Origin of the sequence: Nonomuraea sp. NPDC050153 (genome assembly GCF_044460125.1) — a bacterium.
Lineage (GTDB): Bacteria > Actinomycetota > Actinomycetes > Streptosporangiales > Streptosporangiaceae > Nonomuraea.
Genome location: NZ_JBITJQ010000007.1, coordinates 54,987 through 110,226, shown reverse-complemented (window position 1 = coordinate 110,226; position 55,240 = coordinate 54,987). Strand labels below are relative to the sequence as shown.

Below are 55,240 nucleotides of genomic sequence, written 5' to 3'. Positions count from 1 at the left end.
CCAAGTAGTAGTAGTTCACGGAGCCTCGATCCCGCCGTCGGGCCTGCGCACCCGCGCGGCCCACCGCTCGTGCAGGTGGGTTTCCGGCTGGTATCGCCTGGCGGCGTTCTCATCGAGGTCGATGCCCCAGCCGGGCCGGTCGGAGGGGGTGATGTAGCCGTTCACCGTCCGCAACGTTCCCGGGAACACCTCGTGCACGGTCTCCGGGTAGACATGCGCCTCCTGGATCCCGAACGCGGGGCTGGTGACGTCGAGCGTGACGTTGGCCGCCGCGCCCACCGGCGACACGTCCGGCGGCCCGTGCCAGGCCGTCCGCACCCCGGTCAGCTCGCACAGCGCGGCCAGCTTGCGCACGGGCGTCAGCCCGCCGACGGCCGATACGTGCAGGCGCAGGTAGTCGACGCCACCCGAGGTGATGAGACGCGCCGCGTCGGTCACCGAGGAGACCAACTCGCCGGAGGCGATCGGCATCGGCGCCGCCGCCCGCACCTCGGGCAGCCTGTCGAAGTGCTCGGGTGCGAGCGGGTCCTCCAGGAAGAACAGCCCGTACGGCTCCAGCGACCGCGCGAGCGCCACGGCCTCCTTCGGCGTGAGCCGGTTGTGCGCGTCGTGCAGCAGGCCGAGTTCCGCACCGAGGACCTCGCGGGCGCGCTCGAACAGCTTCGGCGTGCTCCGCAGGTAGTGGCCGACGTCCCAGCCGTCGGGATGGGGGCTGTCCGGATACCCGCCGGGCGTGCCGACGCCACCGTACGTGCCGAGCCCCGGCCCGCCCGCCTGCAGTCGCACGTAGCGGTAGCCCTGCTCGGCGAGCGCGGCGGCCCGCTCGATCGACTCCTCGACCTCGCCACCGCGGGCCCCGGTGTAGACGGCGGCAGCCGCCCTGACCCGCCCGCCCAGCAGCTCGTACACCGGGACGCCGAAACGTTTGCCCGCGATGTCCCACAACGCCTGGTCGATGCCGGACAGCGCGTTGTTGTGCACCGGCCCGCCTCTCCAGTACGAGGAGTAGTGCAGCATCCGGCCGATGTCCTCGATGTCGGCGGGATGCCGGCCGATGACCATGGGAGCGATGTGCCGCTCGATCGCGGCGACCACGGCGTGGAAGCGCTGGGTGAAGGTGGCGCAGCCCAGGCCGTACAGCCCGGGTTCGGAGGTGTCGATCCGCACGACGACGAGCGGGACCCCGCCCGGGGCGGTGACGATCGTGCGCACACCTGTGATGCGCAGCCCGTCCCTGGCCTGCCACGGCGCCTGCGTCTCCGGCATGATCATGATTGTCGCTCCTCCGGGAACGGATACCGAGCAGTGAATCCGAGCAGTCGCCTGGCCGGTTCGAGATCGATGGTCACGGTCCTGCCGGGCGACGCCGTACGGCGTGGCACGCCGGGGTGGTGCGCCGCGAGCAACTCCTCGGTGGGGGTCGCCACGAGCGTCTCGGGCGCGGCGACGAAGATGACCGGCGCGCCGTGCAGCGGAGCCGTCAGCCCGAGCAGGCAGGCATGCGCGGCGTCGCGCAGGTCGAGGTAGCTCCACACCTCGGTGGCCCCGGCCGCGGGATCCCCGGCCAGCCGCTCCGCGCGCGCGGCGAGCCTGACCTGGTCACCGAGGAAGGGGAAGCGCAGCGCGGCGACGGTCATGCCGTGCCGCCGGTGCATCATCGCCGCCGTGGCCTCGTCCACCTGCTTGGACAGCGCGTACGGGTCCTCGATCCGCAACGGCACGTGCTCGTCCAGCGGCAGGTACGGCGGGCTTGGGCGCGACCTGGCGAAGGGCAGGCCGGTGATCGACAGGCTACTGGCGATCACGGCCCGCCGTACCCCCTGCTCCCCCGCCTCGTTCAGCACCACGAACGTCGCCTGCGTGTTGGCCGAGAACACCACCTCGGGCGCCGCCACCTCGGGCGAGGCCAGCGCCGCCGTGTGAACGACGGCGTCGGCCCCTTCGAGGGCCGCGCGGACGGCGGCCGGGTCGCGGGCGTCGCCCACGACGACCCGCTCCGCCGTCAGCGGGCCGGGGTCCCGCTCGACGAGCGCGGTCACGGCGATGTCCCGCGACGCGAGTTCTGTCAGTACGGCGGAGCCGAGACGGCCTGCCGCACCGGTGACCAGGACCCTCATCCCTTCAGCCCCGTGAAGGCGATGCCCCGGATGATCTGCCGCTGGAACAGCAGGAACACCACGACGGGCGGGATGATCGCGATCAGCATCCCGGCGATGAGCAGGGCCTGGTCCGAGGTGTCCGCCAGCCGGGGCAGGGCCACCGCCAGCGGCTGACTCTCGGTGTCGGTGATGGCGATCATGGGCCAGAGGAAGTCCTTCCACGCGTTCATGACAGCCAGCAGTGATACCACGGCCAGGATCGGACGCGACATGGGCAGCACCACCCGGGTGAAGATCCGCCACGGCCCGGCGCCGTCGAGGCGCGCCGCCTCGAACAGCTCCTTGGGGATGCCGTCGAAGAACTGCTTGACCAGCAGGACGTTGAAGGCGTGCGCTCCGGCGGGTAACCACACCGACAGCGGGGTGTCGGCGATGGACAGGTCCAGGACGGTCAGGTACAGCGAGACCATCGAGACCGTGCCGGGCAGGAACAGCGTCGCCAGGACCGCGCCGTAGACGTACCTGCCGTAGGAGGGCCGCAGGACCGACAGCGCGTAGGCGCCTGTCGTCGCGACGAACAGCTGCGTGAACCAGGAGCCGCCGACGAGTACGACGGTGTTCGTGAGGTAGTGGCCGACCTCCAGGGTCGTCCACGCCTCCGCCAGGTTCGACCATCGCACGTCCGCCGGCCACAGGGCCAGCGGATGGCGCAGCGACTCCTGGGTGGAGGAGATCGCGCCCTTGAAGATCCAGTAGATCGGCCCGGCGCCCTCCAGGACCAGGGCCACGATGAGCAGCACCTGGGTGGTGCCCAGTCCGAGGCGCATCCCGCGCCCACGCCGTTCGGTGTCGGAGATCACTCCTCTCACTTCGTCCCCCAGGTTCTGGTGAGCCGCAGGTACACGGCGGACAGCGCCGCCAGCACCACGGCCAGGCTCACGCTCAACGCCGCCGCCGTGCCGTAGTCGCCGTTGACGAACGCGTACCTGTAGATCAGCAGCAGCACCGTGACCGTCGAGTCCTCCGGCCCGCCGTCGGTCAGCACGAACGGCTCGGTGAACACCTGGAAGGTGTTGATCACCTGGAGCAGCAGCATGATCAGCAGGATGGGCCGCAGTTGCGGCAGCGTCACGTGCCACAGCCTGCGCCACACCGACGCCCCGTCCAGCTCGGCCGCCTCGTACAGCTCGGTGGGCACGCTGGACAGCGCGGCCAGGTAGATGAGCACGACGCCGCCCGCGCCCGCCCAGGTCGCCTCCAGGATCAGGCTCGGCATCGCCATGCCCGTGGACTGCAACCAGGGGTACGGTCCCAGCCCGACCAGCCCGAGCAGCTGGTTGAACAGGCCGGAGTCCGGGTCGTAGAACCACTTCCACATCAGCACGGCCACCACCGGCGGAACCACCACCGGCAGGTAGACCAGCACCCGCATCAGCCCGGAGCCGCGCCGCAGCTCCGACATCAGCACCGCCAGGAAGATCGGCAGCGGGAAGCCGATCAGCAGGGCCAGGCCGGTGAACAGCAGCGTGTTGCGCACCGCCGTGCCCAGCAGGGGGTCGGCGAGCAGGGTGCGGAAGTTGTCCAGGCCCGCGAAGGTCGCCGCCTCGACCAGGTTGGTCTGCTGGAATCCGAGCACCACGCTGCGGATGATCGGCCACCACGAGAACAGGCCGAAGACCAGCACCGTCGGGACGAGGAACAGCGCGGCCGCGGCGCCCCTGCCCCGGGTCACTGTGCTTTCTCAAGCAGCGGCGCGACGCGCGCCGCCGCCTTGGTCAGCTCGTCGCGCGGGTCGGCGTCCTTGCGGGTCAGAACGGCCTGCACGGCGGTGTCGAGCGCGCCGTACAGGTCCTGGGCGGCGACAGGGGGCTCGACGACGTACTCCAGCTTCTCGGTGTCCTTCACGTAGGGCGCGAAGTTCGACACCGGGATGTTGGTGTGCTTGGCTATCGCGGCGTTCACCGGGCCTGAGACCGACGTGCCGTAGAACGGCAGCGTGGGCAGGCCGACGGCCAGCTTGTCCGCGGCGTTGGCCACGGCCAGCTGCTCCGCGGCCGCCGGGTCGTAGTTGGGCTTGAGGTAGTAGAAGTCGATCCACTTCACCGCGGCGGCTCGCTGCGCGGCCGTGGCCTTGGCGTTGACGGCCGCCACCAGCCCGCCCAGCAGCGTCGCCTTGCCGCCGCCCTGCTGCGGCAGCGCCGCGATGCCGAAGTCGTCCGGCTTGCCGGAGTAGAGGGTGGTGTAGCGGTTGTAGCTGTTGACGGTGCCGATCATCATGCCGATCTTGCCGGCGGCGAAGTCGCGCTCCGCGTCCTGCTGGGTGCGCAGCTGGTTGGCGCCCATGGAGTCGTCCTGCCACCGCATCGCGGACAGGTGCCGCAGCGCCTGCTCCGCCGGGCCGTCCAGGAGGGAGGGGACGTACCTGTCGCCCTCCTGCTTCTCCATCCGGCCGCCGAAGGAGTAGGTCATCGCGGTCAGGATCCAGCCGCCGGTGTTCTTGACCGTCATCTGCGTGTACCCGGCCGCTCCCGTCCCGGCGATCTTCTTGGCCGCCGCCCTGACCTCGTCCCACGTGGCGGGTGGCCGGTCCGGGTCGAGGCCCGCCTTCGTGAACAGGGCGCGGTTGTAGACCAGGCCCAGCGCGTACTCGGTGACGGGCAGGCCGTAGACCTTGCCGTCCGCGCCGGTCGCGGGGGCCAGCGCGCGGGGGTCGAAGTCTCCCGCGTGCGGCAGGCTCTTGATCTCGGTGCTGAGGTCGGCGACCTGGCGCCGGGCGATGAGCCCCGGCGGCTCGGTGAGCGGCACGGTCAGCACCGTCTCCGCGTTTCCACCGGCCAGGCGGGTCGCGAACGTCCTGGCGTCCCACTGCGTGTCGGTCGGCTTGATCTTGATGGTGGGGTTGGCCTTCTCGAACGCGGCGACGGCGTCGAGGAACTGCGTGCGGGTCTTCGCGGCGGTCGTGGGAGGCATGCCCGCCACGGTGATCACGGTCTTACCCGAGTCCCCACCCGACGAGCCGGACGAGCAGCCCGCCGTCGCGGCGGCGAGCACGAGCGCCCCCGCCATCCACCTTCTGGAGGCTGGCACATCCATGGCTACTCCTCTGGGTCAATGCGGATTAGGAGGCATCTAATCCGCATTAGGAAAGAGTGTCAAGGTGTTACCGATGGATTACCCGATGCGCACAGACCACCCTTGACACTCTCGTTCCGCCCGGAGTACACATCTTCCTAATCCGCATTAGGTCGACAGGGAAGAGATCTTCATGTCTGACATCCCCCGACGCCGCTTCCTCGGCGGAGCCGTAGCGGCCGGGCTCGCAGGGGCCTTGGTTCCCGCGGCACAGGCCCGGGCCGACACCCCTTCGATCTCCGCCGACGGCATCACGCTGACCGCCGGCGCCGACGGCGGCATCACCGTCCGCGACGGCGGCGGCGTCGAACGGGTCAGGCTCACCGGGTTCATGGCCAAGGACTCCGTCACCGGCATCCAGCGCACCACCGGCGGGACGCCGTCGCTCGTCACGCTCCAGGACGGCACGCAGGCCATCCAGGTCGACTACACGCTCCCCGGCACGGCCGGGGGAATCACCGTACGGGGCGTCTTCCGCGTCGCGCCGCACCGCGCGAAGCTGCGCTGGGAGGTCGGCGGCTCGACCACGCTGATCCCGGCCGGCTTCATGCTCGGCCGCACCGTCGTCTCGCCCTCGGCGCCCGAGTCCTTCGCCGCGCTGACGACGTGGAACCGCGACGCCGGCGGAGGAGTGCCGTACGAAAGCAATGCCGGTGTCGTCTACCAGGAGACCTGGGCCGACACCCGCGCCTACTTCCGGCTGGCCACCACCACCCCCGCCTGGACCAACGCCACCTGGATCCACGCCCCGGGCACGGGAACCGCGAGCGCGGCCGCGACGGAGGCCGACCTGGTGCTCGGCTCGATGCGACCGGCCGCGGGCGGCACCATGGGCGCGGGCCTGCCCCTCGGCGTGGAGGTCTGGACCGACCAGCCCTTCTCCCTCTGGGACGCCGGCGGCCGGCCCATGGCCCTGCACGCGGAGGTCGCCAACGGGGGAAGCGCCGCCCGCAGCGTGAAGCTGTCATGGTGGGCCCGCGACTTCGACGGCAGGATTCTGGCCGGCGGCAGCGTGACCGGCACGGTCGCGGCGGGAGCCGCGTGGAGACAGACCTTCACCGTCACCTCGCCACCCCGCGGGATCGTGTTCACCGAGGTGCGCGCCACCGCGGGCACCGACAGCGCGTTCGCCCGCACCAACCTCGCCGTCCTGCCGCCGCACACCTACCAGGCGGGCGCCGACAGCATGTTCGGCATCGCCAACTACCCGTGGCTGCTCCAGCCCGACGCCGCCGCTGTCGTGGGACTGATGAAACGCCTGGGCATCCAGCGCGTCCGCATCTCCTACGACGGCGGGCCGGGCCTCCCGCCCGCCGCCCTCGACGCGGCGGGGATCGGTCACAACATCGAGCTCGCCGGGATCCCCCTGGGCGGAACGGCCACCGAGGTCGCCGCCTGGGCCGACACGAACACGCAGAAGGCGATCAGCTCGGGTGCCGGCTACTTCGAGGTCGCCAACGAGGTGAACAAGCCATGGATGAGCGGTGAGACCGCCGCCGCCTACGTGCGGGACGGATTACGCCCGGTACGCGACCGGCTGACCGCCGCGGGAGCGCCCACCAAGGTGCTCAACGCCGGCCTGGCCGGCATGGATCACGTCTGGACCAAGAACTTCCACGACGCCGGCGGCTGGGACCTCATCGACGGGTTCGCCTTCCATCCGGGCAGGGGCAACTTCACGCCGGACTACGCGCCGCCTCCCGAGGAGTGGACGCAGGGCGCCAACGGCTCCTACTGGAACTTCCTCGGCGGCCTGCGCAAGGCCCGCGAGACGATCGCGGAGTACGGGCACAAGGAGCTGTGGCTGACCGAGGCCTACGCCTGCACGAAGCCGAACAGCTGGTGGCACGATACCTACCGGCAGGCCGCGGAGAACGTCCTGCTCACCCTGGCACTGGCCAAGGCCGAGGGGGTGCGCTGCGTGAACTGGTACCAACTGCACGACAGCGTCCTCGGCAAGCCGCAGATGGCCGACCCTGCCAACCCCGAGTACCACTACGGGCTCATGAACCGCGACACCAGCGCCAAGCCGTCCATGCTCGCCTACGCCACGGCCGCGCAGGTGCTGGACCGGGCGACGTTCGTGCGCTGGTTGAAGCCGGCCGACCCCGACCTGAAAGGACTGCTGTTCAGCACGCCGGAGGGACCCGTCTCGATCCTGTGGAGCAGGAAGGACGGGTACCTGCTCAACACCGACCACGCGCCGGGCTCCACGTGGTTCGCCGCGCCGGAACCGTGGGTGGACGGCTGGCCCACCAAGACGGAGCTGAAGGTGGCCGCCGCCGGCAGCTCGGTGAGGGAGCTCGACTGCCTCGGCAGGGAACGGCGGCTCACCGCCCGCGACGGCAAGGTCAAGATCCGGCTGGACGGCGCCCCGCGCATCTACTACGGCCTGACGGCGACCCCAGACCAGCTGCCCTGAGGCCGTTCGGCCACGAGGGCCGCGGCCCAGGCCCGTGACGGCCGGGGCGAGCGCGCCGCGATCGGCATCACCCGGGCAGCGGGCCGGAGCGTCCGGGATCGGCCCGGTCGCGGCACACCGCGGGTGCTCCTTGGTCAGGAACTGGACAGCGAATGGTCTGGGAACTGGTCAGGCGGAGAGCCGACACTCGGCAGGCCGGTGCCGCGACGGCGAACACCGTGCCACCGAGGAAGGCTGATTCGATCGTGACTGAACGCGTACGCGTGGCTGTGCTGGCGGGTGGGCCGTCCGCCGAGCACGAGGTGTCGCTGCAGTCGGCGCAGGCCGTGCTCGACGCGCTGCCGAGGGATCTGTACGAGCCCGTCGCCGTCCTCATCGACCGGCAGGGCAGGTGGCCGGTGGAGCTGCGACCCGATCTGGCGGACGTGGTCTTCCCCGTGCTGCACGGGCCGTTCGGCGAGGACGGCGTCGTCCAGGGACACCTGGAGACGCTGGGCATCCCGTACGTGGGCTGCGGCGTCCTGGCCTCCGCGGTGGCCATGGACAAGGTCGCCATGCGGCGCACGTTCCTGGCGGAGGACATTCCGGTCACCCCACATGTGTGGTTCACCGAGCACGAATGGCGCACCACCACCGACCACTGGGGTCTGGTGAAGTCGCTCGACTGGCCGATGTACGTCAAACCGGCCGGCATGGGCTCCTCCATCGGCATCTCACGGGTCACCTCGATGGAGGAGCTGCGCGCGGGCGTGGATCTGGCGCTGGCCTACGACCGGGTGGTCATCGTCGAACAGGGTGTGACCGCGCGCGAGCTCATCTGCGGCGTGCTCGGCGACCATGACACTCCGGCTGCCTCGGTGCCCGGCGAGCTCATCGTGCCCGGCGACTGGCTCGACTACGAGGCCAAGTACCTCAGCCAGGCCGAGATCGCCGCCATCCCCTGCGTGCTGCCGGAACGGGTGGCCGAGGACGTGCGCGAGCTGTCCCTGCGCGCCTTCCGGGCGATCGGTGGCTACGGCCTGTCCCGGGTCGACTTCCTCTACGAGGAGCACACGGGACGCCTGTACGTGCTGGAGATCAACACCATGCCCGGCTTCACCGCCCGTTCCGTCTACGCCAGGGCCTGGGCGGCGAGCGGCGTCCCGTACCCGGACCTGCTGCGCCGCCTCATCGACCTCGCGTTCGCCAGGAGCGGCTCGTGATCCCCATGACGCTGAACGAGATCGCGCAGGTCGTCGGCGCGAGCCTGCATGACGTGCGCGACCCGCAGGCGCTGGTGACGGCGCCCTCGGCGGTCGACTCCCGCGAGGTGGTGCCCGGCGGCCTGTTCGCCGCGACGGTCGGCGCCCGCGTCGACGGCCACGACCACGCGGCCGGTGCCGTCGCGGGCGGCGCCGTCGCCGTGCTGGCCTCAAGGCCCGTCGGCGTGCCCGCCCTCGTGGTCGAGGACGTCCAGCTCGCGATCGGCCTGCTGGCCAGGCACCTGCTCGAACGCATCAGCCCGACCGTGATCGGCCTGACCGGCTCTGTGGGCAAGACCACGACCAAGGACCTGCTGGCCCAGGTGCTCGAACGGCACGCCGCGACGGTCGCCACCGACAGGTCGTTCAACAACGAGCTCGGGCTGCCGCTCACCGTGCTGCGTGCCGACGCCGCCACCCGATACCTGGTGCTGGAAATGGGCGCGGGCCGCAAGGGCGACCTGACGTACCTGACCGGGCTCGCACCGCCCCAGGTCGGGCTGGTGCTCAATGTCGGCAGCGCGCATGTGGAGCGCATGGGAAGCGGGCCGGCCGACGTGGCCGAGGCCAAGGGCGAGCTGGTCGAGGCACTTGCGGCGGACGGGTTCGCGCTGCTCAACGCCGACGACCCGTACGTCATGGGCATGGCCGGCCGCACCAGGGCCCGGATCCTGTTGTACGGCAGGTCGGCGCAGGCGCAGGTGCGCGCCGAAGGCGTGCGGATGGCCGGCCGCGCGCGAACCGCGTTCGAGCTGGTGACACCCTCCGGCCGCGCCCCGGTCGAGCTCGACCTCATAGGCGAGCACCAGGTGAGCAACGCCCTGGCCGCCGCCGCCGTGGCCACCGCACTCGGCTTGGGCGTCGCCGAGATCGCCGATGGGCTGAACGCCGCACGGCGGCGCTCCGCGGGCCGGCTGGAGATCGTCGAACGACCCGACGGCATCACCGTCGTCAACGACGCCTACAACGCCAGCCCCGAATCCATGCGGGCCGGGCTGCGGGCGGTGCAGGCCCTGGCCGGCGCCCGTCGTACCGTCGCCGTGCTCGGCGCGATGGGGCAGCAGGCGCACGCCTCCCGCGCCCGGCACGCGGAGATCGGCCGGCTCGTCGCCGGCCTCCGCTTCGACGTGCTGATCGCGGTCGGAGCAGGGGATCCGCTCGCGATGGCGGAGGCAGCGGAGTCCTCGAACCAGGGCGTGGCCGTCCATAGGGTCGAGGACGTGGCCGGGGCCCTCAGGCTGGCCACCGCGCTTGTCGAACCGGGAGACGTGGTGTTCGTCAAGGCCTCCAGCGAGATCGGGCTCGGTGCCTGCGCGCGTGCGCTGGCCGGCGCCTGACCGCTGCCGCATCGCCGCGGGACCCCATGATGACGGTCGTGCGGGTCTACCGAACGGTTGAACAGCTTTTGGTCTGCCAAATGAGCAGGCACTCCGCCTAGCCTGCCGGCACAAGCTGGCGAAACGGAGTTCCATGCGCACTATCGGTCTCATCGGCGGGTTGAGCTGGGAATCGACGGTGATCTACTACCAGATCATCAACCAGCGGATCCGCGAGCGGCTCGGCGGCAGCCATTCCGCCAACAGCCTCATCTGGTCGGTCGACTACACGACCGTCGAGAACCTCATCTTCGCCGACCGCTGGGACGAGGTGAGCACGTTGCTGACCGGTGCGGGCAGGAAACTGGAGGATCTCGGCGCCGAGCTCCTGCTCATCTGCAGCAACACCTTCAGCCGGGTGAGCGACGACGTGGAGCGGGCCGTGAGCGGGCCCGTGCTGCACATCGCCGACGTCGTGGGCGCCGAGGTCCGCGCCAGGGGCATGCGCAAGGTCGGTCTGCTGGGCACTCGCTTCACCATGGAGCAGCCCTTCTACCGGGATCGGCTGGCCGCCCACGGCTTCGACGTGGTCGTCCCCGGGCGTGAGCAGCGGGAGCTGGTCCATCGCGTGATCTTCGACGAACTGGTGCGCGGGGTGCTCCGGGAGTCGTCCAGGGACGCGTACGCCCAGATCATCGATGATTTCGCAGACGACGGCGCCGAAGGCGTCATCCTCGGCTGCACGGAGATCGAGCTGCTGGTCAGCGAGAAGGACAGCGCCATCCCGATGCTGCCGAGCGCTCGGCTGCACGCGGAGGCGGCGGCCGGCCTCGCGCTCGCCGACTGACACGCCCGCGGTCACGTTCGGTCGCGTTCGTTCGCGGCGGCGGGGCCGACGGCCAGGTGCCCGCCCGGTCGCGGCGGGTGTTCGCCCAGGTCCACGTACCGTGCGGGCACCCTGCCGCGCCGCTCAGGTGGATCGGTACGCCGGTGCGTCGGTGCCGTACAGCTCCCGGCGCCACAGGTCGGCGCAGACACGTTCGATGCCGGCCGTCAGATGGCGGCGGTAGGTGGTGAAAGGGAGGCCGAGTCGTTCCGCGGCCAGTTCCTGGGTGGGCGCGCCGCGGAGGAACGTGACGGACAGCACCCGGTGGAGCTTGACCGAGCGCGGATCCTCACGCAGGTCGTCGATCGCCTGGCGTAGCAGGTCACCCAGTGCCGTGGCCGGGTTCTGCCCGGCCCGCTCGGCGATCAGCCTGGTGCGCGTCAGCGGGGAGGCGGCCAGCGCGTCCAGCCGCGGCAACTGGCGCAACGCCTTGCGCACCGCCTCGGTGAACTCCGCCTGCGACAGCACCGCCAGTTTCGCCGCCACGGCACCCGGGCCGCCGGCGGGCCCCGCGACGAGCAGCCGGTTCATCCGCTCCAGCCACGCCTGCGCCGGCACCGCGCGCCAGTCATGCACGAACAGGGTGTACGCGTCATCCCCCGGCCGTGGCTGCTCGGAGATGTCACGCATCCCGCAATTCCGCCGAAAATGCTCCACCCATGCGTGGTTCGGGTGCCGAATCTCGATATATGACCATGCCATCCGCTCGGCCCGCAAACAATTGCCGATCACCCGCCACTGGATCAGATCCATCACCGGCGAGTTCCCGCGATCCGGCGGCAGCGCCCACACCCGGCTGACCGCCAAGTGTTCACCGGCGCGCAACGGCGTGGTGGCACGCGCATGCGCCCACGCCGTGGCCACGACGGGATCGGCCGCCAGCTCCTCCTCATCGAGTTCCGCCAACCGCAACCATGCGGAGAAGGCCACGGGCTCGCCGGTTTCGGTCCGTCGATACAGCCGGAACGCCTGCGGCCGACGTTCCGCCCAGAAGGCGGCGCAGCCCGCGGACGCCGCACCCTCCGCTGCCGTCGCCACCCGGAGCAACGTGCCGGCGTCCTCCTCCCGCAACGCCTCTTCCCGGAACTCGCCCTCGTCGTGGCGGCCGTGGAAATCGGCCGGCGCCGCGTTGTCGCGATGGAGGTGGAGCAGTGCCGCCACCGCGCCGGGCACGTCCGCGTCGCCCGCCGTGCGCACCCTCTCCGCCAGATGCGCATGGATGCGGTCGTGCATCACCGCGTACCCCTCGGGATCCCGCCATCGCAGGTCCGCCTCCAGCAGCTCCCGCACCACGCCATGCGGAAACAGCCCGAGACTGCTCGACTCCACGAACGGCAACCGCCGCAACCACCGGAACAACGTCCCGGCGTCCTCCGGCAAGGCCGCCCGCAGCAGGTCCTCCGTCGTCGTGTACGCATGCGCGCAGATCTCCAGAGCATGGCGATGCGCCGCCGAAGGCAACTCGCCCACCAGCTGGTCCAGCAACGTGGCCACCACGTCCTGACTCGGCATCCACCGCCGGCCGGCCCCGCCGTCCTTCACCGCCACGGCCGCTCCCAGGAGCAGCGCCAGCGGATGACCACCGGCGAAGGCCAGCAGCGGCTCGCGCAACTCGGCCGGCACCCCGGAGGAGTCCATCAGGGCCTGCGCGTCTCCGGCCCGCAGGTCGCGCAGCGGCAGCACCTCCAGCGCCCCCGCCCATCCCGGATCCGCCTGCCATCGCAGGTCCGGCGGGTTTCGCCCCGCGATCACCACCAGCGCCCCCATGGGCACCCGCGGCAGGAACCGCTCGCGCAGCCATCCCTCCAAACCCTGGACGCGTTCGACGTTGTCGACCAGCAGCACCGCGTCCGCATCCATGAGCACCGGCTCGGCCTCGGATGCCGTCGGCTCCAACGTGCGCCCGTCCACCATGGACACCGGCCGCCCCGCCACCGCGGCCTCGTGCGCGAACCGCCGCAACAAGGCCGACTTCCCGATGCCGCCGGGACCGTGCACGTACAGAACGCTGCAGCCGCCGCCGTACAACGCCGCCTCGAAAACCGCGAGCTCTTCATCCCGCCCCACGAACGCCATCTCGCGCGCTGCTTGCAGGCGCCGTCCGAGCGATCCGGACTGGTTGTCACTCCCCGATGACATGCCCCTTACCCCCTCCGAACACCCGGGCCGAACCCTTGGGCGCGCTGGTCGGATCACCGGTTCGGTTCTCGGGCGCAAACCCGTCACCACCTCCGGATCGCACACCTGCCTGGGCTACCAGCCCACGCCGGGGTGGGGTCGCCGTCGTGGTGGCGTGCCGCCTCTGTCCGGGCGGTGCTCGAAGTGCCACCACTCGTTGTCGTACATGCGGTAGAGGTCGTAGCGGGCGCCGTGTTCTTCAAGCCAGCGGGCGCCTTCGTGGGGGCGCACGTCCAGGGCGATGCCTTTGACGTGGCTGGATTCCGCTGGTGGCAGCACGAGCATGCGGGCCGAGGCCGGGGAGCCGGAGCGGCGAACCTCCTCGTCGAACATCCGTTGCTGGACGACGGGATCGCGATATCCCGAGGTGAGGCCGATGAGCTGGCCGTGACGCCAGAGCGCCTCGGTGCGCGCGGCGGTGAAGGCCGCCATGGCGCCGTCGGTGAGCCCGGTGAGGTCCTCGGCGGGGAATCGCATCCGTAACGCCCAGCCGCAGGCCAGTTCGCGGGCGCGGCCGGGATGGCGAACGAGCGCCACGGGCAGCAGGACCACGGCCAGCACCAGCGTGACCACGGCATACAGCCGGTCACGGGGCCGAGGTGGGATCGTGCGTGGTTCGTCCATGACGACTACGATTGGCGCCGAATGTGCGCGCGTCGTCCGCCGCATGTCACCGTTCGTCGACGGCGGTCACCGTCGGCGCGACCGTGACGCGACCATGACATGGCACTGACGAGGCGGGGACACGGCCGGCCGGCACTTGAGGGGCTCCCGGCCCGGACGGGGCGGCCCTTGACGCCGAGGGTGGCGAGCCGGTCCAGCTTGCCGCTCGCGGTTCTGGGCAGCGACCGGACCACTTCGATCCGCGACGGCACCATGTGCCGCGGCAGCTTGTCGCGCAGCATCGCCAGCGCCTCGCCCCGGTCGAAGGGTGCGGACGCGGCCACCACGAACGCGCTCGCCCACCCGTCTGAGATCTCCCGACTCCCAGCGGCCAGGCGCCGCGCGCGGCGAGCATGGAACACATCGCCGCCACGCTCGAATGCCCAGGCCCTTCCATGCAGGTCGACGCCGCGAAGCTGCGCCAGGCCGTCTGCGAGACGCCCTAGCGGGCGCTACGTCCTGGTGACCTTCACCGCGGACATGGGCAGGCGCGCCTGGCTCGACGAGGCGCGGATGTACGGCGGCGTCTATCTGGTGGGCGACCGACGGGTGGCCGTCGCCTCGACCTGATGGGCCTCGATCAGCCGCGCTACGTGGTCGTCAACGGCCGGCCCGAGGGCAGCCACCTGAACGAGGCGATGGCCACACGTGGGGGCGGCCGAGGGTGATCAGCTCCCACATCCGCCCATCGTTGCCGCCCGCCTTGACAGGCAGCCATCCGGCTGCCTAAGTTAAAGGCAGCCAGATGGCTGCATATCGACAGGCGACAACCCGGGTACGAGGGCGGACATGGACGAGGTGTTCAAGGCGCTGGCCGATCCGAGCCGGCGCGCGCTGCTCGACTCGCTCAACGCCCGCAACGGGCAGACGCTGCGCGAGCTGTGCGCCGGACTCGACATGGCCAGGCAGTCCGTCAGCAAGCACCTCGCGGTGTTGGAGGAGGCCGGGCTCGTCGCCACCGTGCGGCGGGGCCGGGAGAAGCTGCACTACCTCAACGCCGCACCCGTGCACGAGATCGCCCACCGATGGATCAGCCGCTACGACCAGGCCAGGGTCCAAGCCCTGGCAGACCTGAAACTCGCCCTGGAGGAGACCCCCATGGACGCGCCCACCTTCGTCTACACCACCTACATCCGCACCACCCCGCAGAAGCTCTGGCAGGCGCTGACCGAGCCCGCCTTCACCCGCCGCTACTGGGCCACGGAGTTCACCACGGACTGGTCCGTCGGCTCGCCGATGACCTGGGACAACCACGGCGTGCTGATCAGCGACCCGGAGCAGGTCGTGCTGGAGGCCGAACCCTACAGTCGGCTCTCCTACACCTGGCACGCCATCACCCCGGAGCTCGCCAAGCGCTTCGGCTGGGACGAGGAGTTGCTCGCCCGGCTGTCCGGCGAGGCCCGCTCGAAGGTCACCTTCACGATTGAGGAGGCGGCCACGCAGGTCGTGAGGCTCACCGTCATGCACGACGGCTTCGAGCCCGGATCGAGCCTGGCCGAGATGGTCAGCCACGGCTGGCCGAACGTGGTGGCGAGCCTGAAGTCGCTGCTCGAGACCGGCGAACCGCTGCCGGACGACGCGTGACCCGACCAGGGCTCGGCGACGTCACGAGGTGCCGCCGGGCCGGTACGCCTCCTCGAGGCCGCGCGCCCCTGGGCCATACGTATAAGAAGCTCTAAGGCTCCTGGTGAGTTGGCGCCCCATGTGGTGAACCCGGACGGCATAGGCCGCGCCCGGCGGTTCCGCAGGAAAGGATCACGTCAATGACCTTGTCGGTTGCGGTTTCTGGAATGAGTTGCGGGCACTGCGCCGCGGCGATCAAGGAGCAGGTGCTGCCGTTGCAGGGCGTCGAGGAGGTGGAGGTGGACGTGCCGGCGGGCCGCGTCACCGTGAGCGGAGGCCCGGCGCTGCAGGAGGCGCAGGTGCGTGCGGCGATCGTCGAGGCAGGGTACGAGGTGGTGGCCGCCTGAGTGGCCGCGCTGGTCGAAGGCGCCTTTGACGTGCGTCGGCGAACGCCGCGCCGGAGGCAGGGCACGACGGCGGATTCCAGAGCGAGGGGGCGGAAGGTGATCTTGCGCTGATGGCGGGCATGCAGGTGGTGCTGCATGTCCTCTTCTCTCTCAGCCACACCCCGGCCGCACACGCGGCCCTCGGCCACGCCCACCCGGGGCCGGCACCCAGCGCCGGCATGCTCATCGCGCATGCCGGGGCGACAGGTCTGACGGATCCACTGAACCCTTTTCATCCCCGTGTGACCCTCGTAGTCCTGCTCGGGCACATGTGAAGATGACTACATGATCGAGACGAGCCGCGTGGAATGGTCTGCGTTACGCAGTGCCGTGTTCTGGGGTGGGGCGCTCCTGGCTGCCATCCTTGTCGTGGCCCTGATCTGGGGTGAGGACCTGCGTTTCATACACTCGTCAGGGAACATGGAGGCGGTCGCCCGCACACTGAGGGAGGGCGTCGTACTCAGTGATCAAAGCATCGGAAGCCTCTCGTTCGAGTTCGTCCGTCGGGAGAACGACCAGGTCATCTTCTACCGAGGCAAGGGCTGGGGAGGGGACGGCTACGGCTATGTCTGGAGCCCCGTGAGCCAGCCGGGTGATGTTCGGCATGTGATGGGGCCTTGGTATGCGTTTCGGGACGACGCGCACCAGTGAGCCGTTCCGTCCTCAGGCGAACGCCCGACGCGCCGATGCCCCCAACCCGGGCTCTCCCGTGACGACGCGGGACGGCGACCTCATGGCGCAACACCATAATCTCCACCTCCTCGAAGGCGCCGCCCCGCGTGAGAAGCGTCAACCAGCCGAACAACCGGACCATCAGCAAGCGCAGGAGGTGCAGGAACACGAGCGCCGAGGACAGAAGGTCAGGTCAGATGGCGTGATGAGTCAGGGCACCGCACCCGTCATCGGATGTTATAGCCCTGGGAGTTCCAGAACGAGGTCGGGTTCGGGTTTTCCAGCCTCGGGTCGTTGACGCTCTTGGCCGCGAGCGTCCGCTGGCCGAGGCGCATCTCGACGTGCGTGTGCGCGTTCGAACTGGACGACACCCCGCGCCACGATTCGGTGGCGATGACCTGGCCGCGGCTGATCTGCTGGCCCTGGCTCAAGGAGGACGACGGAGCGGTGTGCAGGTAGATCACCGTCTTGTCCAGCGCGGCGTTGTAGATGGCGATCGTGGAAAGCCCCCGGCCGCCGGTCGTCCCGCGCACGACATTGATGACCTTGCCGCTCACCAGGGCGTGGACCTGTGCGTTCAGACCGCGGGCGAAGTCGATCCCCTCGTGCCGGCCGGAGATGCGTTTGTAGCCGTCGAAGCCGACAACGAGCCGGCCCCTGGCCTGATACAGCGCGTACGACATGTCCGTGCTCGCTGGTGTCGACGGGCTGAACCGGTGTGAAGCGTTCTGGTTCTTGAGGGTGGAGTTGAGGTTGCCTTTGGCGCCTGGCGCGAAGTCCTGGTAGTCGCCGCCGTGGTTGCTGTTGTAGTAGACCCGGACGGTGGTGTTGGTGCGGTTCCAGACGGAGGCGGCGGCGTTCTTGATGCATTGGCCTTGGCCGTCGCCAGGTCCCTTGAAGTCGTAACAGGACGGCTGCTTGGTGCCGTAGTCGGCGACGGATCCGGTGAAGTCCGAGATGGACCCTTGGTTGCCGCTGTTGAAGTAGTAACAGAATTCGCCGCTGTCACACACGCCGTCACGGCCGGCGGCCGCGACGGGCGGCGCGCTGGCCAGGACCGTGCCGCCGAGCGCCATCGTGACGGTCGCGGTGGTGAGGGTCCTGCTGAGCGTTCTCATGGTTTCTCTTTCTGCCGGCGGATCGTGGGTTGTGAAGGGGAGTCAGCGGCGCTGGTACTCCTCCCAGGTGCGGATGGTGACCTTCGGGCCGTCGTCGGGGCCGCGGTTGGCCAGCCCGTTCAGGCCGAGGTAGTAGTCACCGATCTGGTGCTGCGCCTGGCTGGAAAGGTCGGTGTCGCTGATGGCGGCGGCGTGGATGTGCCACGGCCAGTCGCCCTGGTCGGGGCTGCGCAGCCATGCCGCGAAGCCGACCTGACGCAGCGCGCGGACGATCGCGGTGCGGGTGGCGGCGCTCATCTGCTTCACCGAGATGTCGACGACGCCGCCGCCGTCGTGGGTGCCCGCGGACGTGGGGTCGCCGCCAGGGTTGTACGACCCCTGCTCCAGCACGAGTTCGCGGCCGAGCAGCCGCGTCGCCTCGCCCAGCATGCTCCGCGTGCGGGTGTTGAGGACGAAACCGCCGCTGGACACCCGGCTGCCCGGGTCGATGACGTGGGTGAGCGTGAAGCGGCCGGCTGCGAGCCTGGGGAGCGACGCCTTGCCCGGCAGGCCGTTGGCGGCGAGACCGGTGTAGCCGAGCGAGTTCTGGAACTTCGCGTAGGCGGCGACTGTCGCGGTGCCGAAGTAACCGTCCACCCATTTCGCGTCGAGCAGGTGGCGGTCGCGCAGCGCCCGCTCGACGAGGAGCACTCCGGCCTTGGCGCCCGGCGTCAGCGTGTCGTCAGGTCGCCGAGGGTCGATCTGGGCTGCCTTGACGGTGGCTTCCATGTTCACGCTGGGAAGCGCCGCAGCCTGGTGCACGAAGGCGTCGTTGTCGTGGGAGGGCCGGCGGCCGCCGGCCGGCGAGCAGCTCGGGCCCGTCCGCGGCGCCTCGATCGCCTCCTGCGCAAGCACTTCGTAGCGGGCGCTGCAACCGCCGGCCTCGCCGTCGGCCGTCTGCTTGACCGGGGTCCGCCTGTGGCCTTCCGGGCTTTCGGCGGCGACCGGCGGTTCGGCGACGGCGTTCCGGAACAGTGGCGGCCCGGCGTGTTCGGCCTGCGCCCCGGCAGCGGCCGGGGCCGAACCGGAAGCGATGGCCGCCACCACAGCCAAGATCGCACCGCCGGTTGCCGCCAAAGTGGGGCGTCCAGCCACGAGCATGATCCTCCGATATCGATGTGTCACTCTTCGTAAGCGATCACTCGCGCTAAGTAATCACACAGAGTGACGACCGCATCACTGGCGGAATGGTGACAACCACCTGACCTGTCGGCCTTCGGAGGCCCAGCTCAGAAGCCGGCGCAAGCGAACCGCAACTTCTTCACCTGTTGACGGTTCGCGAGCCGGGTTGGCGCAGGACGTGCGGGCCGAAAGGTTCAGTGGGGTCGCCTTCGACGCCACAGGCTTCGCCGAGGCCGGTGACGATACTGCGGACGGCGCGGTCGGCCAAGTGATCGCCGCGCCGGCCGAGAAACACCGTGGCGCCGTCCGCGTCTTTCCGTCCGGCCCAGGCCTGGAGCCGGGCGGGCCTTTCAGGCGCGGCGCGAGATGGCAGCACGTGTCCGAGCTACAGGCCACATTTTGATTTCAAATGATACTATATCAAATGAAATGATCACGGCTAGTATGGTCTCATGACTGGCGACGTCCCCCGCAGATCCACAGCCTCGCGTGCGACCGACCGACCCGGGGATGCCTCGCCTTTCGCTCTCGGCCTGTTGCTGCGCCAGGCACACTGGCGCGCGGCCACGGTGCTGACAGAGACCCTTCGGCCGTTCGGCATTGAGTTGCGGCATTTTGCCGTGCTGATCGTGCTGGTCAATCGCGGGCCCACGGTGCAGCGGGACCTGGCGGCGGAGACGGGGTCGGACAAGGCGGGAATCATGCGCGTCGTGGACGACCTGGAGCGCAAGGGACTGGCCGTACGCAAGACCGTTCCGGGCGACCGGCGCGTGCGGGCGGTGGAGATCACGCCTCAAGGCGTCGAGCTTTTCGACGCGGCCCACGTGGCGGCGGAGCCACTGGCCGAGCGACTGGTTGCCGAACTTGGGCCGGGCGAGCCCGAGCACCTGAGGGATCTGCTGAGCCGGTTTGCCTATCCCACAGGCGGAGAGGCGTAAGCAGCGTCGGCCGCCTGCCGCCTGGACGCGCTTCGTCTCGTGCGGCTTTCACGGCGAACCCGGGCCTTGAGGGCTGCGACCTGGAGCCTGGGCGCGGCCGCCCCGGAGGTTGTTCCCGGAGCGGCGGGTAGTAGACAACGGCGACGTTCGCGGGCGATCCCTGCGCGAGTCACCCCCCTCCTGCTGCACGGAGGTCATATGCACATTCAATGGTATTGAATGATACTGTCATGAATGATACTCTTACGAACGTAACGAAATTCGCAGAGTTGGGCGGATGGGAGGCCGGTGATCTTGGATATCTATGAAGCGGTGACGAGCCGACGAGCAGTGCGTGGATTCACCGACCGGCCTGTCCCGAGGGAGGTGCTGGAGCGCGTGCTGTCCGCCGCGGCCTGGTCGCCGTCCGGATCGAACCTCCAGCCCTGGCACGCCTACGTGCTGACCGGCGAACCGCTGGCCGAGCTCAAGAAGCGCGCCGGCGAGCGCGTGGCCGCCGGCGAACCCTGGGACGAGCGAGAGTACGAGATGTACCCGCCCGCGCTGAAGTCTCCGTACCACGAGCGCCGATCCGCCTTCGGCAAGGAGCGCTACAGCGCGCTCGGCATCACGCGCGAGGACTGGGAGGCACGCCAGCGGGCCGCCTCCGGCAACTGGCAGTGCTTCGGCGCGCCCGCCGCCCTGTTCTGCTACATCGACCGCGACATGGGCCGGCCCCAATGGGCCGACGTCGGCATGTACCTGCAGACCGTCATGCTGCTGCTGCGCGCCGAAGGGTTGCACAGTTGCCCGCAGATGGCGTGGTCGGTGTATCGCAGGACCGTCGCGGAGATCCTCTCTCCCCCGGACGGGCTCATCCTCTACTGCGGCATGTCGATCGGGTTCGAGGACGTCGCGGTGGATTACATCCGTACGGGCCGGGCTCCGCTCGACGAGACCGTCACGTTCGTCGAGCGTTAGCCCGCCGGAGAGGGATCATGAACACCGAACAGGTCGTCGCCGGAGCCGCCGAAGGCATCGGAGCCCTCCCGGCCGGGCGGGTCCCGTGCACCGCCGCAGGCCGCTTACCGGCGCAATCGTGCGAGGAGATCACTCCTGACGCCTGACCACGCGTGCCCATGAAGGATCCGTGTCATCGGCTCCGGCTCTGCCTTCGACGGCATCCGAGGGCGGGGGCACACGTCGTGGCCAAGGCCGGCTTTGTCAGGTTCACCCGTTCGTTCGCCCGTGGACCGGGCGGCTACGACATCACGCCAGTTTCATCACCAGCCAGACCGTCGAGGTCGACGGCGCGGCACGTTCATGCCCTGAGAGGAAACGCAATGACCTACACCGTCGGTTACATCGTCGGGAGCCTGTCCCAGAAGTCGATCAACCGGGCGCTCGCTCTGGCGTTGAGCCGGCTCGCGCCGCCGGAGCTCCGACTCACGGAGATCCCCATCGGCGAGCTGCCCCTTTACAGTCACGACCACGACCCGAACTACCCCGCCGTGGCCCAGGAGTTCAAGGACGCGATCAAGGCCTCCGACGCCCTCCTGTTCGTCACCCCCGAGTACAACCGGTCCATCCCCGGCGCGCTGAAGAACGCCATCGACTGGGCGACCCGGCCGTACGGATCCAACGTGCTCGCCGGCAAGCCGGCCGCGATCATCGGAGCCTCACCCGGCCCGATCTCCACCGCTGTGGCGCAGCAGCACCTCAAGACCATCCTGTCCTTCACCAACTCCCCGGTCATGGGCCAGCCCGAGGCCTACATCCAGTTCACCAAGGGGCTGATCGACGACAACGGCGACATCCAGGTGCCGTCCACCGCCGAATTCCTGACCGGCTACCTGCGGGCCTTCACGGCGCACATCCGACGCCACCACCACGACATCCCGGAGCTGTAGATCCCCCTGAGAGTGAGCCTTCATCGGCGCTGATCGGGCCGGCCCACGCGCATCCTCCGGCCACCGCGCCGGAACAGGTGCCGCTGAGCATGCGCAAGCCGTGGCCGGCGAAGGTCATGGTCAACCCGCCGGTGGTCAACGGCGACGAGCCGGGCCACCACGGCCGGCGGCCGGTGCCGGCTCCAGGCAGCCGCCGATGTCATCGGCCCAGCCCGTTACCCATCACCGACGGGAGGAGAACCATGTCCTCGATCGTCAGCGAGATCCTGTTCTGCACGGCCATCGCCGCGGCGTCGGCCGTGATGTCCCCGTACCGGCGGACGCCGCCCCTGCGCCAGGCCTGCTCGCCGCAGGGGTGGCAGTCGCTCGTCCTGCTCATCCGCGATGAGATCGACGAGAAGGAACATCGTCGCCGACAGGCCATGACCGGCCGAGCTCCTGGCAGGTCCGCGCACACGTGCGGCAAGCCGACGCCATGAGTCCGGGCTCGTCGCTGCGGCGGCTGCGTCTGCGCTCGACCCGGGCCCGGCTCACCGTCCTGGCCATGACCACGGCGATAGCCGTGCTGGTGCCGATGGGCATGGTCGGGGCATCGGCCACCGCGCAAGCGTCAGCCGACCACGGCTGGTCAGGCGCCCGCGTGCAGGCCGGGATCACCGCCGCCGCAGCCGAGCGCCGGAATCTGTCAGGCACGATCGAGACGCAGACACCCGGCATCGATCTGATCCAGGTGGTGGGAGCCGATCACCGCGTCATCGCTGCTTCGCCCGCAGCACGCGGCCGGGACCCGCTGAGTCAGGTACGACCCTCACCGGACCACCTCCAGGCCGACGTCGAAGTGTGCCCCAAGAACGGCGACGGACGGTGCCTGCGTCTGACCGCCGTTCGCCTCTCACCCGCCCCCGCCTCCCCGGTGGTCTACGCCGGCCGGATGGTCTCGCCCATGGCGCCGTCCCGGACGCTCCAAGCGCTCTGGATCGCCCTTGTCGCGTTGCTGATCCTCCTGGCCACGGCTGCGACGTGGAAGCTGACCAGCCGCATGCTGGGCCCGATCCAGATCATGCGCGTGCAACTGGCCGCGATCAACGTCAACGACCTGAGCACCCGCATCCCGCAACCGCCCGGCCATGGCGAGATCTCCCAACTGGCGCACACCATCAACCACACGCTGGGGCGTCTGGAGCAGGCCAAGTCCTCGACCGAAGAAGCCCTGCAGCGGCAACGCCAGTTCGCCTCCGACGCCTCCCACGAGCTGCGCACCCCGCTGGCCGGCCTGCGCGTGCGCTTGGAGGAGGCCCAGATGCATCCCCTCGACACCGATCTGCCTGACCTGATCGGGCACGCGCTGGAGGATCTGGATCGGGTTCAGGCCATCATGACCGACCTGCTCCTGCTTGCCCGGCTGGGCGCCACCGCTCCCCGGGCCACTCAGCACGTCGATCTGACCTCCCTGATCCGCACCGAGGCCGGGCGACGTACCGATCGCCACCCGACAGCCCTGGACCTGGCCGACCGGGTCGTCGTCGACGCCGTGCCGGGGCAGATCGCAAGGGTGCTGACCAACCTGCTGGACAACGCGCAGCGGCACGCCACCGGCCAGGTACGGGTACGGCTTCGCCACTCGGCGACGCACGCCGAGCTGGCGGTGAGCGACGACGGCGACGGCGTTCCCCCGGCGGACCGGGAACGGATCTTTCAGCGGTTCGTCCGCCTCGACGCCGCCCGCAGCCGCGACCGCGGCGGCACCGGCCTGGGCCTGGCCATCGCCCGGGACATCGCCACCGCCCACCACGGCACCCTGCACGTCGAGCAGGCCGCGATCGGCGGGGCCGGCTTCATCCTGCGCCTGCCGCTGAGCACCCCCGCCGAGCAGGCCGGCCCATAGACCGGCCCGGCCGTGTCACCGCAGCGAACGGCGGAGCCCGGTCATCCGTTCCAGGAGCAGCATGATCCCGATGGAGAACAGGATGAGCAGCACCGACAGGGCTGCGACCTCGGGGCCCGCCTGGGTTTCGACGTGCTCCAGCAGGGCGACCGGCAGCGGCTTGACGTAGTAGCCGCTGAGGAACAGCGAGATGACCGCCTCGTCGAAGGAGACCAGGAACGACATGATCGCCCCTGCCACGACGCCCGGCCGGATGAGCGGGAAGGTCACCCTCCTGAAGGTGGTCCAGCCGTTCGCGCCGAGCACCCGGGCGGCGTCCTCGCAGGCGGTGTGATCGCCAGCAGGGTCGAGCCCGCGGCGACGACCAGGGAGATCCACAGCCCGCGGCTGAACTCCGCGGTCTGGAACACCTCGATGTAGGAGGCGAAACTAAACTCTTCCGGCGGGAACCGCAGAAATGTGGAGGTGTCGAAGGACACGACGAAGACGACCAGGATCGGCGTCCACAGGAAGAGCAGGACGAGTCCGACGACGGTGCGGTTCGCCGCGCGGGAGGCCCGGCCGGTCATTGTCCGCTCGCCTTTCTCTCGGCCCGGCGCTGGAGCGCCTGGGATCCGGCCATGGCCACGCCGAAGATGACGATGAGCACGACTGACAGCGAGGCTGCCAAGGGCCAGTTGAGCCGGTTGGTGGCCTGGTCGTAGATCTCCGTCGCGAGTACGACGACCCGCCCGCCGCCCATCAGGCGCGGAGTGACGTACGCGCTGATGGCGAGCACGAAGACCAGCAGCGCCCCGGTCAGGACGCCGGGAAGGGTCAGCGGCAGGGTCACCCGGGTGAAGACCTGCCGCCGGGAGGCCCCCAGCGAGGCGGCGGCCTGTTCGACGTTCCGGTCCAGGCGCCCGAACCCGCTGGTCATGGCGAGCACGGCGTACGGCAGGAAGATCTGCACCAGCGCGATGACGACTCCGGTGAAGTTGTTCGACAGCTGCAGGGGGCGCTCGGAGATGCCCAGCGCGCGCAGGAAGGAGTTCACCAGCCCCTGGTTGCCGAGCACGATGACCCAGCCGTAGGTGCGCGCCACCGACGACACCAGCATCGGGGCGATTGCCAGCATGGTCAGCAGGCCCTTGAACCGGGACTCCGTACGCACCAGGAACATCGCGAGCGGGTAGGCCACGACGACGGTGAGGGCCGCCACGACGACGCCGAGCCACACGGTCGTCCCGGCCACCTGCAGGTAGTAGGAGTCGGTGACGATCTCGGCGAACGACTCGCCGGTGAACGTCTGCTCGATGCCGCCTCCGTCGACGTACCGGTTGACCGACATGCGGGCCACCCACGCCATCGGCAGCACGTAGGCGAAGATCAACGCCGCGATTCCGGGCAGCAGCAGCCCCAGTGCCGCCGGAGGGCGGCGCCGCAGCCCGGCGGGGGCGGCCTGAGGGCTCGTCATCGCTCAGCCCTCCAGGATGCGGACATCCGCGGCGTCCCAGGAGACCTCGACCGGCGTGCCGGGGGCGAGGATCGTGGCGCCGGCGCTGGAGCGTTCGGCGTCGATCGTCTGCCCGCGGACGTCGATGCGGTAGGAGATCTGATCTCCGGTGTAGCTGGTGGAGACGACCGTGCCGGGGAACCCAATGATCGCCGTCGCCGCGATGTTCGCCTGGGCCAACCGGCTCATGATGACCCTCCATCCACGCCGATATGACCGACGCCGAGGCCGCCCGTCTTGTTCATCCCCGGCTCGTTCCCCTCGGCCTTGCCGGGCAGGACATCGTCAGCGCGTACCGGGAGCTCCTGCCCCGGCACACGGGCAAGGGCCTGTTGACCGCCATCACCGGCGATCTCGTCTTCCAGCTGCCGACCTCGCGGTTCGCCGCGGCCCAGTCCGGTCATGCCCGCGTGTTCAAGTACCTCTACGGCGAGCACGAGCCGAACGGCGGGGGCGCGCGCCACGGCGCGGAAGTCGGCTACGTCTGGCGGAACCCGGACGGCCCGGCCCCCGACGTGCCCGAGCGATTCGTTCCCACGGACCCGGAGCTCGCCGACTCCGTCCACGCGACCTGGGCGGCGTTCGTGTCCGGCGGCTCACCCGAGACACCGCACCTGCCCCGCTGGCCGCTGCACTCGCCCGGCGAACCGACCCTGGTACGCATCGACGGGGCCGGCTTTCACCTGGAATCCGACATTTACTGGCAGCGGCTGACCGTTTGGGGACGGCCAAACTCCGCTCGGCCGCGACCGCCTCGGCACACTTGGCCCGGGTGGCGCCGCGTCGCGCAGGTCGCGGCCGTCCGCTCCCCCGATCCGCAAGGTCTGCGGGCGGCGGCCAGCGCCTGTACCTCGTCGAGCACGCGGCGGACCCGGACGCGTTCGGCGCGGCGGGGATTGAGCGGGTGGACCAGAGGCCGGCAGGCCTTGCGGAAGGCCTCCAGCGCCTGATCAAGATCATGTGCATCGGGCGTGACGGCACCGGTCTGTGACGCGAGGTGGTCGAGGATGACGAGCAGCTCCGTCAGACGCGTTTCGGCGACCGTACGGACACGCGTGGGCACGACCAGCGCGGCTGCCAGAATCCCGCACCCGGCCCCCAGAGCGGTCTCCTGGACGCGCAGAGTGAGCAGCTCCGGGGAGAGCGTGTGCAGGAGTGCGAGCACCATGCTGAGCGAGCCGGTGATGAAGAAGGTCACCGCCCAGTAGCTGCCGGACGGGGTGTAGAACATCCCGAAGACGCAGGCGAGGAGGAAGACCAGGGCCACGGTTGTGTGCCCGGCGGCCAGGACGGCGAGGCCGTATCCGAACGGCACCCCGGCCACAGTGCCGATCAGCCGTCGGCCGCTCTGCAGCAGGATGTCCCCGGTGTGCTCGGCATTGATGAACACGACCCAGGCCGTGGCCACGGCCCAGTACCACAGGTGCGGGGAGAGCAGGTGCCCGCCGAGTGCCGCGAACGCGGCCGCGGCGGTCACCTGGAACGCCTGCCGCGTGGTGTGCCGCAACGGGCGGGACACCCGATGGTCGCGCTCCGTTCGATCCCTCAGATCCACCGTCTCCGTCCTGCTCGTCGGGTTGGCGCAGGGCGCCGTCGAGTCCTTCGACGCCCGGATCGCGAGTACCCCGAGACGCTGCGCGGCCGCGTCCGCGCGTGCCGTCCGCTCCAGTTCGGCCGTCGTGTCGCGAAGCGGCCAGGCCGGAGCCTCGCACAGGAATTCCTGAAGCAGCAGCGCAGAGGCATGCAGCCGGTCGAGACGGCGTTCGAGCCGGCGGACGCCGCCTCCGTCGTGTGCCGGCAGATCCGACGTGGCCTGCTGCGCGTCTCGAAGACGTCTGTTGAACGCCGCCTTCAGGCGCTTCAGGATGCCGTACGACGTCGTGGGCACAAGACAGAAGCGCGTGACTGCGGCCGCGGCGAAGGCGACGGCCAACGCCCCGGTCAGCCGCGGGAGCTGGTGGGGCTGGATCCCGGCGAACTGGGCCAGGAAGTAGGCCATGAAGGCGAAGATCCCGAGGCCCAGGCCTCGTCGTCCGAAGCGGCGCGCATAGACCGCGGCGAAGATCAGCAGCAGGAAGGCCAGGTGGGACGCGAGGGGGAAGGATGCCAGCAGGCCTCCGGCCGTCAAGGCGGCAAGGGTCACGGGGGCCCCGGCGAGCAGGGTGAGGAGCTGGTTGCGGGGGTGCAGGTCGCTGATCGCCAGCGAGGTGACCATCGTCGTGAAGCCACCGGCCAGAAGGACGACAGAGGGCTGATCCAGCGCCGTCAGCGCGGCCAGGGTGAGCGTGAGGCCGAGGACGGCACGCAGCCCGGAGGCCAGACGCAGCAGTCCCGGGTCGGCTGCGGCGAACCGGTCCCAGAGCGACGCCGTCTTCCCCGCCATCGTGGATTTCCGTTCGTTGGTCGTGGTCGGCCGCGGACCAGCAAGGGCCGTACCAGGGCGAAGGAGACCCTGTTTCCTCGCCTTGGTGGCCAGTGTGGGTCCGCCGGGATGGTGGGCGGTATCCGTCAGGTGACTGCTTCCCTGGCCGGGCGTGCTCTCAGTCCTGGTGGCCGGCCGTCGCGAGTGGGCCCTCGATGAGGTCGCGGAGCTGGGAGCGGGCGGTGATGCCCAGCTTGGGGAAGCTGCGGTAGAGGTGCGAGCTGACCGTGCGCGGGGAGAGGAAGAGCTTCTCGCCGATCTCCCGGTTGGTCAGTCCGCGGGCTGCGAGCCTGATGATCTGCTGCTGCTGGGGGGAGAGCTCGGCGAGTGCGTCGGGGGCCGTGTCCGTGACGTCGAGGCCCGCGGCGCGCGATTCGGCTCGGGCCCGCTCGATCCACGGGCGGGCGCCCAGGCGGCGGAAGGTCTCCAGGGCCTCGGTGAGCGGCCCTCTCGCCTCCGCGACGCGCCGACGGCGCCGCAGCCATTCGGCGAGGTCGAGCAGGGTCTGGGCACGTTCGAAGGGCCAGTGTTCAAGGACCGGGTCGGCCAGGGCGGCCCGGAAGTGCGGCTCGGCGTCCTCGGGGTCCGCCAGCAGGCCACGGGCCCGGCTGATCAGCGCGTGCAGGCGGGGCGAGGCGTTGCCGGAGAGCACGCGTGCGGAACGCTCGACGATCGTGGCCGCGTCCTCGCGGCGGCCGCAGCGCACGGCGGCGGCGGCCAGATCCGCGAGGGCCGGATAGGAGGCGTGGTAGTGCACGGGCGCGCCGTGTGGCGAAAAGGCCATGCGGAGTTGGTCGTAGGCGCTCTCGTACGCGCCTTCCGCGGCTGCCGCGGCGCCAAGCGCACGACGGGCGTAGACCGAGACCGAGCGGCTCTCCAGCGGATCGATCAGGGCGAGCGCCTCTTCGGTCTGGGCGCGGGCCGCCGTCGCGTCGCCCTGGTAGGCCAGCACGGTGGCATCCACGGTGGCCGCGCAGGCCACGGCGTGGTCGAGGCCGGCCGTCCGGCCGACCGCGACGGTGTGGGCGCAGGCCTCACGGGCCTGGTCCCACTGTCCTCGTTCCACGTAGGCCCAGGCGACCGCGCCGCCCAGCCCTTCCGGCAACGGTCCCTGCGACTCCCAGCGGTCGAAGGCCTGGTCGAAGGCGCGGACAGCCCGCGGGGTCTCGTCCAGCAGCCACGCCATGATCCCGACTGTGGTGAGCCGCTCCGGCCGGGACTTTGCCTCGGCGGCCAGCCGCGGGAGCAGGGAGACGAGTTCGGCCCGGCCGTCGAAGGGGTCCGACACGGCTCTCACCCAGGTGCGCAAGCCTGCGAGTGAGGCGTCCTCGGGAAGGCGCCCCAGGATGTCCTGGATGCGGTGGCGCTGAGCGTCCTGCCCGGAGTAGAAGCGGACCACGGCGGCGCCGGCCAGGAGGTCGAGCGCGGCGGCGGGCTGAGAGAGCGCCAACCCCTCGGCGGCGTCGGTCAGCCGGGAGAAGACCACGGTGTGGCGCACGGTCAGGACCGCCAGCCGTCCGGCCTGCACAGCGGCGGACGCCAGCAGCGACGGATCATCCGTGCGCGCGCGTGCCGCAACGGTCAGTTCCTCGACCCAGGCGAGGTCGCCGGTGAACACGGCCGCCGACGCCGCTTCGACCAGCAGCCGGGCGCTGTCCTCGCGCCGTGGTGCGAGCTCCGCCGCGCGCTGCAGGGCCTTGGCCGCCGCCGCGTGGCCGCCGCGCCGGCGGGCCCGGTCGGCGGTCCGCTCCAGCTCCGCCGACACCGCCGGGTCCGGGCCCGGACAGGCTGCGGCCAGATGCCAGGCACGCCGATCCGGTTCGTCCTGCAGCATCTCCGCGAGCGCGAGATGAGCCTCGCGCCGGGTGCCCGAGGACGCGGCGTGATACACGGCGGACCGGACCAACGGATGGCGGAACCGAAGTTCCCGGCCGGTCCTCAGGACCAGCCCGGCCTGTTCGGCGGGCGGCCAGGCGTCGTCCTCGGCGTTCGTGAGCCCGGCCGGGACGGCAATCGTGGAGTCGACGCTGTCCATGGCGGCCAGGAGCACCAGGGCTCGCCTGGTGGCGGCGGGGAGACCGTCCAGGCGGGCGGCGAAGATCCGCTCCAGGTGATCGGTGAGGTGCAGCGGACCCGCGGGCGGCAGCCCCGTGACCGCGTCCTGGGCGGTGGCCGCCCTCGCCAGCTCCACCAGTGCCAGCGGGTTGCCGCCTGCCTGGTCAAGGATCCGCGTCCTGGTACGGCCGGTGGGGCTCTTCGGCTGCAGGTCCAGCAGCCGGTTCGCCGCGGCGTCGTCGAGCGGCCCCAGAGCGAGCGTCGGCACGTGCCGGTCGAACCCCGGGAGCTGATCGACGCCACGGGCTGCGACCAGCATCGTGACAGGTTCACCCGCCAGCCGTCTGGCGGCGAAGGACAGGGCGTCCAGGGAAGCCCGATCGAACCACTGCGCGTCGTCCAGCGCCACGAGCACGGGACGCCGGTCGCCCAGGGCGGACAACAGGCTCAGGACGGCGACCCCGATCAGCATCGGATCGGGTGCGCTCGCCTGCCGGGGCGCGGCCGGCCCCGTGCCGAAGGCGTCCTGTATCGCAGCGCGCTGCCTGTCCGGCAGCCCGTCCACCTCGGCCCGCACCGGCCGCAGCAGCTGATGCAGGGCGGAGAACGCGAGGCTCGACTCCGACTCGCTGCCCTCGGCACGCAGGACGTGAGCACCGCTCGCTTCAGCCCGGCGCACCGCACGGCCCAGCAGCGCGCTCTTCCCCGTGCCCATGCCGCCGACCAGCAGCACGACCGGGCCGGCCGACGCCGAGTCCACCGCGCGAAAGAGGCGTCCCAGCTCCGCGTCCCGGCCGACGAACGGCTCACCCGGATCCGGCTCGGATCTCGTGACCGCACCGAGGTCGCCTGCGTGCTCGTCCACGGGGTCTCCAGAAATGTGGCTCTCGAACGCGAGCCTCCTTGCCTTTCCCACCCAGGCTACAAGCGGCCGTGCGCACAGGTGCAGTCACGTGACGGATACCGCGCCCGCCGAGGTCCCTCGTACGGTTCCAGGAAAGCCATCGAATTCCCAAGGACACCCCATGGACCACATCACGCTCGGCAATATCAGCATCACCCGGGTATGGGAATACTTCGGCTCCGTCGAAATGACGCCCGACACCTTCTTCCCGGAAAGCCCGAAGGAAGTGTGGGGCGAGGACGCCTCCTGGCTGACCCCGCATTTCCTGGATTCCGCGACCAATATCGTGAATTCCGCGATCCAGACCTGGCTGCTGCGCAGCGAGGGCAAGACCATCCTCGTCGACACCGGCGTGGGCAACCACAAGGAGCGCCCGTACGCGCCGGTCTGGAGCCACCTCAAGACGGACTTCCTGGCCAATCTGGCCCGGGCCGGCGTCGAGCCCGAGGACGTGGACATCGTGATCAACACGCATCTCCACATTGATCACGTCGGCTGGAACACCCACCTGCACGATCGGCGCTGGGTGCCCACCTTCCCCAACGCCACCTATCTGATGCCGAAGGACGACTTCGACTTCTGGAACCCGGAGAACGGCCACAAGCCGCTGCTCGGCCGCGGCAACCAGAACGTCTTCGAGGACAGCGTGGCCCCGGTGCACCAGGCCGGCCAGACGCTGCTGTGGGAGAACAGCCACCAGATCGACGCCGGCCTGCGCCTGGACGCGGCTCCCGGGCACACCCCCGGCTCCTCCGTGCTGACCCTCACCTCCGGGACGGACCGCGCGGTGTTCGTCGGCGACCTGCTGCACAGCCCGGTGCAGATCCTCGAGCCCGACGCCAACAGCTGCTTCTGCGAGGACCCCGCGGGCGCCCGCGCGACCCGCCGCAAGGTGCTGGGCTGGGCGGCCGACAACAACGCGCTCTTGATCCCCGCGCACCTGGGCGGCCACGGCGCCGCCGAAGTGGTCCGTGAGCGGGACAAGTTCGCCATCAAGAGCTGGGCGCCGTTCGCCCCGTACACCGAGCAGGCCTGAGACCTGCGGAAAGACACCAGACATGAGCCACCACCCCGACCCCATCGTGACGACGGCGCAGGGGGCCGTCCGCGGCCTGCGCCAGGGCGACAGCGCCGCTTTCCTCAACATCCCCTACGCCGCCCCGCCCCGCGGCGCCGGCCGGTTCGCGCCGCCCCAGCCGCACGAGCCGTGGGACGGCGTACGGGACGCCACCGTGCCGGGGCCCAACGCACCGCAGTCCGAGCGCAAGCTCGGCAGCGTCGACATGTCCCCCTATTTCGGCACCGGCTGGAACCGCGGCGAGGACTACCTCACCGTCAACGTCTGGACGCCGGCCACCGACGGCGGCGACCTGCCTGTCATGGTGTTCGTCCACGGCGGCGGATTCGTCGCCGGATCGACGCGGTCCGCGATGTACGACGGCTCCGCCTTCGCCCGCGACGGTGTCGTCCTCGTCACCCTCAACTACCGGCTCGGCATCGCCGGGTTCCTCGACCTCCCCGGCGCGCCCGCCAACCGCGGCCTGCTCGACGTCGTCGCCGCTCTGCGCTGGGTCCAGGAGAACATCGCCGCCTTCGGCGGTGACCCCCGCGACGTCACCCTCTTCGGCCAGTCCGCCGGGGCGACCATCGTCGGCGGCGTCCTCGCCACCCCCGGCGCCACCGGTCTCTTCCGCCGGGCGATCGTCCAGAGCGGCAGCGGCCTGGGCGCGTTCACCACCGAGCAGGCCGCCCGCGTCACCCAGGCGGCGGCCGAGGCCCTGGGCATCGGGCCCCACTCCGGCGCCTTCGCGGAGATCTCCGACGAGCGCCTGGTCGAGGCCGCCTCCCGGCTGGCGGGCATCGACCTGCGGACCGAGACCCATCACGACCCGCTGATCGGACTCAGCCCCTTCAGCCTGGTCCTCGACACGCAGCCCGCCGCATCCGTCGCCGCCGGCCTCGGCGCCGACGTCGACCTGCTCATCGGGACCAATGCCGAGGAGGGCAATCTCTACCTGGTCCCCGTGGACAAGTACGCCGGCTCGACCGCCGGGGACGTCGACGACGCGGCGGCTCGCTCGCACCCGGATCCGGCGCGACTCGTCGAGACCTACCGGAAGACGCGTCCCGCGGCGTCGTTCGGCGAGCTGCGCTCCGCCGTCATGGGCGACGCGCTGTTCGGCGCGGGCAGCTGGGCCCTGGCCGGCGCTCATGCCGCCCAGGCCCGGTCCGCCACCTACGCCTACGAGTTCGCCTGGCGCTCCCACGCCCTGGACGGCGAGCTCGGCGCCACCCACGCGGTCGAACTGCCCTTCGTCTTCGATCTCGCGCACCTGCCCCGGTTGCGGGGCCCCGCGGCCCTGCTCGGCCCCGACAGGCCTCCCGCGGATCTCGCCGCCCGCATGCACGAGACGTGGGTCCGGTTCGCCAGGACCGGCAACCCCGGCTGGGACCCGTACGACAACGAGCGCAGGGCGACCATGCGCATCGACACCGAGTGGACCCAGGTCGACGACCCCCGTAGCCAGGAACGCCGGCTCTGGAGCTGACCGCTCGCATCCTCAAGGAACACCATGACCAGAACCGTCATCACCACCGAGAACGCCCCCGCCCTGGCGGCCCCGCTGTCCCAAGGCATCCGCAAGGGCCCCGTCCTGCAGGTCTCCGGGCAGCTCCCGCTCGACCCGGACACCGGCGAGGTCGTCGGCACCACGGTCGCCGAGCAGACCACACAGACCCTGCGCAACGTCACCGCCGTGCTCAAGGCGGGCGGCGCGGACCTGGAGGACGTCGTGATGCTGCGCGTGTACCTCACCGATCCCGCCCACCTGGCCGAGATGAACGAGGCGTACGCCGCGGCCGTCGGAGAGCCCTTCCCCGCCCGTACCACCGTCTACATGCGGCTTCCGCCGGGACTGCTCGTGGAGATCGACGCCCTGGCGGTGCTGGAAGGCTGACCGTGATGGCCGGCTCTCAGCCGATCCTCGGGGCGAGATGGGGTGCTGGTTCAACGCCTCCGGGCCAGTGTGACGCCGTCACGGACGGGCAGCATCACGCAATCCATCCGATCGTCGTGGGCGACGGCGTTGTTCATGCGGCGCATCGCCTGATGGTCGTCCTCTTGGAATGCGGGGTCGAGCACTCTGCCGCCGAGGAACACATTGTCGAGGACGAGCAGACCGCCGGGATTGAGCCGTGGGACGATCTCTTCGTAATAGGCGGGGTAGTTGGCCTTGTCCGCGTCGATGAAGGCGAAGTCGAAGGCCGGTCCTTCAGGCAGTGCGCGCAGCGTCCGGAGGGCCGGGCCGATTCTGAGGTCGATGCGGTCGTCGACGCCTGCGCATTCCCAGAAGGGCCGGGCCATGTCGGTCCATTGGCTGCTCACGTCGCAGGCGAGCAGTCGGCCGTCAGCGGGTAGCGCGCGAGCGATGCACAGGGCCGAATAGCCGGTGAACACGCCGATCTCGATGGCGGTGCGGGCGCCGGAAAGCCGGACCAGCATTTCCAGCAGCGCGCCCTCGTCGGGTGAGACCTGCATCCCGGCGGCGCGGCCGGTGGCCTGTCGTGTCGTGACAGCCAGTTCCGTCAGCAGCGGGTCGGGCGGGGTGCAGTGTGCCAGCAAGTAGTCGTCGATGGCCGGAGCGACGATCTCGAGGGCGTCACCGGCGGTCGGGCCGGTCCAGCCGATGTGGAGCTCCTCCTGGGTGGCGAAGCGCAGCAGGTGCCGGGTGACGACGTCCTGCACGCCGGTCAGGGAGCCGGGGTCTGCCGCGGCGGCGATCAGGACCAGTTCCTGCGGGGTGGAGGTCAGCGAACAGGTGCCGTGGCGGAAGGTGATCGTCCCTCTACCGGCGCCGGTGAGCTCTGCGGTGGCTTTGTGGCCCATGTGTGAGATCAGTTGCTTGACGTAACGCGCCGGGCGATCTGTTGCGACATGTGCCGTTGCGAGGGGCATCCGAGGTGGTCCTTCCAGCTTTAAGCGTCGAGAATCCTCAACGCTTTCGTCCGGGCAGTCTGCCGAGGCTCTGGCGAGTTTGTCAAAGCGTCGACGTTCCTAGACACTTGCGTCATGGAAGCTGAGCCGGACCTGGTGTTGCGCTCTCCCGCGCAGTTCAAGGCACTCGGGCACCCGTTGCGCCACCGCCTGGTGAACCTGCTACGCCAACGCCCCGCCACGCTGGGCGAGCTGACGGCGGCGCTCGGCTCGACCAAGGGCACGGTCGGCTACCACGTACGCATCCTGCGCGATGCGGGGCTGGTCCGCCTCGCGGGCACGCGGCAGGTGCGTGGCGGCACCGAGCAACGTTTCGAGCTCATCAGCAGGGGATTCAGGCTTGACGAGGACGGCGGCGTCGGAGCGGAGTTCCTCCTCGACGCCGCTCTGGCGGAGATGTTGCCCGCCGGCTCCGGTGATCTCGGGCATACCGTGCTGCGTCATCTCTGGCTCACCTCCGATGAGGCCCGTGCGCTGGCCGAGCGGCTGGAGACCTTGGTCCGCGATCGACAGCAGGCCGCAGGCCCCGAGACCGAGGCATACGGGCTGCTCCTCAGCCTCTACCGGGCCGACATCCCCCGCTTGCCGCCTGACGGGACACCGTCGGCGAAGTAGCCGAATGTGACATGACCCCTTGATCGCTGCTGCTATCTGGGGTTGCGGACCATGGACGGCACGGTCGCGATCGAGGTCGCGCCCGATGCCGCCGCTGGGCGGCCGGCCCAGGATCGCGATCATCACCCGACCTGGCGACACGAACGGTGTGCGCGGTCACGGGCTTGTCTCCGGGCAGATCAAGATCCAGGGGCCGGAGCGGCTCGCCGGTACTCGTTGATCGCTCCTCCGGGCACCTCGTGGCGTTCGATCCGGCCTTCCATCGCCACCTGCCCGGCGTGACTGTCCGATGGAGCCGAAGCCGCGTGGATTCCGTTACTGCGACTGGAGCCGGTCGGCTGAGATCGCTCGCCGCCGCGAAGACGCCGTTCATCGGGCTCCTGACCGGGCCGTCGGCTCGTGACCGCAGGAGGTGAGATCTCCCGCGGCACGCTATCCCCAGAGCGCGTTCGGTGCTGCGTTATATGGATAGCCGACGTCGCGGAACGCCCATAATCTCCACTCTCAAGCACGAACCGGCGAACAACCCGAAAGCGCTCGGCTCCCAGCGACTCTTCCGCTTTCGGGTCCTGAAGCGTCGCCCACAGGGGAAGGGGTCTGCGACGCGACTGATCGGGAAGTGCGTCCAGTGGTATGGCATGAGTTTTAGTGCCATTTAATCTTGTCGCCGGGCCAGCGAGTCCCCGTTTCACCATGGCTGCGTTCGGTATCTTCATCGGCGCTCTTCATACCTCATGTAAATATTCGTTTCCGGAAGGAACAATTCGATGATCAACCCGTTCCGCATAGACATCCCGCAGGACGAACTGGATGATCTACGAGATCGGCTTGCCCGCACCCGCTGGAGCCGCGAGATCGGCGGTCAAGGATGGAGCCGTGGCGTCCCGACCGGCTACCTGCGGCAGCTCGCCGTTTACTGGGCCGACGACTACGACTGGCGCAAGCACGAGGCCGGGCTGAACGAGCTGCCCCAGTTCACCACTGACATCGACGGGCAGACCATCCACTTCGCGCACATTCGCTCACCCGAGGCAGAGGCGACCCCGCTGATGCTCATCCACGGCTGGCCTGGCTCGTTCGCCGAGTTCCTGGACGTCATCGGTCCCCTGACCGACCCGCGTTCCCACGGCGGCGACCCTGCCGACGCCTTCCACCTGGTGATCCCCTCCCTGCCGGGGTTCGGCTTCTCCGCTCCGCTGCGCGATACGGGCTGGACGCAGGGCCGCATCGCCGACGCTTTCGCCGAACTGATGCACCGGCTCGGCTACTCCCGCTACGGCGTGCAGGGCGGCGACGTCGGCGCTTTCGTCGCGCCGGCCATGGGGCGTCAGGATTCCGAGCACGTACTCGGCGTGCACGTCAACGCCCTGGTCACCTTCCCGATCGGGGCCGAGGGTGAGATGGACGGCCTGACCACGTCCGAACAGGAGCGGCTGGCGCGCCTGGAGCACTGGCAGCAGGAACAGAGCGGCTACGACAAGCTCCAAGGCACCCGTCCGCAGACCCTGGGACACGGCCTGAACGACTCCCCGGCCGGCCAGCTCGCCTGGATCGTCGAGAAGTTCAAGGAATGGACAGACACTGCCGCCGACCTGCCCGAAGACGCGGTCGACCGCGACGCCCTCCTCACCGACGTCAGCATCTACTGGTTCACGCAGACCGGCGCTTCCTCGGCCCACAACTACTACGAATCCCACCACGACCCATCGGCCTGGGCGCCCCGCGAACCCGGCACCGTACCCACCGGTGTAGCGGTCTCCCTCACCCAGGACGTCGCCATCCGCCGCTTCGCCGAACGCGATCACACCATCGTGCACTGGACCGAATTCGAGCGCGGCGGACATTTCCTGGCCCTGGAACAGCCCGGCCCGTTCGTCGCCGACGTACGCAAGTTCTTCCGCTCCCTGCGCTGACCATCGGCACCGCCGCCACACATCAATGGCGGCGGTCCGCGGCATTTGGTGCCGTCCCGCCTCGGGGCGGTGGCGCCCATCCTCGGCCAGGCCCGCTTCAGCGGCCGGGGCGAAGATCGCTCACGGGTGAGCTGCCGCGCCTGATCGTCCATCGGCAGCGGGTGTCGTCGGCAGCCGGAAGAGCGAGGATGGTCGAGGTCGTCGGAGAACTCCCCCGCCTGATTCTCGGTGAGCGCGGCGGTGGTGACGGGCCTTCATGGCGATCTGCGGCCCCGGCGGCGAACTCACCGGGCTGGACCTCGCGCCGCCGCCGCCACGACCGCGTGTGCGTGTACGCCCCGCCTTCAGAGAAGGAACCTGAACAGCGGGCTGCCGGTCTCGATGCGCTCGATCCGCGGCGGCGCCTCGTCCATGCGGGCCAGCAGGCCGGGCAGGTCGGCGGGGCTGGCCAGTTCGATGCCGACCAGCGCGGGACCGGTCTCGCGGTTGCTGCGTTTGATGTACTCGAACAAGGTGATGTCGTCGTTGGGGCCGAGGACCTCGTCCAGGAAGCGGCGCAGTGCGCCGGGCTCCTGCGGGAACTCCACGAGGAAGTAGTGCTTGCGCCCCTCGTGGACGAGGGAGCGTTCGACGATCTCGGCGTAACGACTGACGTCGTTGTTACCCCCGGACAGCACGCACACCACGCTGGCACCGGCCGGGATGTCGACCGCCCCCGGATAGCCGAGGGCGGCAGCCGCCAGCGCGCCGGCCGGTTCGGCGATGATCCCGTCCGACTGGTACAGCGCCAGCATCTCGCTGCACACCCGCCCCTCGGGCACGGCGACCATCTCCACCTCTGCCGCGGCCACAATCGGCACGGTCACATCGCCGGCTCGGCGCACGGCGGCGCCGTCGACGAAGGTGTCGATCTCCGGCAAGGTCACCGGGTGGCCGGCAACCAGGGCCGCCGCCATGCACGCGGCTCCGGCCGGCTCCACCCCGATGACCCGGGTCTGCGGGTGATGCTTGCCCAGCCACGCCAGCGTGCCGGCCAGCAGCCCTCCCCCGCCGACGGGGACGATCACCACGTCCGGAGCGTGACCCAGCTGAGCCACGGCCTCGTAGACGACCGTGCCCTGGCCGGCGATGGTCCGCGGGTCGTCGAAGGCCGGGACCAAGGTCGCGCCGGTACGGGCGACGTCGGCGGCCGCGGCAGCGGATGCCTCATCGTAGGTGTCGCCTACCAGCACGATCTCAATCGCCGCGCCGCCCAGAGCCGCGATCCGGTCCCGCTTCTGCCTGGGCGTCGTGCCCGGCAGGAAAACCCGGCCATGAACGCCCAGCGACGCGCAGGCAGAGGCGACGCCCTGGGCATGGTTGCCCGCGCTGGCGGCCACCACGCCCGCCGCGCGCGCCGCGTCATCGAGCTGCGCGATCAGGTTGTAGGCACCGCGGACCTTGTAGGAGCGCACGGTCTGCATGTCCTCGCGCTTGAGCCATACGTGCGCGCCCCGCAGCTCGGACAGTCGCGTATTGCGCTCCAACGGCGTCGTCGTCACCACGCCGCCCAATCGCTGCGCCGCTGCTTCCACAGCCGCCGCGTCGACCAGCGAAGCCTCAACCGTCATGTTTCCCGTTCTCCTATTTCAGAGCGCACACACCGTAGCGGCAGTGATCAGATTTGGCCCAAAGTTGTGCGCGGTCACAAGCCAGACGTCATCAGCAGCCCCGACCAACCCTACTGGCCCTTTCCCGCTCACCCGGTTCGCCCCCATCAGCGCCCGCGCGGCTCCGCCCGAAGACCCGCACGGTGCCCGAGGTGGGCGTGCGGTGGCCTTCGATGATCTCCAGGGTCGAGGTCTTCCCCATGACCTCGCCTTCTCCGCCGAGCCGGAGAAGGCGAAGAATCCGCGTACGCGTCGACAGCGAGACCGAGGTCGCCCCGCACGCAGGCGAACTGCTCGGCCAGGTCCTCCGGGGCCTGGCCACCCTCAGGGAACGAGTGATGGCCGATGGGGCGAGCTGACGGTGGAGCAGCAGGACGGGCGTTTCCTGACGGCCGCGGCAGTCCCGCGCCGGCGTTCCGAAGCACAGGCGAACCGATGGCCACCGTGGTACTCGCCGACGACGAAGCCCTCCTCCGCAAGGCGCCGGCATCACTGCTCCCGCTCAAGGACGAGATCACCGTGCTCGCCGAAGCGGGAGACGGTGAGGCGGCGGTACAGGCCACGCTGCTGCAGATGTCTCCGCCCTGGCCATCGTCGACGACTGCCCGCTCACCGGCCGCGAGATCGACGTGCTGCGGGCGATGAACAGCGGGATCCACATGTTCAACTGATGCTCAGAACGATCGTCCGCGCGCTGATCTTCCTCCGACCTCCGGAAACGGAGACCGTGGATGCACAGGCTGGTCAGATCCGGTCATCCAGATGTTCAACTGATTCACAGAATGATCGTCTGCACGCTAATCTGCCTCCGACCTCACGGAAACGGAGACTGTGGATGCACAGATTAGCCAGATCCGGTTTTGCCCTGTCCTTGGTCGGGGCCATAGTCGCGGCCACCTTGATCGCCACCGCGCCGGCCGCGTCAGCCGCGCCCGCGCGCGCCAACGGACACCGGGTCACCGTCATGGTCCACGGGTTCGACCGCGAGGCCGACATCAGCTGCTCCGGCGCATGGAACAGCGCCAAGAATCTGCTGAACGCCAATGGTTGGGGCGACGTTGTCACCTTCGGCTACTACAACAAGGCCACCAACTGCGACCTCAGGCTCCAAGGAACCACCGACACGCGCATCCAGGAGGTCGGCCGCCAGTTCGCGTGGACCGTCTACTACCTGTACTCCAGCAAGGACGTCGCAATCGACGTCGTGACGCACTCCATGGGCGGTCTGGTCGCGAAGGCGGCCATCGAAGGCGTCAACAGGTACGGCGTGGGCAAGCCGCCGCCCGACCTGAGCGGGCTGACGGTCGACCGGAACAACCTCGGCGCGACCGTGTGGCCCAGAGACTGGCCCCCATTCCTGTACATCGAGGACATGGTCACGTTCGCCACGCCACACCAGGGCATCGGCAGCGCGGTGGTGACCGCGTGCGCCGTAACCCACGAGCAGTGCAGCGACATGCGTCCGGGCAGCGGCTTCATCAGCTGGCTGGGCAAGCAGCCGCTCTCCCAGATGGGTACGGACTACACCTTCCTCGCCTCGGAGACCGACGACACCGTCAGCGCCAAGTCGGGGACCAACGACCGCACCGCCCACCATTGGGGCCTGTACAGCTACAACACGGAGGGTGGCACGCTGACCCACACCTCCATCAGGAACACCTCAACCGGCGACTGGCAAGCGTCGTACGGTGGGCAGTTCAGCGACGAGGGTACGGGCTCGTATCCCGCGCCGCTCCCGCGGATGCTGGACGGCCTGTACGACCAGCAGGCCCAGTAGCGCAGAACGACGATCGACCACGGCACGCCACAGGGGTGGCGTGCCGTGGTCGATTCCGGCCGGGTCGGGGACAGCGCGTAGTGGAGAGCACGCGGACACGCCGGTCGGCGTGCTCGATGGCCACCAGGATGTATCAACTCCCCCTGCACCCGTCGACGGCCCCACCCTCGGTTCTCCCGTGCCAGGCCAATGATCAGGTCGTTCCTGGACGCCCGGGCCGATGCGGGTGGTCCGGGCCCGGCACGGCAGACGTCGGTGCCGCCGACGATTGACCGCGGCCCGGCAACATCAGCCGGTCGTCACGCTCCCAGCGGGCTGGGTGGGGTGAACGCGTCGATGACGCCCGCGTCCCACAGCGCGAAGGTCCCCGAACTCCGGCATTGCGAGAGTCCACCGTCGACGACGAGCTCGATGCCGGTGATGTAGGACGAGTCCTCCGACACCAGGTACGTCACCGCGTTCGCGACGTCCTCCGCGCTGCCACGCCGGTCTCCGGTGTCGTCCCGGATCAGCGGGATGACGCCGGGCAGACATGCCGCCGATTCCCGGAGAACGCCCGGCAGCACGACGTTCGCGCGGATGGCGCTGTCGCCGAGTTCGAGGGCGAGACCGCGGACGAGGCCGGTCAGCGCACGCTGCATGACCGCCGTCGCCGTGACGCCGCCTTCGGCTTCGGAGCCGAGCGGCGGGCTCACCACGACGACGGCGCCACCGGCATCGGCCATCCTCGCCCGCGCTTGCGCGATCACCGTCTCGATGTGCTCGATCGTGGCCCCGATCGAGGGGCCGAATCGTCCCGCCGCGTCGATGTTCGCCGAACCTACGATGATCACGAGCGCTCCGACCGGTTCGGCGGAAAGAGAGGGGTCGCCGTCGTGTTCCGCGATGGAGCACACCGTCCATCCGTCGTTCTGGAGCGCCTGGGATACCGCGCCCCTGACAGCACCGGGGGCGCCGGAGAGGAGCGCGCGCCGTTCTTTCCCGGCCATCAAAGGCTTCCCTTCATCTTCTCGACGAGTGACCCGAAGTCGGCGGCCACGGAGGGGACCCGGATCGACTTGCCGCCGTCGATGACGATCTCCGCTCCGGTGACGTAGGAAGAGGCGTCGGACGCGAGGAAGACGGCAAGCCCGGCGATGTCGGCGGGAGTTGCGCCGCGATCGGTCGTATCGCGGCGGCCGAGCGGGATGCGTCCCATGAAATCGTCCGGGATCTGCCGCATGTAGGCGCTGCTGCGGACCACTCCGGGATGGATCGAGTTGACGCGGATACCGTCCTTGCCGAACTCGAGTGCCGCGGACTTGGTGACCCCCCGGATCGCGAACTTGGAGGCGACGTAGGCCATGAGGCCGACATCGGCCTCCACTCCCTGAAGGGAGGAGACGTTGATGATCGAGCCCCTGCCGCCGCGGCGCAGCGACGGAAGGGCGGCTCGCATGCCGAGGAGGGCGCCTTCCAGGTTGACGGCGAGTGTTCGCTCGTAGTCGGCCGGCGCATAGCTCTCGACGTAGGTCGACGCCCCGATGCCCGCGTTGTTCACCAGCACGTTGAGCGGGCCGAACCGGTCTTCCACCGCCGTGATGGCCCGCTCCCATGCCTCCGGTCGTGCGACGTCGAGCTCGACGAACATCGCCGCGTCGCCCAGCTCCGCAGCGAGCGTCGATCCCTGCCGGCGATCGACGTCTCCGATGGCGACGCGAGCTCCTTCGCCGACGAACCGCTGGGCGATGCCGGCGCCGATGCCCTGTGCGGCGCCCGACACGAGCGTTACCCGCCCGTCGAGCTTGCTGCCGTGAACGCTCATGCGGCGGCGTCCCGGCGCGTCCCGCAGAGGTCGGTGTGGTGGACCCGCGCCGCCCTGATGACGGCGACGCGGTGTGAGGCGAATCTGTCGGTCATGGTGTGTACTCCCGGTGGCAAGGAGGAGCGGGACGTTCGCGATGGCTGGGCCGGCCGGTCATGCGGGCGCCGCGGACGGGGTGCCGTCGGCGGTGACCGTCGCCATGCCGCTGCGCCGCTCTCGGATCATGAGCACGGTCAGGAACCCGGCGAGTGCGCTGACGCTCATCATGCCCATCGCCAGCCCGAACGCGCTGACCTGCGGGAACTGCGTTCCGGGGGCGACGGCCGTGGAGAGCATCAGAGCGACGAGCGAGGTGCTGACCGCCTGGAAGAGGCTCCTGACGACGACGTAGAAGCCGCTGCCTTCGGCCATGTTCTCCTGCGGAACGGATTCGGCGATCAGGTTCGGGATCGAGGTCAAGGTGAAGGTGGAGGTCACCGCCATGACGAAGAAGACAACGGTGATCATCACGAGGTTGTCGCGGACGACGAATATGGTGGGGAGCACCAGGGTCGCCGCCAGTGTGCCGATCAATGCGGCTCGCTTGGCGCCCCACCGGCTGGCGACCGCGCCGGCGACGGGAGACATGGCGTACCCGAAGACCCCGAGCACGAGCGAGAGCACGCCGGCCGCCGACGCGGTCAGGCCGAGGCCGACCGGCGCCGATTCGGGGTATTGGAGGATGACGGGCTGCAGGATGAAGAAGCCGCCCATGGGCCCGAGCGCGAAGAACGCGATCATCGCCATGGTGAGCGCGAACTTCGGTTGGGCGAGCAGCCTCAGGTTGAGGATCGGCATCGGGTTACGCAGTTCCCACCACACCCAGAAGGCGGCGAGCACGATGCCCCCGATGACGCAGCTCAGCACCAGCGAGCTGGTCCAGCCGGCGGTCCGCGAGCTCGATACTCCGTAGAGAAGGATGGCCAGGGCGGGGACGAACACCAGCCCGCCGACGTAGTCGATCCTGTCTCCTGGCTTCCACAGTTTGGGCGACGGAGCGAGCAGGACCGCGCAGAGAATCGCCGCCAGAAGGGCCAGCCCACCCGAGGCGATGAAGATCGCCTCCCAGCCGACGGTGTCGACGAGAATCCCGGCCACGAGGTAGCCGATGGCCGCGGCGAAGGTGACGGTCCCCGCGACGACGGCGATCGTCACCGGCACGCGCTTGGGCTGCACGGCCTCGCGGGAGATGCCCATGAGAAGCGGCAGCACGGCTCCCGAGACGCCCTGGATCGCCCGCCCGACGATGATCGCCTCGAACGAGCCGAACGCCACGCTGATCACGGAGCCGAGAATCGACAGCGCCAGAACGATGATCAGCACGCGCCTGCGCCCGAACAGGTCGCCCAGCCGGCCCCCGAGGGCGCCAGAGGCGCCCGCCACCAGCAGGAACCAGGTGACAGCCCAGCCGACGTCGGTGGTGGTGGCGCCGAACTCCTTGATGAGGTGCGGGATGGCCACCGTGAGCATGGTCGCCTCGAAGGCTCCGGTCGCTTCGGCGATGATCAGTGCGAACAGTACGAGACCGTACGGCCGCAGTCTTCGTTGGGTGACGTGAGTAGTCATCGGCATCCTCCGCTCAAGCCACGTCCACACGCGCCGAGCAGGCGTGGACGGGTGGAACACCCCCGTACTGCACCGTCAGCGTGACGTCTTGCCACCGTCCGCGCATACGCCCTCTGTCGCGACCTGACCGCGACAGATGTCTCGTTGTGAGGTGCCGCCCACTTCCCCGGTTCTTTCCGGTTCAACCCGTCCAGGGCTCGAGCGAGCGTTGAGCGACGGCCCACTCCGACTCGTACTCTGGGACAATCCGCACGATCACGGTCGTTCCTCCCGACTGCCGGATCGTCACGTCGCCGCCGCGCCGTGCGGCGATCTCCGAGACGATGGACAGCCCCGCTCCGGTCGACACCGCGGCCCCCGCCTTGCCGGTCCGGCCGTCGTCGGAGATCTCCAGCACGAACATCTTGCTCTCCGGGTCCAGTCGCGTATGGACGCTCACCCTGGACGCGAGCGCATGCTTGTCCACGTTGCGGAAGGCTTCCTGCACGATGCGCGCCACGTCCTCGTTGAAGTCGGAGCTGAAGGCGTCCACGTCGCCCGCATGGCGCACGTCGACCGCGATCCCGGTACGGCCGCCGAGGTCCTTGGCCAGGTCGTCGACGTACTCGGCCATGCCGACCCCCTCCATCACGTGCCGTCGCTCGCCGATGAACATCCGTACGTCCACGACCAGCTGCTCGGTCAGCCTCCGCACCTCGAGCACCGTCGCGCGATGCTCGTTCTCGAGGTCGCCCGCCTCGAGCTTCGCGAGGTGGAGCGCGAGGACGAAGAGGTCCTGGGCGAGCGTCGCGTGCAGGTCGTCGTTGATCCGCTGGCGCTCGATGTCCGCGCCCTGGACCCGCGCCCGCCGCATGAGCTCGGAATACTGCAGGGCCAGCGCGAGCCGGTCGGCGACGTCGCACCACAACCGGACACGCCCCGGGGTGATCGGACGCTCGGCCGGCCAGGACCCCGCCACCACGCCGAACGGGCCCGACGAGGTGCGCAGCGGGATGCTGAGGTACGAAAACCCGCTGGTCAGCCCAACGAAGGCGCGGATCGGCGCGAACCGGTCGTCGACGCGGACGCGGTCGTACCAGGCCGGGTCGACGATGACACGATCTTCCTCGAACGCCTGCAAGGTCAGCATGGGAGCGCCGTTGCGCCGGCAGCGCTCCATCGCGGCGAGCTCGTCATGGCCCATCTCGTGGCTGCCGGCGAACGTCGGGCTCCCCGAGGGATCGACCAGCACGATCATCGGCCCGACCAGCTCACTGGCTTGGAAGAAGTCGATGGTGAGGTTGTGGACGACAGTCGACAGGTCCTTCGACTGCGCGACCGAGGCGAGGTTGTCGATCTGGAGCCTGCGCAGAGTCGCACGATGCCCTTCCCTCGCCGGCGCGGGGAAGAGCGTGATCTCCCATCCTGGCCGGTCCGGGTGGGGCCGGAGCCGATATTGTGCGCCGCTCCCCGCGACGGCTCCCCACGCCGTACGTGACGAGCCGGGGACTCGTACGACGTCCGACTCCTGGGCGAGCCCGAGGATCCGGAACACCTCGGCGCTCCCGCCGCGGAATCTCCCATCAGGATGCAGGTCGGCCGTGATCCCGTCGGCGGGCAATCGGTCCTGTGCTGTTCCACGTCGCGCTGGCACGCTTGTAGTGTCCTTTATGTCGGGATCAGTGTCACCCGAAAACTGCCGTACAGGGAATCACGACGGCTTTCGAGGGAGAGGTCATGCCGGGAAGCCAGGGAGACATCCTGCGGGTGTATCTGATCGACGATCACGAGATCGTGCGACACGGCCTGCGCTCGTTCCTGGAGGCGGCAGGCGACATCGAGGTCGCCGGCGAGGCCGGCGACGGGCGTTTCGCGCTGGCGGAGCTCCACCAGTACGCGCAGGCGGGGACACCCGTCGACGTGGTGCTGCTCGACGTCATGATGCCGGTGCTCGGCGGCATGGACGTGGCCCGCCGCATCAACTCCATGCCTAACCCGCCGAAGGTCGTCATCCTGAGCGGGTACGGGGACGTCGAGCGCGTCCGGCTCGCGATGAGCATCGATGTCGCCGGCTACATCCTCAAATCGAGCCGGCCCGCGTACATCCTGGACGCGATCCGGGCCGCGCATCGTGGCGAGCTCTACCTGGACCAGGCCGTGGTCATCCGGCTCGCCCGCGCCGTCCCGGACCCGGCGAAGGGCGCCCCCGAGCTGACCCCGCGCGAGCGAGACGTCGTCGCGCTCGTCGCCCGCGGCAAGTCCAACATCGACATCGCCACCGACCTGTCCATCAGCGAGCGCACCGCGCGCACGCATGTGAGCCACCTGCTCGGCAAGCTCGGACTCGAATCCCGCGTGCAGCTGGCCATCTGGGCGATCGACAACGGCTTCGCCAGGAGCGCGCGACCGCGACCGTGAGTGCGTGACGCGCACTGCGACAATTGTCGCTCATAGCCCGAGACATCCGACTCTTCCAGTCTGCCGCCGTCGGTGACGACACTGGTGCGCGAAGGGAGCGAGATGCCATGAGCAGGGTGAACGGGAAAGTGGCCTTCGTCACGGGCGGAGCCGGCGGCATCGGCCTGGGGATCGCGAAGGCCTTCGCGCGAGCCGGTGCGAAGGTGGCGGTCGCCGACATCGACAAGGCCGCTCTTGAGGAGGCCACCGAGGGACTGCGCGCCTCCGGGGCGGAGGCCGTCGCCGTGCCGCTCGACGTGACCGACCGGGCCGGGTGGGAGGCCGCGGTGGACCAGGTCGAGAAGTCGTTCGGAACCGTGCACCTCCTGGTCAACAACGCCGGGGTCAGCACGGCGGGGATGAACTTCGAGGACGCAACCCCCGCGATCTGGGACCGCGTCGTGGCCATCAACCTCACCGGCGTCTACAACGGAATCCACCACTTCCTCCCGGGCATGCGCGCCGCCGGCGGCGGTCACATCGTGAACACCGCCTCCGCGGCCGGGCTGGCGGGTTATCCGCACCTGTCCCCGTACGCGGCGACCAAGTTCGCCGTCGTCGGGTTGAGCGAGTCACTGCACGCGGAGTTCGAGAGCGACGGGATCGGCGTCAGCGTGCTGTGCCCCGGGCTCGTGCGGACCCGTCTGTGGCGCACGTCGCGCAAGGTGCGCGAACTCCCGGACGTCGACGTCCCGCCGGACGACGTCACGGCCATGTCCGCCAAGCCGTACGGGATGGACCCCGACGAGGTCGGGCGGCGGGTGCTGGCCGGCGTGGAGAACAACGACCTGTACATCTTCACCCACCCCGAGTTCCGGCAGCCCGTCCTGCAGCGGCAGGAGCAGCTGATGCGCGGTTTCGACCAGGCCGATTCCTTCTCGCCCTGACCACCGGCGCACGACCAAGAGAATCCCGAGGAGAGAGCATGAGGAACCCGCCTCGCCGGATCAGGACCAAGCTGGAGAGGGGCGAGAGCGTCTTCGGCGTCACCGTCCAGCTTCCCAGCCCTGAATCCGTGGAGATCGCCGGCTACGCCGGCTATGACTTCGCCTGGATCGACGCCGAGCACGGCACCATGGGCATCTCGGACATCAACCATCTCGTACGCGCGGCGGACGCCGTGGGGATCGACTCGATCGTCCGCGTCCCCGACCACAGCGCCTCGTTCATCCAGCGCGTCCTCGACACGGGCGCGACGGGGATCATGGCGCCGCACATCCGCACACTGGTGGAGGCGAAGTCCGTGGTCGAAGCGGCGAGGTTCGCGCCACGGGGCGTTCGCGGCGCGTGCCCCGCGACGCGGGCCGTCGGCCACCTGACCGAGGACTGGTACGGCGACTACGTGCGCGCCGACCAGGATGTCCTGGTCTTCGGCCTGATCGAGGACGTCGAGGGTGTCGAGAACGTCGAGGAGATCGTCCGGCACTCCGGGATCGACGGCATCCTGTGCGGCCCCTTCGATCTCGCCATGTCGCTGGGCCTCCACGGAGACGTGACCGATCCGCGCGTCACCGACATGCAGACCCGCGTCGCGCACGCGGCCCGGGACGCCGGCCTCCAGTACGTCGCGATCTCGGGCTGGGAGAAGCGGAGCACGGAGCGACTCGTCGAGGACGGCGTGCGGATCTTCAACGTCTCGGGAGACCGCGGCGTGCTCCACATCGAGTTCAAGAAGGCGCTCGCCCAGGCCGCCGCCGCCGTCGCGGCCGCGGGCAAGCCGGAAGCGGTCGCGTCATGACGGAGTCCACCGCGGTCGGCAACGTTACGGCCGAGGACGTCATCGGCTACTTCGACTCGTTGTCGAACTGGGGTCGCTGGGGGGAGGACGATCGGCTCGGCACGCTCAACCTGATCGCGCCGGAAACGCGGGCACGCGCGGCGCGCCTGGTGACGGAGGGCAAGGTCGTCTCGCTCTCCCGGGACATCGACCCAGCGGCTCCCGACCCCCTCGGCACGGGGTTGAGCCTTGTGCAACGGCACATGGGCATCGGCGAGGTGGAGCACCATGTCGGCAAGGGCGCCTCGCGGTTCGACGCGGTCACCGAGTTCGTCGGCATCGCGGCGCACGGCTCGAACACCCACCTCGACGGACTTGCTCATTACTCGTGGGACGGCAGGACGTACAACGGGTTCGAGGTCGCGGAGACCATCACCTCGCTGGGCGGCTCGAAGAAGCTGTCGGTGCGCGACGCGAGCGACGGCATCGTCTCCCGCGGGGTGCTCCTGGACATCGCGCGGCTGCACGGTGTGCGGTGGCTGGAGCGCGGGCACCCCATCATGCCCGAGGAGCTCCTGGAGGCGGAGAAGGCCCAGAACGTGGAGGTCGGGCCCGGGGACGTGCTCATCGTCCACACCGGGAACGTCGCACGCGTCCTCGCCGAAGGCCCCGACCAGGTGAATCAGGCGGGACTTCACGCATCCTGCCTGCCGTTCCTGCGGGAGCGGGACGTGGCGGCGCTGGGGAGCGATGCCATTCAGGACGTCCAGCCGTCCGGGTACCCGGCGTTCGACCTGTTCCGGCCGATCCACACCGTCGGGCTCGTCGCCCTCGGGCTTTGGCTGATCGACAACATGGAGCTCACCGAACTCTCCGGCGAGTGCGCCCAGCGCCGCCGGTGGGAGTTCTTCTTCGCGATGCTCCCTTGGCGCATGGTCGGCGTGACGTCGAGCGCGACCAATCCGATCGCGATGTTCTGAGACCGCGAACCCTGGCGATCCGCCGGGTCTCCACCAGGGCCACGAAGCTGGGCCGACGTGGTGCCGAAAGGTCACGGGATGATGATCACGGGGAACGCGTACACCCGGAACTCGTCGATCAGATCCAGCAGGGAGGCGCCGCGGCTGGACAGCGATCCTCATCGGACTGTCACGAATCGCCCTGCCCTACACGGTCGCCACGCTCCCGCTGCCGCCCGACCCCGTCTCGCAATGGTTGCCGCGGCTCACCCCCGCCGCCGGCTACGCCGTCCAGCAGACGATGACCCGGAGCCCGAGCAGCCGGTTGAGCGCCTGCCGTTCGAAGTTCGCGCCCTCGGTCGGCGACGGGGCGACAGTGATCATCTACAGCCCGAGCCGGCTGATCTCGGCCTGCAGTTCGCTGAACAGTTGGCCGTACGCCGGATTGCCCGGTCCGCGCAGCAGCAGGCCGATGATGTCCGAACTGCTCGCGGCCGGCGATCGGGCCATCTCGTCGGGGATGTACCCGAGCCGCTCGGCCGCGGCATGGACCGCGTCGCGGGTGCTCGGCGCGACCGGAGCGGTGCCGTGGAACACCCGCGACACGGTCGCCCGAGAGACACCCGCTTCCGCGGCGACCGCCATCACCCGATCCCGGACGCGAGAGCGCGGCCGGGATGGCCGGTCTCGCTGCGCGCTCAGGCGCACGGCCTGGGCGACGTGGTCGTGCGGCGCCTCGTGCCGCGCCTGCGATCGCGAGGTTCACGTGGTGCCGCACCGGCGGTTATTCCGTGGCGACCGCCGCGGGGAGCGATCACACTGAGCGAATGGACAGGACAGTCAGCGCATGGATTACATCGGGTGACGAGCGGCTCGGCGTCTTCGGCCCGTTCGCGGTGGATGTGCCGTGGTGGGCCGAAGTGGAGCCGGTCGTCGCGCACCTGCGCCAGGCGCTCGGCGTGGACGTGCTGGTGCTGCGCCTGTTGAACGTGGATGGCGGCGAAGGCGCCCGCGACGGTCATGTGACCTATCACGTCGAAGCGCTGGAGCGGCCCGCGCCCGGGCGGCTGACAGCCCCGCTACCCGCCGATCATGCGGTGCTGGACAGGCCCGAGCGGCTGCGGGCGCCGTGGGCACGGATCGACGGGCTGCGGGAGCTGTTCGGCTGGGCGGCGGACGCGCTGAGGACGGCCCGGCGACCGCTGACCGGGCCGATCCGGCAACGCAAGACCTGGAATCTGGCCGGGCTGTTCCTCCTGCCCACCGCCCGGGGGCCGGTATGGCTGAAGGCCACGCCGCACTTCGCCGCCGACGAGGCTGCCGTCATGGGCATGTTCGCGGCCCTGGACCCTGGACTGGTTCCCACGGTCGTGGCGTCGGGACCGGGGCGGGTCCTGCTGGAGCACCTTCCCGGCGAGGACTGCTGGGAGGCGCCCGTCGAGATCATCGACAGCGCGGTGAGGCGACTGGCGTCCGCGCAGGCCCGCCTGGCGGGCGCGGTCCCGCCCGGGTTGGCGGACCGGCGCGGACCCGTCGTCGCCGACCGGGTCCGCGATCTGCTCGCCGGTGACGTGGGCGGCGAGCTGACCGCCGAGGAGCTGGCGGGGGCGTACGAGCTGGTCGAACGCTGGCCCATGCTGGCCGAGTGCGGCCTGCCCGACACGATTGTGCACGGCGACTTCCACCCGGGAAACTGGCGCAGCGACGGCGGGCCGCCGGCCGTGGTGGACTTCGCCGACGCGCACCTCGGCAACCCGGTGCTGGACGGGATACGGGCCCGTGACTGGCTTCCCCCCGCCAAACGACCCGCCGCCGCCGAGGCCTGGATCCAGGCCTGGACCGCTCACGTACCCGGTTGCGACCCGGCCCGGGCACTCTCGATCGCCGAACCGCTGTCCCACCTGGACTACGCCGTCCGCTACCAGGAGTTCCTCGACGGCATCGAATCGTCGGAGCGGATCTACCACCTCGGCGACCCGGCCGCCTGCATCCGCGCCGCCCTCCGGTCCGTCGTGATCATGGACTGATGATCCGATCGACGGCCACGCCTGGGCGGGGAGCCGAATCAGCGGGACGTCCGCCGCGCCCGGTCGGTGAAGCGCTGACCGATCCGTCCTCGGGGCCACCGGACGAGGTGATGCTCGGGGTTCCCAACAATCCCTGTCCGCGACAGGCTGGCAGCCTGGATCTGAGCCCGCCCGCGAGCCTCACTCCGTAATCTGGTACCGCCGCTCCAGCACGGCATGCTCGTCGAGGCCGATCAGCTTGTTGAACTCCGCGAAACCGAGCATGTTCCCGAGCATCGGACGGGTGTCGCCCCGGGTGGCAAGTGTCTCGAGGTGATCCCGCATGCCCCTGGCAGCGGGCAGGTCGACAGCGGCCGTGAAGGCGGCGACCCGCGCCACCATCTGCGTCATCGTCAGGTAGCCGACGTCGGGCTGGCCCAGCATGCTGGCCGAAGTCTGGAACCCGCTGAGGTAGACCGCCTGGAAACCCAGCGCCTGGGTCAGCCGCGCGCCGGTCCCGTCGTACGCGCCCGGATGGCGTGATCGTCGAAGCCGTTTCAGCGGCCCGTGACCGATCTGCGCCGGACGGCTGGAATCATGACGGATTTTTACTTCTGAAATGAGGTAAATAGGGAAGCGACCTATAGTCTGAAGCCACCGAGGACATTTCGAGCGTTGGCGATCAGGTCGGCGTCGCCCCCGGCGATGGACCTCACCCGGGCTTTTGCGGAGGCCCAGACGGGCCAACGATCATGACGTCTCTACTGCATCACCCGGCACCGAGCGCCGCCGTCGGCGCACCCCCCGCGATCGACTCCACGGTTCGGCTCTCACTGAAACCCGTCCTTGGCCGGCGGGTCCGGGCGGACTGTCCCCACCTGATCGCCCGGCCGGCCATGCTCATGCTCCTGGCCCTCGCGTTCCACGCAGGACCCGACCCGGCGGCGCGCTCGCCCGGCATCCACCGGCCGGCCGAGCCGGCCGAGCCGGCCGACACGCCGCAGATCGACGAACTGGCCGGGTGGGAGAACGAGGGCGGCCATCTCACGCGCCAGAACCCACAGGACGCACCCGTCCCGCAGGTGACCGGTGAAGCCGTTCGACAGCAACCCGCATCCCTTCCTCGATCGGAGCATCGCATGGTCGTCGTCGACGCCTTCCCGCTCGGCAGGGCCGATCCGTCAGAGCCGACCACCATCCGCCTGTCGGGTGAGCTCGACATGTTCACCAGCCCAGAGCTGCGCTCGCGACTGCTGGACATCCTGAAGTCCAGCACCAGCCTGCTCATCCTCGACCTGTCCGAGGTCACCTTCTGCGACGCCTCCGGCCTGGCCGTCATGGTCGGCGTCCAGCAGCGCGCCCGACGGCTGGGCATCAGCCTGGCCCTCGCCGCCCCTCGCCCGTTCATGACCAAACTGCTGCACATCACCGGCCTGGACCGCACCCTGCCGATCGTGGTGTGAAGGATCCGCCTGTCAGACTTCCCGATCGCCGGTCGCGGCGAACGAGGTCACCCCTGCGGCCATGGATGACCCCGGCACTCGGAACGCCGGAGAAGCGGCGAGGCATCGCGGCCCGTGTGCTAGACTTCAGCCAGTTGCAGTTGTGGTACCCATAAAGACTTTGTGTGCGCCTGAGAGAGCATGCTCTTCGGGCGCGTTTTTGTTTGCCGGTCATTTCCGGATGGGCTCATTACAGCGACGTGGGATTCGCGCGGTGCGAATTCTGTACGTTATGCACGCATCCAAAGGAGATCGACATGGCTACCGGAACCGTGAAGTGGTTCAACTCCGAAAAGGGCTTCGGCTTCATCGCGCAGGACGGCGGCGGCGCCGACGTCTTCGCGCACTACTCCAACATCGTGTCCAACGGCGGCTACCGTGAGCTGACCGAAGGACAGAAGGTGGCCTTCGACGTCGTCCAGGGCCAGAAGGGCCCGCAGGCGGAGAACATCGTCCCCGCCTGACCTGACGCGTGTCGCGGAACGGGCCGGTGCGCACCTGTGCGGGCCGGCCCCGTTCCGTTCGCATCCCCGCCGCCGATCCGTGCTACACACGCCGCGACAGGGCGGTCCGGGCAAGGGCAGGCGGGTTGACCGTGCACGTCCCGGTGAAAGCACGTATCGCAGGAGGCCAGGCATTTTGGACAGAAGTCGATTTATTCCTCAACAGGGCGCATACTGGTTCCAATGAGGCCTAATAATGCCGCGGCCCGGCGACGCCTGCCAGGAAGCCCCTTCAAAGTTCCCGATGTTCCTCCGCCCCCTGTCGAACAGTTCGCCGTGCAAGACCAGGTGAGCCACGACAAATACGGCCTCGGCCGGGTCATCGCGGTCGAGGAGGACGTCGCCGTTCTCGTCGATTTCGGCGCGGAGACACGGCGTATCACCGCGCCGTACCCCAAGCTCGTCAAGCTGTGACGACGGCAAAGGTCTTCCAGACGTCCGGCAGCACGGTGTCGGCTTAGTCGGCCATGTCCATGGTCGCGATCGGCTCTCCCGCCCACGCCGTCCAGCGCCCGCTCGCGACGGAGGCGGGCGTCGCTCTCCCGCTCACCACGCGCGTCTCACGCCCCTTCCACGGGGCGCCAGGCTCCTGAGGTGGATTGAGCGCCGTACGGATCCCGCTTTATCGGCATACGGCGCCCCGACCGGATGGGAGCTCCCGGAGACGCCGCCACGGTGGCCGACCCGTCCTGCCAGGTTCTCGGTGTGGTCGACCTGTCCCACCGCGTCCACGGCCGCCCGGAGCTCGCCTCCGAGCAGCCGCGGATCATCGTGCTCGTCTGTCGCGCATGTCCCGCTCGCGGCGGACGGTCGGTCGCCTTCCCTTGATCGTGCTTCGCCTCAGGGCGGCGATCACCTCGTCGGCCGCGCCTTGCGGCACCTCCACCAGCGAGAACCGGTCGGCGATCTCGATCGCACCGATGTCGCGTCCACTCAGGCGCGATTCGCCGGCTATCGCGCCGACCAGGTCCTGTGGCCGGATTCCCGCGCTGCGTCCCAGATTGAAGAAGAGGCGTACCATCCCACCTGACGGCGCGCGGCCCTGTCGCCGGCCGTCCGGGGCCGCCTCCCGCCCCCTGCGCCGCTCCTCCACGGTGCGGGGAGCCACCTCGGGAATCTCCTCCGCGTCGAGCACTGCCCCATTGGACTCGTGCGCCAGCTTGACGGCGGCGAGCGCCACTTCCATGAGATCGAACTCATCGGTGAGCGACTCGACCACGGCGTGGAAGGGCCCGAGATCATCCTGGAGAAGGCATTCCTCCAGCGCGGCCCGGGTCAGCTCCATCCGGCGCGCCCGCAGGTCGGCGACGGTCGGCAGCCTCTCCACCGAGATCCGCTGTCTGGTCACCCGCTCGATCGCCTTGAGCATGCGGTGCTCACGTGGCTCCACCAGCGTCAGCGCCACCCCTTCGCGGCCGGCGCGGCCCACCCTGCCGATGCGGTGCACGTACGCCTCGGGCGCGGACGGAACGTTGTAGTTGACGACGTGGGTGAGCTGTTCGATGTCGAGACCTCGCGCGGCCACGTCGGTCGCGACGAGCAGGTCGGCCGTCCCGCTCCGCAGCCGCGACATCACTCGATCGCGCTGCTCCTGCTCCATCCCACCGTGCAGCGCCTCGGCGCGATAGCCGCGCCCGTTCATGGCCTCCGTGAGCTGGTCGACCTCGTCACGGGTACGGCAGAAGACGATCGCGGCCGCAGGTGCCTCGATGTCGAGAAGGCGGCCGAGCGCGGCGGGTTTGTGCGCCCTGGCGACCAGGTAAGCGGTCTGCTCCACCAGCGGCGTCGCCTCGTCCCTCCGTACCGCCGCATGCCCGATTTCTATCCGCACCGGGTCGCGCAGGTGACGGCGGGCGATCCCATCGATGCGGGGCGGAAGCGTCGCGGAGAACAGCACGGTCTGGCGATCCTCCGGAGTCGCCGCGAGAATCTCCTCGATGTCGTCGGCGAACCCCATGTCGAGCATCTCGTCCGCCTCGTCCAGCACGACGGTGCGCAGTTCCTCCAGGTCGAGCGTTCCCCTGCCGATGTGGTCGAGGGCCCGTCCCGGTGTCGCGACCACGACGTCCACCCCGCGCTTGAGCGCCTGCAACTGCCGGCCGATGGGCGCCCCGCCGTAGATCGGCAACACGCGGGTCCCCAATATCCGGCCGTACCGATGGAACGCCTCCGAGACCTGAACGGCCAGCTCACGCGTGGGCACAAGCACCAGCGTCGCAGGTCCGGAGCCACTGCCGGAGGGCGGCATGCGCTGGAGCACGGGCAGCGCGAAGGC

General features: G+C 69.8%; 54 protein-coding genes and 2 pseudogenes (1 of these 56 running past the window's edge). 30 read left to right on the top strand and 26 right to left on the bottom strand.

Going from position 1 to position 55,240, the window contains the following annotated elements:
- Positions 1–15: 15 nt before the first annotated feature.
- From ACIBQ1_RS19780 to ACIBQ1_RS19760, 5 genes are read right to left on the bottom strand one after another with little or no spacing between them, the layout of a single operon-like run.
- Positions 16–1,272, bottom strand: coding sequence for an enolase C-terminal domain-like protein (locus tag ACIBQ1_RS19780; RefSeq protein ID WP_397279293.1), 1,257 nt, complete (start codon positions 1,270–1,272; stop codon positions 16–18).
- Positions 1,269–2,117 (bottom strand): NAD-dependent epimerase/dehydratase family protein, encoded by an 849-nt coding sequence (locus tag ACIBQ1_RS19775; RefSeq protein ID WP_397279291.1) that lies wholly within the window; start codon positions 2,115–2,117, stop codon positions 1,269–1,271. The genes ACIBQ1_RS19780 and ACIBQ1_RS19775 overlap by 4 nt, the downstream gene beginning before the upstream one ends.
- On the bottom strand, positions 2,114–2,968 hold the full coding sequence (locus tag ACIBQ1_RS19770) for a carbohydrate ABC transporter permease (protein WP_397279290.1): 855 nt from the start codon (positions 2,966–2,968) through the stop codon (positions 2,114–2,116). Before ACIBQ1_RS19770 ends, ACIBQ1_RS19775 begins: the two co-directional genes overlap by 4 nt.
- Positions 2,965–3,831 carry a carbohydrate ABC transporter permease gene (locus ACIBQ1_RS19765; RefSeq protein WP_397279289.1) on the bottom strand — a complete coding sequence of 289 codons (867 nt, stop codon included), beginning with the start codon at positions 3,829–3,831 and terminating at the stop codon, positions 2,965–2,967. The genes ACIBQ1_RS19770 and ACIBQ1_RS19765 overlap by 4 nt, the downstream gene beginning before the upstream one ends.
- Positions 3,828–5,192: an ABC transporter substrate-binding protein gene (locus tag ACIBQ1_RS19760; protein ID WP_397279288.1), complete on the bottom strand. Its 1,365-nt coding sequence runs from the start codon at positions 5,190–5,192 to the stop codon at positions 3,828–3,830. The genes ACIBQ1_RS19765 and ACIBQ1_RS19760 overlap by 4 nt, the downstream gene beginning before the upstream one ends.
- Positions 5,193–5,364: 172 nt before the next feature.
- Between ACIBQ1_RS19760 and ACIBQ1_RS19755 the strand changes: the two genes are divergently transcribed.
- The 4 genes from ACIBQ1_RS19755 (at position 5,365) to ACIBQ1_RS19740 (ending at position 11,057) form a co-directional block, all read left to right on the top strand.
- Entirely contained in the window at positions 5,365–7,653 is a 2,289-nt protein-coding gene (locus tag ACIBQ1_RS19755) for a hypothetical protein (protein ID WP_397279286.1), read from the top strand.
- A 245-nt stretch (positions 7,654–7,898) separates the two neighbouring features.
- Entirely contained in the window at positions 7,899–8,855 is a 957-nt protein-coding gene (locus ACIBQ1_RS19750; RefSeq protein WP_397279284.1) for a D-alanine--D-alanine ligase family protein, read from the top strand.
- 5 nt (positions 8,856–8,860) lie between these two features.
- Positions 8,861–10,231, top strand: coding sequence for a UDP-N-acetylmuramoyl-tripeptide--D-alanyl-D-alanine ligase (gene murF / locus ACIBQ1_RS19745; protein ID WP_397279755.1), 1,371 nt, complete (start codon positions 8,861–8,863; stop codon positions 10,229–10,231).
- A gap of 133 nt (positions 10,232–10,364) precedes the next feature.
- Positions 10,365–11,057 (top strand): aspartate/glutamate racemase family protein, encoded by a 693-nt coding sequence (locus tag ACIBQ1_RS19740; RefSeq protein ID WP_397279283.1) that lies wholly within the window; start codon positions 10,365–10,367, stop codon positions 11,055–11,057.
- Between the two features lie 123 nt (positions 11,058–11,180).
- Here ACIBQ1_RS19740 and ACIBQ1_RS19735 read toward each other — a convergent pair whose 3' ends face one another.
- The 3 genes from ACIBQ1_RS19735 to ACIBQ1_RS19725 form a co-directional block, all read right to left on the bottom strand.
- On the bottom strand, positions 11,181–13,235 hold the full coding sequence (locus ACIBQ1_RS19735; protein WP_397279281.1) for an ATP-binding protein: 2,055 nt from the start codon (positions 13,233–13,235) through the stop codon (positions 11,181–11,183).
- A gap of 114 nt (positions 13,236–13,349) precedes the next feature.
- The gene (vanY-N, locus tag ACIBQ1_RS19730; RefSeq protein WP_397279280.1) at positions 13,350–13,898 is read right to left on the bottom strand and encodes a D,D-peptidase/D,D-carboxypeptidase VanY-N; all 549 of its coding nucleotides are present in this window, start codon (positions 13,896–13,898) and stop codon (positions 13,350–13,352) included.
- A gap of 5 nt (positions 13,899–13,903) precedes the next feature.
- Positions 13,904–14,224: a hypothetical protein gene (locus ACIBQ1_RS19725; protein ID WP_397279278.1), complete on the bottom strand. Its 321-nt coding sequence runs from the start codon at positions 14,222–14,224 to the stop codon at positions 13,904–13,906.
- 502 nt (positions 14,225–14,726) lie between these two features.
- Here ACIBQ1_RS19725 and ACIBQ1_RS19720 point away from each other — a divergent pair.
- The 3 genes from ACIBQ1_RS19720 to ACIBQ1_RS19710 all read left to right on the top strand — a co-directional run bounded on the left by ACIBQ1_RS19720 (position 14,727) and on the right by ACIBQ1_RS19710 (position 16,597).
- Entirely contained in the window at positions 14,727–15,521 is a 795-nt protein-coding gene (locus ACIBQ1_RS19720) for an ArsR/SmtB family transcription factor (protein ID WP_397279276.1), read from the top strand.
- 179 nt (positions 15,522–15,700) lie between these two features.
- Entirely contained in the window at positions 15,701–15,907 is a 207-nt protein-coding gene (locus ACIBQ1_RS19715; RefSeq protein WP_397279274.1) for a heavy-metal-associated domain-containing protein, read from the top strand.
- A gap of 324 nt (positions 15,908–16,231) precedes the next feature.
- The gene (locus ACIBQ1_RS19710; RefSeq protein WP_397279272.1) at positions 16,232–16,597 is read left to right on the top strand and encodes a hypothetical protein; all 366 of its coding nucleotides are present in this window, start codon (positions 16,232–16,234) and stop codon (positions 16,595–16,597) included.
- A gap of 248 nt (positions 16,598–16,845) precedes the next feature.
- On the opposite strand, the gene ACIBQ1_RS19705 is transcribed toward ACIBQ1_RS19710, so the two are convergent.
- Positions 16,846–17,736, bottom strand: coding sequence for a peptidase inhibitor family I36 protein (locus tag ACIBQ1_RS19705; protein WP_397279270.1), 891 nt, complete (start codon positions 17,734–17,736; stop codon positions 16,846–16,848).
- A gap of 42 nt (positions 17,737–17,778) precedes the next feature.
- Positions 17,779–18,819, bottom strand: coding sequence for a peptidoglycan-binding protein (locus ACIBQ1_RS19700; RefSeq protein WP_397279269.1), 1,041 nt, complete (start codon positions 18,817–18,819; stop codon positions 17,779–17,781).
- Between the two features lie 530 nt (positions 18,820–19,349).
- Between ACIBQ1_RS19700 and ACIBQ1_RS19695 the strand changes: the two genes are divergently transcribed.
- The 6 genes from ACIBQ1_RS19695 (at position 19,350) to ACIBQ1_RS19670 (ending at position 23,609) form a co-directional block, all read left to right on the top strand.
- Positions 19,350–19,835, top strand: coding sequence for a MarR family winged helix-turn-helix transcriptional regulator (locus ACIBQ1_RS19695; protein WP_397279268.1), 486 nt, complete (start codon positions 19,350–19,352; stop codon positions 19,833–19,835).
- A gap of 288 nt (positions 19,836–20,123) precedes the next feature.
- Positions 20,124–20,795 (top strand): nitroreductase, encoded by a 672-nt coding sequence (locus tag ACIBQ1_RS19690; RefSeq protein ID WP_397279267.1) that lies wholly within the window; start codon positions 20,124–20,126, stop codon positions 20,793–20,795.
- A gap of 17 nt (positions 20,796–20,812) precedes the next feature.
- Positions 20,813–20,941, top strand: a complete 129-nt coding sequence (locus tag ACIBQ1_RS19685; protein WP_397279266.1) for a hypothetical protein — start codon at positions 20,813–20,815, stop codon at positions 20,939–20,941.
- Between the two features lie 216 nt (positions 20,942–21,157).
- A complete protein-coding gene (locus tag ACIBQ1_RS19680) occupies positions 21,158–21,724 on the top strand; it encodes an NADPH-dependent FMN reductase (protein ID WP_397279264.1) in 567 nt (188 codons plus the stop codon).
- Positions 21,725–21,813: 89 nt separating this feature from the next.
- The gene (locus ACIBQ1_RS19675) at positions 21,814–22,203 is read left to right on the top strand and encodes a hypothetical protein (RefSeq protein WP_397279262.1); all 390 of its coding nucleotides are present in this window, start codon (positions 21,814–21,816) and stop codon (positions 22,201–22,203) included.
- Positions 22,200–23,609, top strand: coding sequence for a sensor histidine kinase (locus ACIBQ1_RS19670; protein ID WP_397279261.1), 1,410 nt, complete (start codon positions 22,200–22,202; stop codon positions 23,607–23,609). The genes ACIBQ1_RS19675 and ACIBQ1_RS19670 overlap by 4 nt, the downstream gene beginning before the upstream one ends.
- Positions 23,610–23,624: 15 nt before the next feature.
- Here the strand turns inward: ACIBQ1_RS19670 and ACIBQ1_RS19665 are convergent, their stop codons facing one another.
- From ACIBQ1_RS19665 to ACIBQ1_RS19645, 5 genes are read right to left on the bottom strand one after another with little or no spacing between them, the layout of a single operon-like run.
- Positions 23,625–23,879 carry an ABC transporter permease gene (locus tag ACIBQ1_RS19665; RefSeq protein ID WP_397279259.1) on the bottom strand — a complete coding sequence of 85 codons (255 nt, stop codon included), beginning with the start codon at positions 23,877–23,879 and terminating at the stop codon, positions 23,625–23,627.
- Positions 23,876–24,178, bottom strand: coding sequence for an ABC transporter permease (locus ACIBQ1_RS19660; RefSeq protein ID WP_397279257.1), 303 nt, complete (start codon positions 24,176–24,178; stop codon positions 23,876–23,878). Before ACIBQ1_RS19660 ends, ACIBQ1_RS19665 begins: the two co-directional genes overlap by 4 nt.
- A complete protein-coding gene (locus tag ACIBQ1_RS19655) occupies positions 24,175–25,065 on the bottom strand; it encodes an ABC transporter permease (protein ID WP_397279255.1) in 891 nt (296 codons plus the stop codon). Before ACIBQ1_RS19655 ends, ACIBQ1_RS19660 begins: the two co-directional genes overlap by 4 nt.
- Before the next feature lie 3 nt (positions 25,066–25,068).
- The gene (locus ACIBQ1_RS19650; protein WP_397279253.1) at positions 25,069–25,293 is read right to left on the bottom strand and encodes a TOBE domain-containing protein; all 225 of its coding nucleotides are present in this window, start codon (positions 25,291–25,293) and stop codon (positions 25,069–25,071) included.
- Positions 25,290–25,508, bottom strand: coding sequence for a hypothetical protein (locus ACIBQ1_RS19645; protein WP_397279768.1), 219 nt, complete (start codon positions 25,506–25,508; stop codon positions 25,290–25,292). The genes ACIBQ1_RS19650 and ACIBQ1_RS19645 overlap by 4 nt, the downstream gene beginning before the upstream one ends.
- On the opposite strand from ACIBQ1_RS19645, the pseudogene ACIBQ1_RS19640 reads away from it, so the two are divergent.
- Positions 25,437–25,724, top strand: a pseudogene (locus ACIBQ1_RS19640) (carboxylesterase family protein); the annotation flags it as partial. The gene ACIBQ1_RS19645 and the pseudogene ACIBQ1_RS19640 sit on opposite strands and share 72 nt — an antisense overlap.
- Positions 25,725–25,801: 77 nt before the next feature.
- Here ACIBQ1_RS19640 and ACIBQ1_RS19635 read toward each other — a convergent pair.
- Positions 25,802–27,487 (bottom strand): FUSC family protein, encoded by a 1,686-nt coding sequence (locus ACIBQ1_RS19635; protein WP_397279251.1) that lies wholly within the window; start codon positions 27,485–27,487, stop codon positions 25,802–25,804.
- 157 nt (positions 27,488–27,644) lie between these two features.
- Positions 27,645–30,446 (bottom strand): AAA family ATPase, encoded by a 2,802-nt coding sequence (locus ACIBQ1_RS19630; RefSeq protein ID WP_397279250.1) that lies wholly within the window; start codon positions 30,444–30,446, stop codon positions 27,645–27,647.
- Positions 30,447–30,606: 160 nt separating this feature from the next.
- Between ACIBQ1_RS19630 and ACIBQ1_RS19625 the strand changes: the two genes are divergently transcribed.
- The 3 genes from ACIBQ1_RS19625 to ACIBQ1_RS19615 are packed head-to-tail and all read left to right on the top strand — an operon-like array spanning position 30,607 to position 33,442.
- Positions 30,607–31,521, top strand: a complete 915-nt coding sequence (locus ACIBQ1_RS19625; RefSeq protein ID WP_397279248.1) for an MBL fold metallo-hydrolase — start codon at positions 30,607–30,609, stop codon at positions 31,519–31,521.
- A gap of 22 nt (positions 31,522–31,543) precedes the next feature.
- Positions 31,544–33,034, top strand: a complete 1,491-nt coding sequence (locus ACIBQ1_RS19620; RefSeq protein WP_397279246.1) for a carboxylesterase/lipase family protein — start codon at positions 31,544–31,546, stop codon at positions 33,032–33,034.
- Positions 33,035–33,058: 24 nt separating this feature from the next.
- Positions 33,059–33,442: a RidA family protein gene (locus ACIBQ1_RS19615; protein WP_397279244.1), complete on the top strand. Its 384-nt coding sequence runs from the start codon at positions 33,059–33,061 to the stop codon at positions 33,440–33,442.
- A gap of 50 nt (positions 33,443–33,492) precedes the next feature.
- On the opposite strand, the gene ACIBQ1_RS19610 is transcribed toward ACIBQ1_RS19615, so the two are convergent.
- Positions 33,493–34,440 carry a DUF2218 domain-containing protein gene (locus tag ACIBQ1_RS19610; protein ID WP_397279242.1) on the bottom strand — a complete coding sequence of 316 codons (948 nt, stop codon included), beginning with the start codon at positions 34,438–34,440 and terminating at the stop codon, positions 33,493–33,495.
- Between the two features lie 114 nt (positions 34,441–34,554).
- Between ACIBQ1_RS19610 and ACIBQ1_RS19605 the strand changes: the two genes are divergently transcribed.
- Both ACIBQ1_RS19605 and ACIBQ1_RS19600 read left to right on the top strand, forming a co-directional pair.
- Positions 34,555–35,094: an ArsR/SmtB family transcription factor gene (locus ACIBQ1_RS19605; protein WP_397279240.1), complete on the top strand. Its 540-nt coding sequence runs from the start codon at positions 34,555–34,557 to the stop codon at positions 35,092–35,094.
- Between the two features lie 767 nt (positions 35,095–35,861).
- Positions 35,862–37,007 carry an epoxide hydrolase family protein gene (locus ACIBQ1_RS19600; protein ID WP_397279239.1) on the top strand — a complete coding sequence of 382 codons (1,146 nt, stop codon included), beginning with the start codon at positions 35,862–35,864 and terminating at the stop codon, positions 37,005–37,007.
- 344 nt (positions 37,008–37,351) lie between these two features.
- Here ACIBQ1_RS19600 and ilvA read toward each other — a convergent pair whose 3' ends face one another.
- Positions 37,352–38,617 carry a threonine ammonia-lyase IlvA gene (ilvA, locus tag ACIBQ1_RS19595; protein WP_397279237.1) on the bottom strand — a complete coding sequence of 422 codons (1,266 nt, stop codon included), beginning with the start codon at positions 38,615–38,617 and terminating at the stop codon, positions 37,352–37,354.
- A 212-nt stretch (positions 38,618–38,829) separates the two neighbouring features.
- Between ilvA and ACIBQ1_RS19590 the strand changes: the two genes are divergently transcribed.
- The 3 genes and pseudogenes from ACIBQ1_RS19590 (at position 38,830) to ACIBQ1_RS19580 (ending at position 40,433) form a co-directional block, all read left to right on the top strand.
- The gene (locus ACIBQ1_RS19590; RefSeq protein ID WP_397279235.1) at positions 38,830–39,015 is read left to right on the top strand and encodes a hypothetical protein; all 186 of its coding nucleotides are present in this window, start codon (positions 38,830–38,832) and stop codon (positions 39,013–39,015) included.
- 76 nt (positions 39,016–39,091) lie between these two features.
- Positions 39,092–39,223: pseudogene (locus tag ACIBQ1_RS19585) on the top strand (DNA-binding response regulator); the annotation flags it as partial.
- 268 nt (positions 39,224–39,491) lie between these two features.
- Positions 39,492–40,433, top strand: coding sequence for an esterase/lipase family protein (locus ACIBQ1_RS19580; protein WP_397279233.1), 942 nt, complete (start codon positions 39,492–39,494; stop codon positions 40,431–40,433).
- 299 nt (positions 40,434–40,732) lie between these two features.
- On the opposite strand, the gene ACIBQ1_RS19575 is transcribed toward ACIBQ1_RS19580, so the two are convergent.
- The 4 genes from ACIBQ1_RS19575 to ACIBQ1_RS19560 all read right to left on the bottom strand — a co-directional run bounded on the left by ACIBQ1_RS19575 (position 40,733) and on the right by ACIBQ1_RS19560 (position 45,475).
- Positions 40,733–41,266, bottom strand: a complete 534-nt coding sequence (locus ACIBQ1_RS19575; protein WP_397279231.1) for an SDR family oxidoreductase — start codon at positions 41,264–41,266, stop codon at positions 40,733–40,735.
- Positions 41,267–41,421: 155 nt separating this feature from the next.
- Positions 41,422–42,237, bottom strand: a complete 816-nt coding sequence (locus ACIBQ1_RS19570; RefSeq protein ID WP_397279229.1) for an SDR family NAD(P)-dependent oxidoreductase — start codon at positions 42,235–42,237, stop codon at positions 41,422–41,424.
- A 153-nt stretch (positions 42,238–42,390) separates the two neighbouring features.
- On the bottom strand, positions 42,391–43,842 hold the full coding sequence (locus ACIBQ1_RS19565; protein ID WP_397279227.1) for an MFS transporter: 1,452 nt from the start codon (positions 43,840–43,842) through the stop codon (positions 42,391–42,393).
- 181 nt (positions 43,843–44,023) lie between these two features.
- Positions 44,024–45,475 carry a sensor histidine kinase gene (locus ACIBQ1_RS19560; protein ID WP_397279225.1) on the bottom strand — a complete coding sequence of 484 codons (1,452 nt, stop codon included), beginning with the start codon at positions 45,473–45,475 and terminating at the stop codon, positions 44,024–44,026.
- Between the two features lie 83 nt (positions 45,476–45,558).
- Between ACIBQ1_RS19560 and ACIBQ1_RS19555 the strand changes: the two genes are divergently transcribed.
- From ACIBQ1_RS19555 to ACIBQ1_RS19540, 4 genes are all read left to right on the top strand, one after another.
- Complete coding sequence (locus ACIBQ1_RS19555; RefSeq protein WP_397279223.1) at positions 45,559–46,239, top strand: response regulator; 681 nt, start codon at positions 45,559–45,561, stop codon at positions 46,237–46,239.
- 107 nt (positions 46,240–46,346) lie between these two features.
- The gene (locus tag ACIBQ1_RS19550; protein ID WP_397279221.1) at positions 46,347–47,165 is read left to right on the top strand and encodes an SDR family oxidoreductase; all 819 of its coding nucleotides are present in this window, start codon (positions 46,347–46,349) and stop codon (positions 47,163–47,165) included.
- A gap of 38 nt (positions 47,166–47,203) precedes the next feature.
- On the top strand, positions 47,204–48,016 hold the full coding sequence (locus tag ACIBQ1_RS19545; protein WP_397279220.1) for an HpcH/HpaI aldolase/citrate lyase family protein: 813 nt from the start codon (positions 47,204–47,206) through the stop codon (positions 48,014–48,016).
- Positions 48,013–48,975, top strand: a complete 963-nt coding sequence (locus tag ACIBQ1_RS19540) for a cyclase family protein (RefSeq protein ID WP_397279219.1) — start codon at positions 48,013–48,015, stop codon at positions 48,973–48,975. Before ACIBQ1_RS19545 ends, ACIBQ1_RS19540 begins: the two co-directional genes overlap by 4 nt.
- A gap of 363 nt (positions 48,976–49,338) precedes the next feature.
- Here ACIBQ1_RS19540 and ACIBQ1_RS19535 read toward each other — a convergent pair whose 3' ends face one another.
- Positions 49,339–49,599 carry a LacI family DNA-binding transcriptional regulator gene (locus tag ACIBQ1_RS19535; protein ID WP_397279217.1) on the bottom strand — a complete coding sequence of 87 codons (261 nt, stop codon included), beginning with the start codon at positions 49,597–49,599 and terminating at the stop codon, positions 49,339–49,341.
- A gap of 182 nt (positions 49,600–49,781) precedes the next feature.
- Between ACIBQ1_RS19535 and ACIBQ1_RS19530 the strand changes: the two genes are divergently transcribed.
- Positions 49,782–50,981 (top strand): aminoglycoside phosphotransferase family protein, encoded by a 1,200-nt coding sequence (locus ACIBQ1_RS19530; RefSeq protein WP_397279215.1) that lies wholly within the window; start codon positions 49,782–49,784, stop codon positions 50,979–50,981.
- A 180-nt stretch (positions 50,982–51,161) separates the two neighbouring features.
- On the opposite strand, the gene ACIBQ1_RS19525 is transcribed toward ACIBQ1_RS19530, so the two are convergent.
- Positions 51,162–51,707, bottom strand: coding sequence for an isocitrate lyase/phosphoenolpyruvate mutase family protein (locus ACIBQ1_RS19525; RefSeq protein WP_397279213.1), 546 nt, complete (start codon positions 51,705–51,707; stop codon positions 51,162–51,164).
- A gap of 5 nt (positions 51,708–51,712) precedes the next feature.
- Here ACIBQ1_RS19525 and ACIBQ1_RS19520 point away from each other — a divergent pair, with 5 nt between their 5' ends.
- The 3 genes from ACIBQ1_RS19520 (at position 51,713) to ACIBQ1_RS19510 (ending at position 53,379) form a co-directional block, all read left to right on the top strand.
- Positions 51,713–52,423 (top strand): STAS domain-containing protein, encoded by a 711-nt coding sequence (locus tag ACIBQ1_RS19520; protein ID WP_397279211.1) that lies wholly within the window; start codon positions 51,713–51,715, stop codon positions 52,421–52,423.
- Between the two features lie 296 nt (positions 52,424–52,719).
- Entirely contained in the window at positions 52,720–52,926 is a 207-nt protein-coding gene (locus tag ACIBQ1_RS19515) for a cold-shock protein (RefSeq protein WP_055509312.1), read from the top strand.
- A gap of 327 nt (positions 52,927–53,253) precedes the next feature.
- Positions 53,254–53,379 carry a hypothetical protein gene (locus ACIBQ1_RS19510; protein WP_397279210.1) on the top strand — a complete coding sequence of 42 codons (126 nt, stop codon included), beginning with the start codon at positions 53,254–53,256 and terminating at the stop codon, positions 53,377–53,379.
- Positions 53,380–53,731: 352 nt separating this feature from the next.
- On the opposite strand, the gene ACIBQ1_RS19505 is transcribed toward ACIBQ1_RS19510, so the two are convergent.
- Positions 53,732–55,240 carry the 3' portion of a DEAD/DEAH box helicase gene (locus ACIBQ1_RS19505; protein WP_397279208.1) on the bottom strand. It continues 186 nt past the right edge of the window, so 1,509 of the gene's 1,695 nt are visible here — the last part of the coding sequence; the start codon falls outside the window, past its right edge — the gene reads right to left on this strand; it ends in the stop codon at positions 53,732–53,734.

Excerpts from the sequence above, each read along its gene's own strand:
- ACIBQ1_RS19780 (WP_397279293.1), bottom strand. The coding sequence starts at position 1,272 with ATGATCATGCCGGAGACGCAGGCGCCGTGGCAGGCCAGGGACGGGCTG.
- ACIBQ1_RS19775 (WP_397279291.1), bottom strand. The coding sequence starts at position 2,117 with ATGAGGGTCCTGGTCACCGGTGCGGCAGGCCGTCTCGGCTCCGCCGTA.
- ACIBQ1_RS19760 (WP_397279288.1), bottom strand. The coding sequence starts at position 5,192 with ATGGATGTGCCAGCCTCCAGAAGGTGGATGGCGGGGGCGCTCGTGCTC.
- ACIBQ1_RS19755 (WP_397279286.1), top strand. The coding sequence starts at position 5,365 with ATGTCTGACATCCCCCGACGCCGCTTCCTCGGCGGAGCCGTAGCGGCC.
- murF (WP_397279755.1), top strand. The coding sequence starts at position 8,861 with ATGACGCTGAACGAGATCGCGCAGGTCGTCGGCGCGAGCCTGCATGAC.
- ACIBQ1_RS19740 (WP_397279283.1), top strand. The coding sequence starts at position 10,365 with ATGCGCACTATCGGTCTCATCGGCGGGTTGAGCTGGGAATCGACGGTG.
- ACIBQ1_RS19735 (WP_397279281.1), bottom strand. The coding sequence starts at position 13,235 with ATGTCATCGGGGAGTGACAACCAGTCCGGATCGCTCGGACGGCGCCTG.
- vanY-N (WP_397279280.1), bottom strand. The coding sequence starts at position 13,898 with ATGGACGAACCACGCACGATCCCACCTCGGCCCCGTGACCGGCTGTAT.
- ACIBQ1_RS19720 (WP_397279276.1), top strand. The coding sequence starts at position 14,727 with ATGGACGAGGTGTTCAAGGCGCTGGCCGATCCGAGCCGGCGCGCGCTG.
- ACIBQ1_RS19715 (WP_397279274.1), top strand. The coding sequence starts at position 15,701 with ATGACCTTGTCGGTTGCGGTTTCTGGAATGAGTTGCGGGCACTGCGCC.
- ACIBQ1_RS19710 (WP_397279272.1), top strand. The coding sequence starts at position 16,232 with ATGATCGAGACGAGCCGCGTGGAATGGTCTGCGTTACGCAGTGCCGTG.
- ACIBQ1_RS19705 (WP_397279270.1), bottom strand. The coding sequence starts at position 17,736 with ATGAGAACGCTCAGCAGGACCCTCACCACCGCGACCGTCACGATGGCG.
- ACIBQ1_RS19695 (WP_397279268.1), top strand. The coding sequence starts at position 19,350 with ATGACTGGCGACGTCCCCCGCAGATCCACAGCCTCGCGTGCGACCGAC.
- ACIBQ1_RS19685 (WP_397279266.1), top strand. The coding sequence starts at position 20,813 with ATGAACACCGAACAGGTCGTCGCCGGAGCCGCCGAAGGCATCGGAGCC.
- ACIBQ1_RS19680 (WP_397279264.1), top strand. The coding sequence starts at position 21,158 with ATGACCTACACCGTCGGTTACATCGTCGGGAGCCTGTCCCAGAAGTCG.
- ACIBQ1_RS19675 (WP_397279262.1), top strand. The coding sequence starts at position 21,814 with ATGCGCAAGCCGTGGCCGGCGAAGGTCATGGTCAACCCGCCGGTGGTC.
- ACIBQ1_RS19670 (WP_397279261.1), top strand. The coding sequence starts at position 22,200 with ATGAGTCCGGGCTCGTCGCTGCGGCGGCTGCGTCTGCGCTCGACCCGG.
- ACIBQ1_RS19660 (WP_397279257.1), bottom strand. The coding sequence starts at position 24,178 with ATGACCGGCCGGGCCTCCCGCGCGGCGAACCGCACCGTCGTCGGACTC.
- ACIBQ1_RS19655 (WP_397279255.1), bottom strand. The coding sequence starts at position 25,065 with ATGACGAGCCCTCAGGCCGCCCCCGCCGGGCTGCGGCGCCGCCCTCCG.
- ACIBQ1_RS19650 (WP_397279253.1), bottom strand. The coding sequence starts at position 25,293 with ATGAGCCGGTTGGCCCAGGCGAACATCGCGGCGACGGCGATCATTGGG.
- ACIBQ1_RS19645 (WP_397279768.1), bottom strand. The coding sequence starts at position 25,508 with ATGACCGGACTGGGCCGCGGCGAACCGCGAGGTCGGCAGCTGGAAGAC.
- ACIBQ1_RS19635 (WP_397279251.1), bottom strand. The coding sequence starts at position 27,487 with ATGGCGGGGAAGACGGCGTCGCTCTGGGACCGGTTCGCCGCAGCCGAC.
- ACIBQ1_RS19625 (WP_397279248.1), top strand. The coding sequence starts at position 30,607 with ATGGACCACATCACGCTCGGCAATATCAGCATCACCCGGGTATGGGAA.
- ACIBQ1_RS19620 (WP_397279246.1), top strand. The coding sequence starts at position 31,544 with ATGAGCCACCACCCCGACCCCATCGTGACGACGGCGCAGGGGGCCGTC.
- ACIBQ1_RS19615 (WP_397279244.1), top strand. The coding sequence starts at position 33,059 with ATGACCAGAACCGTCATCACCACCGAGAACGCCCCCGCCCTGGCGGCC.
- ACIBQ1_RS19610 (WP_397279242.1), bottom strand. The coding sequence starts at position 34,440 with ATGCCCCTCGCAACGGCACATGTCGCAACAGATCGCCCGGCGCGTTAC.
- ACIBQ1_RS19605 (WP_397279240.1), top strand. The coding sequence starts at position 34,555 with ATGGAAGCTGAGCCGGACCTGGTGTTGCGCTCTCCCGCGCAGTTCAAG.
- ACIBQ1_RS19600 (WP_397279239.1), top strand. The coding sequence starts at position 35,862 with ATGATCAACCCGTTCCGCATAGACATCCCGCAGGACGAACTGGATGAT.
- ilvA (WP_397279237.1), bottom strand. The coding sequence starts at position 38,617 with ATGACGGTTGAGGCTTCGCTGGTCGACGCGGCGGCTGTGGAAGCAGCG.
- ACIBQ1_RS19590 (WP_397279235.1), top strand. The coding sequence starts at position 38,830 with ATGATCTCCAGGGTCGAGGTCTTCCCCATGACCTCGCCTTCTCCGCCG.
- ACIBQ1_RS19580 (WP_397279233.1), top strand. The coding sequence starts at position 39,492 with ATGCACAGATTAGCCAGATCCGGTTTTGCCCTGTCCTTGGTCGGGGCC.
- ACIBQ1_RS19570 (WP_397279229.1), bottom strand. The coding sequence starts at position 42,237 with ATGAGCGTTCACGGCAGCAAGCTCGACGGGCGGGTAACGCTCGTGTCG.
- ACIBQ1_RS19565 (WP_397279227.1), bottom strand. The coding sequence starts at position 43,842 with ATGACTACTCACGTCACCCAACGAAGACTGCGGCCGTACGGTCTCGTA.
- ACIBQ1_RS19555 (WP_397279223.1), top strand. The coding sequence starts at position 45,559 with ATGCCGGGAAGCCAGGGAGACATCCTGCGGGTGTATCTGATCGACGAT.
- ACIBQ1_RS19550 (WP_397279221.1), top strand. The coding sequence starts at position 46,347 with ATGAGCAGGGTGAACGGGAAAGTGGCCTTCGTCACGGGCGGAGCCGGC.
- ACIBQ1_RS19545 (WP_397279220.1), top strand. The coding sequence starts at position 47,204 with ATGAGGAACCCGCCTCGCCGGATCAGGACCAAGCTGGAGAGGGGCGAG.
- ACIBQ1_RS19540 (WP_397279219.1), top strand. The coding sequence starts at position 48,013 with ATGACGGAGTCCACCGCGGTCGGCAACGTTACGGCCGAGGACGTCATC.
- ACIBQ1_RS19535 (WP_397279217.1), bottom strand. The coding sequence starts at position 49,599 with ATGGCGGTCGCCGCGGAAGCGGGTGTCTCTCGGGCGACCGTGTCGCGG.
- ACIBQ1_RS19530 (WP_397279215.1), top strand. The coding sequence starts at position 49,782 with ATGGACAGGACAGTCAGCGCATGGATTACATCGGGTGACGAGCGGCTC.
- ACIBQ1_RS19520 (WP_397279211.1), top strand. The coding sequence starts at position 51,713 with ATGACGTCTCTACTGCATCACCCGGCACCGAGCGCCGCCGTCGGCGCA.
- ACIBQ1_RS19515 (WP_055509312.1), top strand. The coding sequence starts at position 52,720 with ATGGCTACCGGAACCGTGAAGTGGTTCAACTCCGAAAAGGGCTTCGGC.